Source organism: Lancefieldella parvula DNF00906 (genome assembly GCF_000758945.1).
Classification (GTDB): domain Bacteria; phylum Actinomycetota; class Coriobacteriia; order Coriobacteriales; family Atopobiaceae; genus Lancefieldella; species Lancefieldella parvula_C.
Genome location: NZ_JRND01000003.1, coordinates 1 through 57,671, shown reverse-complemented (window position 1 = coordinate 57,671; position 57,671 = coordinate 1). Strand labels below are relative to the sequence as shown.

The 57,671-nt window shown below is 47.6% G+C and carries 50 protein-coding genes and 1 tRNA gene (1 of these 51 running past the window's edge); 4 read left to right on the top strand and 47 right to left on the bottom strand.

What is annotated here, in order from left to right:
- The 15 genes from HMPREF1647_RS00300 to lepA form a co-directional block, all read right to left on the bottom strand.
- On the bottom strand, nt 1–83 hold the beginning of the coding sequence (locus HMPREF1647_RS00300) for a ribonuclease J (protein WP_035431010.1). Its footprint begins 1,582 nt before the window's first position; only the first 83 of its 1,665 coding nucleotides appear in the window; it begins with the start codon at nt 81–83; its stop codon lies off the left edge, out of view.
- Between the two features lie 248 nt (nt 84–331).
- Nucleotides 332–2,530: a polyribonucleotide nucleotidyltransferase gene (locus HMPREF1647_RS00295; protein WP_035431008.1), complete on the bottom strand. Its 2,199-nt coding sequence runs from the start codon at nt 2,528–2,530 to the stop codon at nt 332–334.
- A gap of 84 nt (nt 2,531–2,614) precedes the next feature.
- Complete coding sequence (rpsO, locus tag HMPREF1647_RS00290) at nt 2,615–2,893, bottom strand: 30S ribosomal protein S15 (RefSeq protein WP_035427641.1); 279 nt, start codon at nt 2,891–2,893, stop codon at nt 2,615–2,617.
- Between the two features lie 135 nt (nt 2,894–3,028).
- Entirely contained in the window at nt 3,029–3,778 is a 750-nt protein-coding gene (gene recO / locus HMPREF1647_RS00285; RefSeq protein ID WP_035431005.1) for a DNA repair protein RecO, read from the bottom strand.
- Between the two features lie 2 nt (nt 3,779–3,780).
- A complete protein-coding gene (gene era, locus HMPREF1647_RS00280; protein WP_035431002.1) occupies nt 3,781–4,719 on the bottom strand; it encodes a GTPase Era in 939 nt (312 codons plus the stop codon).
- A gap of 12 nt (nt 4,720–4,731) precedes the next feature.
- Complete coding sequence (locus tag HMPREF1647_RS00275; protein ID WP_035431001.1) at nt 4,732–5,109, bottom strand: diacylglycerol kinase family protein; 378 nt, start codon at nt 5,107–5,109, stop codon at nt 4,732–4,734.
- Nucleotides 5,109–5,618, bottom strand: coding sequence for an rRNA maturation RNase YbeY (ybeY, locus tag HMPREF1647_RS00270; RefSeq protein ID WP_035430998.1), 510 nt, complete (start codon nt 5,616–5,618; stop codon nt 5,109–5,111). The genes HMPREF1647_RS00275 and ybeY overlap by 1 nt, the downstream gene beginning before the upstream one ends.
- Before the next feature lies 1 nt (nt 5,619).
- Nucleotides 5,620–6,579, bottom strand: coding sequence for a PhoH family protein (locus HMPREF1647_RS00265; protein WP_035430995.1), 960 nt, complete (start codon nt 6,577–6,579; stop codon nt 5,620–5,622).
- An 11-nt stretch (nt 6,580–6,590) separates the two neighbouring features.
- Nucleotides 6,591–7,862 carry a MiaB/RimO family radical SAM methylthiotransferase gene (locus tag HMPREF1647_RS00260; protein WP_035430992.1) on the bottom strand — a complete coding sequence of 424 codons (1,272 nt, stop codon included), beginning with the start codon at nt 7,860–7,862 and terminating at the stop codon, nt 6,591–6,593.
- A complete protein-coding gene (dnaJ, locus tag HMPREF1647_RS00255; protein ID WP_035430990.1) occupies nt 7,862–9,055 on the bottom strand; it encodes a molecular chaperone DnaJ in 1,194 nt (397 codons plus the stop codon). The genes HMPREF1647_RS00260 and dnaJ overlap by 1 nt, the downstream gene beginning before the upstream one ends.
- A gap of 33 nt (nt 9,056–9,088) precedes the next feature.
- Nucleotides 9,089–10,195 (bottom strand): DnaJ domain-containing protein, encoded by a 1,107-nt coding sequence (locus HMPREF1647_RS00250; RefSeq protein WP_035430988.1) that lies wholly within the window; start codon nt 10,193–10,195, stop codon nt 9,089–9,091.
- 192 nt (nt 10,196–10,387) lie between these two features.
- Nucleotides 10,388–11,005 (bottom strand): SAP domain-containing protein, encoded by a 618-nt coding sequence (locus tag HMPREF1647_RS00245; protein WP_035430986.1) that lies wholly within the window; start codon nt 11,003–11,005, stop codon nt 10,388–10,390.
- Nucleotides 11,006–11,085: 80 nt separating this feature from the next.
- On the bottom strand, nt 11,086–12,333 hold the full coding sequence (gene hemW / locus HMPREF1647_RS00240; protein WP_035430984.1) for a radical SAM family heme chaperone HemW: 1,248 nt from the start codon (nt 12,331–12,333) through the stop codon (nt 11,086–11,088).
- A 9-nt stretch (nt 12,334–12,342) separates the two neighbouring features.
- A complete protein-coding gene (gene dusB / locus HMPREF1647_RS00235; RefSeq protein ID WP_035430982.1) occupies nt 12,343–13,434 on the bottom strand; it encodes a tRNA dihydrouridine synthase DusB in 1,092 nt (363 codons plus the stop codon).
- 9 nt (nt 13,435–13,443) lie between these two features.
- Nucleotides 13,444–15,255, bottom strand: a complete 1,812-nt coding sequence (lepA, locus tag HMPREF1647_RS00230) for a translation elongation factor 4 (protein ID WP_035430980.1) — start codon at nt 15,253–15,255, stop codon at nt 13,444–13,446.
- Between the two features lie 108 nt (nt 15,256–15,363).
- Here lepA and rpsT point away from each other — a divergent pair, with 108 nt between their 5' ends.
- Nucleotides 15,364–15,627, top strand: coding sequence for a 30S ribosomal protein S20 (gene rpsT / locus HMPREF1647_RS00225; RefSeq protein ID WP_012808888.1), 264 nt, complete (start codon nt 15,364–15,366; stop codon nt 15,625–15,627).
- Between the two features lie 73 nt (nt 15,628–15,700).
- Here the strand turns inward: rpsT and holA are convergent, their stop codons facing one another.
- The 15 genes from holA to HMPREF1647_RS00150 form a co-directional block, all read right to left on the bottom strand.
- Nucleotides 15,701–16,672, bottom strand: coding sequence for a DNA polymerase III subunit delta (gene holA / locus HMPREF1647_RS00220; protein WP_035430978.1), 972 nt, complete (start codon nt 16,670–16,672; stop codon nt 15,701–15,703).
- On the bottom strand, nt 16,656–19,043 hold the full coding sequence (locus HMPREF1647_RS00215; RefSeq protein ID WP_156095529.1) for a ComEC/Rec2 family competence protein: 2,388 nt from the start codon (nt 19,041–19,043) through the stop codon (nt 16,656–16,658). The genes holA and HMPREF1647_RS00215 overlap by 17 nt, the downstream gene beginning before the upstream one ends.
- Nucleotides 19,036–19,788 carry a ComEA family DNA-binding protein gene (locus tag HMPREF1647_RS06760; protein WP_052039066.1) on the bottom strand — a complete coding sequence of 251 codons (753 nt, stop codon included), beginning with the start codon at nt 19,786–19,788 and terminating at the stop codon, nt 19,036–19,038. The genes HMPREF1647_RS00215 and HMPREF1647_RS06760 overlap by 8 nt, the downstream gene beginning before the upstream one ends.
- A gap of 264 nt (nt 19,789–20,052) precedes the next feature.
- Nucleotides 20,053–21,297: a tRNA uracil 4-sulfurtransferase ThiI gene (gene thiI / locus HMPREF1647_RS00205; protein ID WP_035430974.1), complete on the bottom strand. Its 1,245-nt coding sequence runs from the start codon at nt 21,295–21,297 to the stop codon at nt 20,053–20,055.
- A gap of 5 nt (nt 21,298–21,302) precedes the next feature.
- The gene (locus HMPREF1647_RS00200) at nt 21,303–21,587 is read right to left on the bottom strand and encodes a DNA-directed RNA polymerase subunit omega (RefSeq protein WP_035430972.1); all 285 of its coding nucleotides are present in this window, start codon (nt 21,585–21,587) and stop codon (nt 21,303–21,305) included.
- A complete protein-coding gene (gene gmk / locus HMPREF1647_RS00195; protein ID WP_035430971.1) occupies nt 21,587–22,165 on the bottom strand; it encodes a guanylate kinase in 579 nt (192 codons plus the stop codon). The genes HMPREF1647_RS00200 and gmk overlap by 1 nt, the downstream gene beginning before the upstream one ends.
- On the bottom strand, nt 22,165–22,473 hold the full coding sequence (gene mihF / locus HMPREF1647_RS00190; protein ID WP_012808895.1) for an integration host factor, actinobacterial type: 309 nt from the start codon (nt 22,471–22,473) through the stop codon (nt 22,165–22,167). The genes gmk and mihF overlap by 1 nt, the downstream gene beginning before the upstream one ends.
- Before the next feature lie 163 nt (nt 22,474–22,636).
- The gene (gene pyrF / locus HMPREF1647_RS00185) at nt 22,637–23,368 is read right to left on the bottom strand and encodes an orotidine-5'-phosphate decarboxylase (RefSeq protein ID WP_035430969.1); all 732 of its coding nucleotides are present in this window, start codon (nt 23,366–23,368) and stop codon (nt 22,637–22,639) included.
- Nucleotides 23,362–24,288, bottom strand: a complete 927-nt coding sequence (locus HMPREF1647_RS00180) for a dihydroorotate dehydrogenase (protein WP_035430967.1) — start codon at nt 24,286–24,288, stop codon at nt 23,362–23,364. Before HMPREF1647_RS00180 ends, pyrF begins: the two co-directional genes overlap by 7 nt.
- Entirely contained in the window at nt 24,282–25,076 is a 795-nt protein-coding gene (locus HMPREF1647_RS00175; protein WP_035427674.1) for a dihydroorotate dehydrogenase electron transfer subunit, read from the bottom strand. Before HMPREF1647_RS00175 ends, HMPREF1647_RS00180 begins: the two co-directional genes overlap by 7 nt.
- Entirely contained in the window at nt 25,076–26,383 is a 1,308-nt protein-coding gene (locus HMPREF1647_RS00170; protein ID WP_035430963.1) for a dihydroorotase, read from the bottom strand. The genes HMPREF1647_RS00175 and HMPREF1647_RS00170 overlap by 1 nt, the downstream gene beginning before the upstream one ends.
- Nucleotides 26,367–27,302: an aspartate carbamoyltransferase catalytic subunit gene (locus tag HMPREF1647_RS00165; protein WP_035427676.1), complete on the bottom strand. Its 936-nt coding sequence runs from the start codon at nt 27,300–27,302 to the stop codon at nt 26,367–26,369. The genes HMPREF1647_RS00170 and HMPREF1647_RS00165 overlap by 17 nt, the downstream gene beginning before the upstream one ends.
- Nucleotides 27,302–27,877 (bottom strand): bifunctional pyr operon transcriptional regulator/uracil phosphoribosyltransferase PyrR, encoded by a 576-nt coding sequence (gene pyrR / locus HMPREF1647_RS00160; RefSeq protein WP_035430960.1) that lies wholly within the window; start codon nt 27,875–27,877, stop codon nt 27,302–27,304. Before pyrR ends, HMPREF1647_RS00165 begins: the two co-directional genes overlap by 1 nt.
- A 153-nt stretch (nt 27,878–28,030) precedes the next feature.
- Nucleotides 28,031–29,134 carry an ATP-binding cassette domain-containing protein gene (locus HMPREF1647_RS00155; RefSeq protein ID WP_396415968.1) on the bottom strand — a complete coding sequence of 368 codons (1,104 nt, stop codon included), beginning with the start codon at nt 29,132–29,134 and terminating at the stop codon, nt 28,031–28,033.
- A 76-nt stretch (nt 29,135–29,210) separates the two neighbouring features.
- Entirely contained in the window at nt 29,211–30,194 is a 984-nt protein-coding gene (locus HMPREF1647_RS00150) for a LacI family DNA-binding transcriptional regulator (RefSeq protein WP_052039069.1), read from the bottom strand.
- Between the two features lie 311 nt (nt 30,195–30,505).
- Here HMPREF1647_RS00150 and HMPREF1647_RS00145 point away from each other — a divergent pair, with 311 nt between their 5' ends.
- The 3 genes from HMPREF1647_RS00145 to HMPREF1647_RS00135 are packed head-to-tail and all read left to right on the top strand — an operon-like array spanning nt 30,506 to nt 34,444.
- Nucleotides 30,506–31,564, top strand: a complete 1,059-nt coding sequence (locus HMPREF1647_RS00145; RefSeq protein ID WP_035430956.1) for an aldose epimerase family protein — start codon at nt 30,506–30,508, stop codon at nt 31,562–31,564.
- Between the two features lie 40 nt (nt 31,565–31,604).
- Nucleotides 31,605–32,816: a galactokinase gene (locus tag HMPREF1647_RS00140; RefSeq protein ID WP_035430953.1), complete on the top strand. Its 1,212-nt coding sequence runs from the start codon at nt 31,605–31,607 to the stop codon at nt 32,814–32,816.
- Nucleotides 32,807–34,444, top strand: coding sequence for a UDP-glucose--hexose-1-phosphate uridylyltransferase (locus tag HMPREF1647_RS00135; protein WP_035430950.1), 1,638 nt, complete (start codon nt 32,807–32,809; stop codon nt 34,442–34,444). The genes HMPREF1647_RS00140 and HMPREF1647_RS00135 overlap by 10 nt, the downstream gene beginning before the upstream one ends.
- A 704-nt stretch (nt 34,445–35,148) precedes the next feature.
- On the opposite strand, the gene HMPREF1647_RS00130 is transcribed toward HMPREF1647_RS00135, so the two are convergent.
- The 17 genes from HMPREF1647_RS00130 to HMPREF1647_RS00050 form a co-directional block, all read right to left on the bottom strand.
- A complete protein-coding gene (locus HMPREF1647_RS00130) occupies nt 35,149–36,804 on the bottom strand; it encodes a galactose/methyl galactoside ABC transporter permease MglC (RefSeq protein ID WP_035430948.1) in 1,656 nt (551 codons plus the stop codon).
- A gap of 15 nt (nt 36,805–36,819) precedes the next feature.
- The gene (locus tag HMPREF1647_RS00125) at nt 36,820–38,328 is read right to left on the bottom strand and encodes a sugar ABC transporter ATP-binding protein (RefSeq protein WP_035430944.1); all 1,509 of its coding nucleotides are present in this window, start codon (nt 38,326–38,328) and stop codon (nt 36,820–36,822) included.
- Between the two features lie 104 nt (nt 38,329–38,432).
- Nucleotides 38,433–39,734 carry a substrate-binding domain-containing protein gene (locus HMPREF1647_RS00120; RefSeq protein WP_035430942.1) on the bottom strand — a complete coding sequence of 434 codons (1,302 nt, stop codon included), beginning with the start codon at nt 39,732–39,734 and terminating at the stop codon, nt 38,433–38,435.
- Between the two features lie 294 nt (nt 39,735–40,028).
- A tRNA-Asn gene (locus HMPREF1647_RS00115) sits at nt 40,029–40,103 on the bottom strand.
- Nucleotides 40,104–40,222: 119 nt separating this feature from the next.
- Nucleotides 40,223–41,590 carry an RNA polymerase sigma factor RpoD gene (gene rpoD, locus HMPREF1647_RS00110; RefSeq protein WP_035430940.1) on the bottom strand — a complete coding sequence of 456 codons (1,368 nt, stop codon included), beginning with the start codon at nt 41,588–41,590 and terminating at the stop codon, nt 40,223–40,225.
- 121 nt (nt 41,591–41,711) lie between these two features.
- Entirely contained in the window at nt 41,712–43,694 is a 1,983-nt protein-coding gene (gene dnaG / locus HMPREF1647_RS00105; RefSeq protein ID WP_035430938.1) for a DNA primase, read from the bottom strand.
- Complete coding sequence (gene ribF / locus HMPREF1647_RS00100) at nt 43,684–44,727, bottom strand: riboflavin biosynthesis protein RibF (protein ID WP_035430935.1); 1,044 nt, start codon at nt 44,725–44,727, stop codon at nt 43,684–43,686. Before ribF ends, dnaG begins: the two co-directional genes overlap by 11 nt.
- Before the next feature lie 2 nt (nt 44,728–44,729).
- Complete coding sequence (gene truB, locus HMPREF1647_RS00095) at nt 44,730–45,671, bottom strand: tRNA pseudouridine(55) synthase TruB (protein WP_035430933.1); 942 nt, start codon at nt 45,669–45,671, stop codon at nt 44,730–44,732.
- A complete protein-coding gene (locus tag HMPREF1647_RS00090) occupies nt 45,672–46,691 on the bottom strand; it encodes a DHH family phosphoesterase (protein ID WP_035430930.1) in 1,020 nt (339 codons plus the stop codon).
- A gap of 4 nt (nt 46,692–46,695) precedes the next feature.
- Nucleotides 46,696–47,106 carry a 30S ribosome-binding factor RbfA gene (gene rbfA / locus HMPREF1647_RS00085; protein ID WP_035430928.1) on the bottom strand — a complete coding sequence of 137 codons (411 nt, stop codon included), beginning with the start codon at nt 47,104–47,106 and terminating at the stop codon, nt 46,696–46,698.
- An 11-nt stretch (nt 47,107–47,117) separates the two neighbouring features.
- A complete protein-coding gene (infB, locus tag HMPREF1647_RS00080) occupies nt 47,118–49,757 on the bottom strand; it encodes a translation initiation factor IF-2 (RefSeq protein ID WP_035430925.1) in 2,640 nt (879 codons plus the stop codon).
- Nucleotides 49,758–49,800: 43 nt separating this feature from the next.
- Nucleotides 49,801–51,042 (bottom strand): transcription termination factor NusA, encoded by a 1,242-nt coding sequence (nusA, locus tag HMPREF1647_RS00075; protein WP_035430923.1) that lies wholly within the window; start codon nt 51,040–51,042, stop codon nt 49,801–49,803.
- A gap of 16 nt (nt 51,043–51,058) precedes the next feature.
- Complete coding sequence (locus HMPREF1647_RS00070; RefSeq protein WP_035430921.1) at nt 51,059–51,553, bottom strand: ribosome maturation factor RimP; 495 nt, start codon at nt 51,551–51,553, stop codon at nt 51,059–51,061.
- 124 nt (nt 51,554–51,677) lie between these two features.
- The gene (leuS, locus tag HMPREF1647_RS00065; RefSeq protein WP_035430919.1) at nt 51,678–54,251 is read right to left on the bottom strand and encodes a leucine--tRNA ligase; all 2,574 of its coding nucleotides are present in this window, start codon (nt 54,249–54,251) and stop codon (nt 51,678–51,680) included.
- A gap of 75 nt (nt 54,252–54,326) precedes the next feature.
- Entirely contained in the window at nt 54,327–55,850 is a 1,524-nt protein-coding gene (locus HMPREF1647_RS00060) for an IMP dehydrogenase (RefSeq protein ID WP_035430917.1), read from the bottom strand.
- A gap of 75 nt (nt 55,851–55,925) precedes the next feature.
- Nucleotides 55,926–57,233, bottom strand: a complete 1,308-nt coding sequence (locus tag HMPREF1647_RS00055) for a glycosyltransferase family 2 protein (RefSeq protein ID WP_035430915.1) — start codon at nt 57,231–57,233, stop codon at nt 55,926–55,928.
- Nucleotides 57,234–57,365: 132 nt separating this feature from the next.
- A partial coding sequence (locus HMPREF1647_RS00050) for a P-loop NTPase family protein (RefSeq protein WP_035430913.1) occupies nt 57,366–57,671 on the bottom strand: 306 nt, incomplete at its 5' end.

Here is a 57,671-nt window from a genome sequence, read left to right as displayed (position 1 = left end):
TATTCAAAAACGGTCATGTTCTTGCCAATGCCATCAAGTCCGCCCATAGGAATGACTTTAAGAGCTGGGTCTTTTTTAGGCATTAAAACGCTTTCCTTTCAAAAACTTTCTATGACAGACGCAACCCAAATGGCCGTCTATAAGACTTTTTGCAAAATCTACATGTTGTTTAATTATATAAAAAATCTGCACGTATTACGCTATATATTCCCAAAGAATCAAAATCTCAACAGAATAACAAGAGAGCTCCGACATGCATCGAAGCTCTCTTCAATACCTCATGTTTTATAAGACCTCGCGTGACGAGAAACCCATTGAGTTTGAGTGTGCCTTATGCGTCGTGGTGACGACGTGGCTGGCGACGCTCAGAGTTGCCGTTGTCGTTCTGACGACGTGGACGACGCTCCTCGCGCTCCTTCTTTGGAGCGCCCTGTGGTGCCTCTGGCTTATCAAGACGGTCAAGAGAAATCTTGCCCTTCTCGTCTACCTCAAGGACCTGAACCTTAACCTCGTCGCCAACAGCCAGGACATCCTCGATCTTCTCGACACGTCCCTGTGCAACGCGGGAAATGTGAAGCAGGCCATCTTTGCCAGGAAGAAGCTCAACAAAGGCGCCGAATGGCTGAAGACCAACTACGCGACCAGTGTACTCCTCGCCTACCTCTGGAACCTTGACGATGGCCTTGATGCGCTCTGCAGCAGCCTCAGCAGCACCATTGGTACCAGCAATAAAGACGGTGCCATCCTCCTGAATGTCAACGGTTGCACCCGTATCCTCCTGGATACCGCGGATAACCTTGCCACCAGAGCCAATGACGTCGCGAATCTTATCGGTTGGGATAGAAAGCGAGATGATTTGTGGAGCGGTCTCTTTGGTCTCAGTACGAGGTGCAGGAATCTGCTCGAGCATCTTGTTCAGAATGAACATACGGCCCTCTTGAGCCTGAAGAAGTGCACTGCGCAGAATCTCTGGAGTAAGACCAGTTGCCTTGTTGTCCATCTGCATTGCGGTAATACCCTTGGTGGTACCGCAGACCTTGAAGTCCATGTCGCCGAGGAAGTCCTCAAGACCCTGGATATCGGTAAGAACAACAGTCTTGCCGTTCTCCTGGATAAGACCCATTGCAACACCAGAAACAGGACGCTTGAGAGGAACGCCTGCATCCATAAGTGAAAGCGTAGAACCGCAGGTAGAAGCCATGGAAGAAGAACCATTGGACTCCATTACCTCAGAGACAACGCGGATGGTGTAAGGGAACTCTTCCTCGGAAGGAATGACAGGCAGAAGTGCGCGCTCTGCAAGAGCTCCGTGACCAATCTCGCGGCGCTTTGGACTGCCCATACGGCCAGTCTCACCGGTGCAGAATGGTGGGAAGTTGTAGTGGTGAATGTAGCGCTTGCCATCCATTGGCTCAATGGTGTCAAGACGCTGCCACTCGTTGAGCATGCCAAGCGTACAAATGGAGAGAACCTGAGTCTGACCACGCTGGAAAAGACCAGAGCCGTGAACAAGTGGCAGGTAATCAGGCTTGACCATGATTGGACGGATCTCGTCTGCAACACGGCCGTCAACACGCTCGCCGGTCTCAACAACCATGACGCGCATAGCGTGCTTCTCAAGACCCTTGAGCTCAACGGCAATAGCGCGGCTCCAAAGCTCCTGCTCCTCCTCGGTGAACTGAGCCTTAATCTCGTCCATCAGGTCAGCAACCTTCTGCATACGGGACTGCTTGTCAGCGTCCTTAAGAGCAGCACTCATCTGGTCATAGTAAGCAAAGATGCGGTCATGGACCTCAGCGATTGGCTCGTCAAGGATGTACTCACGCTTAACGATAGGGCCGTTAACCTCTTCCCACTTAGCAATAAACTTCTTCTGCTCCTCGCAGAAGGCTGCAATTGCTTCCTGACCAAATGCCATAGCGGAGAGCATATCCTCTTCGGAAATCTCATCTGCACCAGCCTCAAGCATGGAAATAAAGGTAGAAGAACCGCCAAGCTCAAGGTCAAGGTCAGAGTGATCACGCTCTTCATAGGTTGGGTTAACCAGGAACTCGCCGGTATCAGCATTGCGGCCAATACGGACGCACGCAAGTGGTCCCTCAAAAGGAACGCCACCAACGGCCAGAGCAGCAGACGCGCCCATGACAGAGATGGTATCGACAGCGTTTACCTGATCAGCAACAAGAGAAGTTGCAACAATTTGAACCTCGTTGCGGAAGCCATCTGGGAAGGACGGACGCAGAGGACGGTCAATCATACGAGCAGTAAGGGTTGCCTTCTCAGATGGACGAGCCTCGCGCTTGAGGTAGCCACCAGGAACGCGACCAACTGCGTACATTTTCTCAATAAAATCAACAGTCAGTGGGAAGAAGTCGTAATCCTTACGCTCCTTGGAAACCACTGCAGTGAGAAGTACGGTGGAATCGCCGCACTTAACGATACAGGCACCAGTTGCCTGCTTTGCGAGCTCACCAGCCTCAAGGGTGTAGTGCTTACCGTAGAGGTCAAATTCGTGAGTTACTTTAGTCATTTCTTTCCTCTTCTATCTCCGTTTGCCCCATTGCAAACGGGCCTCAAACATAAAGGGCGCCAGACGGCGCCCTAAAAAGCCAACTTACTGGATGTTGTCGCGGATACCCAGGGAAGCAATAAGAGTACGGTACTCTTCAATGTCGTTCGACTTGATGTAAGAAAGAAGACGACGACGCTTACCAACGAGCATCAGAAGACCACGACGAGTGTGGAAGTCCTTCTGGTGGGACTTCATGTGGTCGGTGAGCTGACGAATACGCTCAGTAAGAAGAGCAACCTGAACCTGTGCGGAACCGGAGTCCTTCTCGTCCTTGCCGTACTGCTTGATGAGCTCAGCCTTACGATCCTTAGTTACTGCCATAATAAACCGCCTTTCGCGTTGAATACTCCTTGTACTGAGAAGGTAGCCGGCAGTGACTAGCCCCTAAGAACAAGGAAATAACCTACAAGAGGATACCAGTTACTGGTGAACTTTGCTAGTAAAAATACACTTCAGCTAGATACTGAGCAGAAATTCAAATGCTTTGAGTCGCGCTTCAAGATGTGTTGCCGCCCAAATATGTGCGCTGGTGAGCAAAAAGAGCGCAGTTTCTGGAGCAATTTCTGCAACAACAAGCTGGTCAAAGGTAAGTTTCAGAAGCGATGACAACCACGAGAGCTCAAGTGGAGTTACTTCAATGGCGCCCTCAATCTCATGCGCACAACTTCCACACAATGCACCACCAGCAGCTGGCGAGAAGTACGTCAGAGCTTCATCTCCACAGGCAATGCACGATTCCAGCTCAGGACGCCAGCCTTCGTGTGCCAAAACCTTAAACACATAAGCAGCAACAACAAGATCTAAGTGTTTCTCGTCAGCTACTTCTTCGCAGGCTCTGAGAGCCCTAGAAAGCAATGGATAGAGAAACGCGTCTTCGACGCCGTCGATACACGAAAGACGGGCGACTTCACAGATAGCTGACGCGGCTGCTACCTTAGAAAGATCTCCGCGCAGTGATGCGTGCGGCTCAAGCAGCGTTGCCTCGGACAGGATATCAAGCGAGCGACCTTCTGCCAGCAGCACGTCTAGCTCACAAAACAGTTCAACGCGAGCAGCAAAGCGGCCGCCCGGCTTCCTGGCACCCTTTGCGACAGCGCGACGCTCTTCTCCCGAATCGGAGAGCATGGTTAAGATGAGATCTTGCTCAGCGAGTTTTGTTCTATCAAGCACAATTGCTTTAAGACGCGCACTCTTTCTACCAGGCACAACTAGTCCTCAGTTGAGTAGCCCAGGCGCTTAATCTCGTTGGCATCACGTCTCCAGAGAGGCTGAACGCGCACCTGCAGGTCAAGGTAAACCTTGCGACCAAACAGTTTCTCTAGATCTTTTCTAGCCTCAACACCAACGCGCTTAATCATAGAGCCGCCCTGACCAACTACGATGCCCTTTTGTCCTTCTCGCTCAACCAAAATGGTGGCAGAAATAGAGAGGTGTCCATCTGTTGCCACCTCATAGGAATCGCAAACAACGGCTACGGAATGGGGAACTTCTTGACGAAGATTCAACAAGAGCTTCTCGCGAACAAACTCTGCTACCAGGTCTTCTGGCAATGCGTCAGTCTCCATGTCCTCTGGGAACCACATGGGACCCTCAGGAAGATGTTCTGAAACTAGCGCAATAAATGCCTGAATATTGAAGTCTTCTGGAGCAGAAACAACAAGCACATCATCAAAGTGTGCAAGAGCTTGTGCAGCCTCAAGCTGCTCTGTTACTTGCTCTGGAGTTGCAATGTCAGCCTTGGTAATAACCAGCAGCTTAAAGGCGGCATGTGCCTGCTCAACATGATTGGCAACCCATTCATCTCCACGACCAACAGGCTTAGTAGCATCAATCAAAAAAGCAATGACATCAGCGTCATTAAGCTCTCCGAGCGCTGCCTTGTTGAGCTCTTTTCCAAGAGCGTCTTTGGGCTTGTGGAGGCCTGGGGTATCTACAATGACCAGCTGGGAGTTCTCACCGTTTACCACTGCCCTAAAACGACGACGCGTTGTCTGAGCAACAGGACTTGCAATGGCCACCTTCTGGCCCATACATGCGTTTAACAGCGTGGACTTACCAACACTAGGACGACCAACTAGGGCAACAAAACCGCTCCTAAAGGGAGTGGCCTCAGATGTAGTGTTTTCAGAAACTGAATTGGCGGTCATATGTCCTCCAACTTACCAATGAAAAATTGCACGCGAGAAAATCAAAAGTCCTATAAGAGCTGCGGTAATGCTAATACAGCATGAAGCTGCCGCAGCAATATCTTTGGCTTTACCAGCCATAGGATGAAACTCTGGAGAAACCAGATCTACCACGGTTTCTATTGCTGTATTGAGAAGTTCTGTGGTTAAAACCGCACCAATACAAGCAAGGACAAGTGCCCAGCTTACGGCATCCAAGCCAACAAACAATCCCGCCACCACGGTTACTGCAGCAGCAACGGCCATACGACGCAGGTTTGCTTCCTGAGCAAATGCTTGGCGAGCACCCTGTAGTGCAAAGAGAAGGCCGCGCTTAAAGCTTGGATGTCTGCCTTTAGATCCCGGAATCATTACTCGTCAATCCCCTCACGGTGGCGAGTCAATACAACTGGCTCAATAGTCCTATCCGTTGAAAGCAGAGCAACAAGAGCGTCTTCACGAGCTTCCATAATCTCTGCCTCATCATCTTCAATATGGTCATATCCAAGCAGGTGAAGCATGGCATGAACGAGCATAAGCCTAAACTCATCTGCCTCTGTAGTGCCATATTCTTTTGCCTGGCGAGCAATAAAATGAGGAGCCAGAATAATATCGCCCAGCTCACACATCTCACCGGGAGCCAAATCTGGATCATCAGGGCGCTCTACCTCAAGTGAAATAACGTCAGTGGGCGCATTTTTTTCTCGCCACTCAAGGTTTACCTGCTGAATCTCTGCATCACTGACTACAGAAATGGAGACCGTGCAGGGGCGCTCCACGCCCTCTTCAGAGAGTACAAGATTGCAATCGGCTTCAATCTCTTCCACAGAAATTGGCGACTCCACGCCTTCTTCGATCACAATGTCGTACTCGTTAACCACGTTACTCCCCTAGCTGTTTCTTCTCATACGCAGTGTATGCATCAACTATCTTACCAACCAACGTGTGGCGAACAATATCATTTCTATCTAAATCAACAAAAGCAACGTCTTCCAAGTTACCCAACACCTGTCGAGCAACGTCCAGACCACTTCTTCCCACAAGGTCTCGCTGCGTTGCATCGCCGGTAATAACAAACTTTGACGAGAAACCCAGGCGGGTCAAAAACATTTTCATCTGCTCAGGCGTGGTATTTTGTGCCTCATCCAAAATAACAAATGCGTCATTCATAGTACGACCACGCATAAATGCAAGCGGAGCAATTTCGACAATTCCCTGTTCAATGAGGTTATTTGCGTACTCCATAGAGGTCATATCAAAGAGTGCGTCATAGAGTGGCCTAATATAGGGATCAAGCTTTTCTTGAAGTGTTCCTGGAAGAAAACCAAGAGACTCTCCCGCTTCTACAACAGGTCTTACCAGCACAATTCTGCTGATTTGCTGAGAAGTCAAAGCAGCAAGCGCCATGGCAACTGCCAAATAGGTTTTGCCAGTACCCGCAGGACCAATACCAAAGGTTATAGAGTTGTTTGCAATTGCCTTGGTATACGCTATTTGACCTTGTGTTTTAGGCTGAATTGCTTTGCCTTTATGAGTTACAAACAGGGTACGTGTTCCCGTTTGCTCTAAGTTGGCATTTCTTTTTGTACTATCAAGCAGCAACTTTACGTCTTCAAGCGTTGGCCTAGATCCAGACTCGACCATTTGAATTAGGTGAGAAAAAATAAGCGTTAACTGCTCAATTTCTTGAGAAGTTCCCGACAAAAAGATTGCTTTGCCTCTGACTGAAATAAGAGCCGCACATGACGCTTCAATTTCTCTGAGCAAACTATCAGCTGGACCCGTGAGATACAGAGGATCCACTGAATCAGGAATAGTTAAGCGAATCTGTGTTGGCTCCATGTTCCCCCAATTTACAAACGAGTAGCTTTTAGCGTTCCATTAGGTAAAACTTCATCAAAGCGCATAGCGATAAGTTCATCCAGTTCAATAGTAAGATCAACCTGAACATCAAAAAGACCGCCAGAAATTCCCCTACCAGGATACTGTACCACCACATTATCGCAGGTACCAACAAGCTTCTTAGCAGCATCAAAGCGCATGGCATTACCCAAATCACGCATTTTCTTAGCGCGCTCAGCCATCACCTTTGGATCTACCTGATTTGGAGCAGTTGCCGCAGGAGTTCCAGGTCGTTTGGAGTACCTAAATACGTGCATCTTTGAAAAGCCCATCTGACGACAAAACTCATACGACTCTTCAAATTCTTTATCAGTTTCTCCAGGAAAACCAACAATCAGGTCTGCTCCCAAAGCGATAGTTGGCATCACCGAGCGAGCTTCCTCAACAGCATTGCGATAAAGTTCTGTCCTATACACCCTGCCCATACGTGCAAGTGTAGCATCACAGCCAGATTGAAGACAGATATGCAAAAAAGGCGCAATTCTTCCGTTGGAGGCGGCAATGACCTCTACCAAACGAGTATTAACATCTGGTGGCTCAAGAGAAGAGAGTCTTAGACGTCCTACCTCGGTTTTTTCAAGCACATACTCGAGAAGATCTGGGAGCCTGAGGGTTTTCTCGCCCTCATCCTCAAGTTGAGCTTTATAGCTGCCAAGGTTGATTCCCGTAAGAACAACCTCTTGAGCTCCCCTGCTCATAGCATCTTTTACCTGCGAAACAACTTCGCGAGGATCGAGGGATTTTCCCGCACCGCGCGCCTTCCAGACAATGCAGAAGGTGCAACGGTTATCACAACCGTCTTGAATCTTGATACCAGGGCGCGTACGACCTGTTGGAGTAGGCTTAGAGATGACGAGTCCGTCATCGCTTACGGATTCTGGTGCAAACCCTAGCTCTTCAAGAACCCTATCTGCAACTTTGTCCTTCTCGGCTTCTACCACAACGTTAGGAGCAAGCGAGGCAAGTTCATCAGCAAAAAGACTTGCAACACAACCCGTTGCAACTACAAGAGGAGCTCCCGGCATAAGTGCTGCTTTACGCACAGTTTTTCTCGTCTTAGCCTCAGCTTCTGCAGTGACAGCGCAGGTATTGATGACAATCGCTTGAGCCTCGTCCTCTTCAACAATGCGACACCCCATACGGAGCAGAGAGTCTGCCATTAAATCAAGCTCTACGCGATTAACTCTACATCCAAGATTTATGAGCGCAATTCCATGAGCCATTAGCGCCTCTTCTTGGAAGCCTTTTTGGCTTTCTTGTCTTTATGATCCGAAGAATCTCTACCTTCAGATTGATCGGCGTGTGACTGATCTTGAGTATCTTGAGCACTACTTTGTTTACGCTCATCAATAAGTGAGGTGAGTGTTTCTAACTGATCTTTAGTCAGTCCTGTTGAAGTCTCAATGTGAACCAGAACGTAAAGGTTGCCGCGAGCCTTAGTATGCAAGCGAGGCATACCTTTACCAGCCACACTGAGTTGCTGACCATACTTACAGCCTGCAGGAATAGCAATCTCAATAGTTTCATCTTTGATAATGCCATCAATGGTGATATTAGTACCAACGATTGCCTCAAGAGAATCTACACTAACTGAAGTAAAGAGATCGTCTCCCCTGCGCTCAAAGTCTTTATGCTGGGAAACCTCAATGGTTACGATAAGGTCACCAGAGGTATCGCCTCTGACGCCAGCCTCGCCCTTACCGGTAATAGAAATTGACTGGCCAGAATGAACACCTGCAGGAATTTCTACAGAAACACGCTCGTGATCAGGGGTTCTTCCCTGACCTCCACAGATCTCGCAGGCATGCTCAACCTTCTTGCCTGTTCCTTGACACTCCGGACATACTGTCTGAGACTGCATCTGACCAAAGACAGTATTTTGAACCTGGACTACCGTGCCCGTACCGTGACAGCGTGGGCAGTCTTCAATTTTTCCGCCCTCACCAAGACCAGTGCCGTTGCAGTCATCGCAAGTAGAAAGTCTGTTATACGAAATAGTTTTTGTGACGCCAGCAGCAGCTTCTTCCAGCGTAATGGACAACCTGATTCCCATATCACTACCACGAGTACGCTGAGCAGCGCCGCGACCACCATGGCCGCCGCCAAAGAAGGAATCAAAGATATCTCCAAAGCCGCCAAAACCACCGCCAAAGATATCTGACATATCCACATAGCCGCCACCAAAACCGGATGGACCATTAGGATCACCATAACGGTCATAGTTGGCGCGCTTTTGCTCATCTGAAAGCACAGAGTAAGCTTCGTTTACCTCTTTAAACTTCTCTTCTGCATGAGGATCATCAGAAACATCAGGGTGCAGCTTTCTTGCCAGCTTTAGAAAAGCTCGCTTGATTGTTTTTTGGTCTGCATCACGAGCAACACCTAAGAGCTCGTAGAAGTCTTTCTTCTCTGCCACGCTTACTAACTCTCCCCTTGTAAAACCTAAAACCTAAATTCCCATATAGCCGACATGACCTAATCCGGCCGTACAAGCATACAAAGTCATAATAATAATTGAGTAGAAGGCACCATTGATGATTCCCGAAACAAATGCATTTGCAAAGCTTCTCCACCAACCAGCGTTCATCTTTACACCATCTGCAAGAACATTTCTCATGCCAAAAATCAAAAGTGGAATCAAAACAATGGCAAAAAGTGGTGACCTCAAATTAAGTGCCACAAATACTAAAAGCATTGCAGTAATACCAGTAATACGAGCTCCTGCACGCTGACGGAATGTCAACTGCTCTGAAGGGACCTTAATATTTACGATAAAATCACCGGTTGCAGAACCATTTGTTCCTGCATTTCCCATTCCAGGAACTCTGATCTGATCGCCATCATGCGAGTTAGCTGGTACATCAACCATAATCTCACTTGCAGATAAAACACGTCCTGAACCACCACAAACATCACAGGGGTCCTGCACAACGTGTCCAGCGCCTTCACACTCTGGACAATCAACTCTAAACTTGCCTACTCCAAAAATGGAAGAAAGATCAATGTCAATATGGCCCGTTCCGTGGCAGGTAGGACAGGTAGTTGCCTCAGCTTTATGCTGAGACCCCTTACCAGCACAAGTATCACAAGTAACAAAGCGCTGATACGTGATGCCTTTCTTAACACCATTTTTAGCGTCTGTATCATGCAGCGTTAAGTCGTAGACAATATCTGCGCCTGTCTGAGGCTTATATGCGCGAGAGCGCTTTTGAGATCCAGTAGTCCAGTTATTAAAGTTAATATCGCCAAACGGGAATCCTCCCTCAAAAGGAGAACCCCCATACGTGGATCCACCAGGATAACCAGAGGGGCCATAACCGCCACTGTAGAAAGAGCCGCTTCTCATTGCGTCATAACGACGGCGTTTCTCGGCATCTGATAGAACAGCATATGCCTCAGAAACTTCTTTAAAACGCTCTTCAGCATCAGGCTCTTTATTGACGTCTGGATGAAGCTTCCGAGCTTTAGTTTGAAAAGCTTTTCTAATTTCTTCAGCTGTCGCGGACTCAGAAACACCAAGGATGGCGTAGTAGTCCTTTTCGTTCATAGCAGCCATGAAATCTCTCCGATTCAACTCATAACTAAATCTGCATCATGAGAACGTTTGAAAGTGTACCCACTTGTTTTGAAGTTAATGCAGCACAAATCCCATTAAGAATATTCATTAACTATATACATAAAAATTCGACATACTATCGAATATGTTCATGACTTTTTCAAACTACTAGTAAAGAAGATTATCAAATGTTTACTTATGATATTCCCGTATTTTAAGTGCATACTTAATTAATAAATCTTTCGAGTAGGTTTTTTCACCTTTTGAATCTCTAACTTCTTTCCAAAGAATAGAAGCCACCTTTAATTTATTGGAATAGCTATAGCTATTTTCATCTGCACAAAAATCTTTTAAAAATTGATTCCACTGACAAGCCGAATTATCGTATTTCGCATAATCTGAATCACCATAATATACATTTAACAAATCCCTGATTGTAAATGAACTATTGTTCTCTCTCTTAACTTTTCTCCAAGCAGCAGCCATATCAGCAGTAAATTTAAATGGTGTAACTTTTGTTAAAGAAGAAAAATATTCTCTAAATTTTGAATTAAATGAGAAGCCACACTCAAGCAATGGTGAATTTAAAGTAACAATTTTTTGATTAACTTTTTTATTCTTTGTAAGTTTTTTCTTAATTAAATTACCTTTAAAATACTGTTCGATAATATAATTGAGTTCTCGTTTTGTACCTCTATATTCCAAACCTAAAGACTTACATATTTGCATAAGTTCTTCACGATACCAGTAATACTTATTAAACTCATCAAAAGATGTAATATCATCAAAACTAGGTCTTTTTTCTGCCATTCTTCAATCCTTTTTTTATTATTCATTTTATTTTGTAACATCAATTAAATACTAACTGCATCAAATAAATTTTTCTAACATTATCTTAACTCCCAAAAACGGCCATAAAGCTCGTTTCCAAGCAGCCAGCCCTTCTTGGTAGGCCTATATGAAGCCTTAATCCCAGAATCTGCTGCATCAACGCATTCTAGTAACTCATCTTGTACACAGGCATCAAACACTTCTTGTAAAGTTAACGCACCAAATACCTGCTCAGACTCACCCAAAAGCGCAGGCGCAATTGGCTCTGTGAGGCGTGCATGGAGCATCAAATCTTCTGCCACAGCCTCTCTGTAGGTCAAAAATTCAACGTCAAACTCTGTCGAGAAAAGCGATACGCCTTCAGCAATTTTATTTGGAGAATCAAGAACCACCAGTCGCACACGAATAGCGTCTTGTGGTCGCGTTGGTAAAGAGATGTTTTTCTTTGCCAGAGCATCATACTCATACGCTGTCAACATACTTGCAGCACTGGTACCTAGACCAAGATACGACTCACCTGTCCAGTATATCTTATTATGCTTGCAACTTTTCTGATTGCGAGCATAACTTGCCACTTCGTAGCGCTCAAATCCCGCTACTTGAAGCATCTTTGAAGCCGTTTGCATTCGATCCGCCTGCACGTCATAAGCATTCCATGAAATGTCTTTATCTTGGGTTTGCTTAGCTAATGCCGTGCCGTCTTCAATAGTAAGTGGATAGACACTCACATGATTTACCCCAAGCGAGATAAACCTTGAAAGCGTGTACTCCCAAGAACTCTCTGTTTGCTCAGGAATAGCGCACATGAGATCAACCGACACTTCGTAGCCGCTCTCTTTTGCAGCTAAAACTCTATCGTATGCCAGATCAGCTGAATGAATTCTGCCAAGCCCCTTAAGCTCATTATCATTAAAGCTTTGAACTCCCAAAGAAATTCTCGTTACTCCTCCTGCAGAAAGACTAGCGAGAAGTTCGTCAGATAGTGAGTCTGGATTTGCTTCCATACTAAATTCAATAGGATGTGTAATAGATGAGGTATGATGCGCCAGATCGACCGCACCCTGACCAAGTAAGCTGGGAGTTCCACCGCCCATATAAACTGTTTTTGTAACTGCTAACAAGCCAAGCTGTGCGGCTTCATCTAGCTGGAGTTTCAGGGTTTTTACGTAATTTTTCATACGACTGTCATCTTGTCTTGTAGACCAAGAAGAAAAATCGCAATAGAAACATTTTTGCGAGCAAAATGGAATATGCAGGTAAAGTGCAGAAACAGCCGCTTGATTATATTTAAACTGCCAGGAATTCATAATGAATCACTAGCTTAAAGACAGCTTGTGTTCAGATGCTTCTTGTTTGCCCTCAAGTTGTGTAACTGTTTCTTTAATTTCTAATGCAAGATCAATAAAATCTTGAGCAGTAACACATCTCACTGACTTGCCACGCCAATAAGCTGCGTTTGGAATACCTCTAAAGTACCAGTTAGAAAGGCTTCTTGCACGAGCGATATGAATGTAGGCAGCATCGAGTAACTTTACGTGCATCATGAACGATGCAAGCATTTGATCAAGCGTTGGAATAAAGGGAGTTTTACCCTCAAGTAAAGCTTGAGTGTTCTTAAAGATCCAAGGATTCCCGTACGTTCCACGAGCAATCATAATAGCAGTCACACCTGTTTCTTTAAGAGCATGAGCTACATCTTCAGCAGAGAGCATGTCACCAGAACCTATTACAGGAATAGAAACGGCGTCGCAAACCCTATTAACCGTCTCCCACTCTGCTTGACCTCGATACATCTGTGTAGCAAAACGTCCATGAACAGCAATGGCAGATGCACCAGCCGCTTCCATAGCACGAGCAAATTCAGGCGCCACTTCCTCATCCTGCCGTCTTCCTCGTCTAATCTTGACGGTAACAGGTACAGTAACCTCTGAAAGACAAGCTTTTACCAAATTTGCAGCAAGTTCTGGAGTATCTAGAAGGGCTGAGCCCTCCCCTTTTTTAACAACCTTAGGAACAGGACAGGCCATATTAATATCAATAAGGGCAAGTTTATTTCCTAGGCGCTCACTAATCTGTACTGCAGCTTCTTTAAACTGCTCCGGTTTTGAACCAAAAAGTTGAACGGCAATATCAGGCTCTGTAGAAAGAGGCTCTACAAGCTCCCAGGTTTTCTCGCCACCAAAGTGAATTCCTGCAACAGAAACCATCTCTGAATACGCAAGACCTGCTCCGCCAGCTCGAGCCATAGTGCGATACACACCATCACTGACGCCAGCCATAGGTGCCATAAGCACAGGATTAGCGGACAGGCGCTCCTTGAGTGAAGCTCCTGACGCAAAAGGAACAATATGTGAAGAAAGACCTGCTTGAGGCGCGCAGGTTGAAATGATTGTTTGAAGCGACTCCACAAATACCTTCTACTCGTCGTCAACCTTGAGAACAGCCAAGAATGCCTCTTGTGGTACTTCGACTGAGCCAATCTGCTTCATGCGCTTCTTACCCTCTTTTTGTTTTTCAAGCAGTTTGCGCTTTCTGGAAATATCGCCGCCGTAGCATTTAGCCAAGACGTCCTTTCTACGTGCGCGAACGGTAGAGCGAGAAATGATTTTATTGCCAATAGCACCCTGAATAGGAACCTCAAAAAGCTGCTGCGGAATGATGCCTTTTAGCCTGTCGCAAAGACCACGAGCAAGATCATATGCTTTGTCTTTGTGAACAATAAACGAAAGCGCATCAACAACGTCTCCAGCAAGCAAAATATCAAGCTTAACCAGGTCAGAAGTGCGATACGAATCAAACTCATAGTCAAGTGAGGCATAACCTTTGGTTCTACTCTTAAGCTGGTCAAAGAAGTCCAAGATAAGCTCGGCCAAAGGAATGCTAAAAATCATCTCGACGGACCTATCAGACAGATACACCATGTCTTCAGATACGCCACGATGATCAACAACAAGCTGCATAACCGTACCAACAAACTCAGGAGGCACAATAATCTTTGCCTTGAGGTACGGCTCATCAATGCGGTCAATCTTGGTAACCTCTGGAAGATCTTGAGGACTGGTAATCTCAATCATAGTTCCATCGGTCTTATAGACGTGATAGTCAACAGAGGGGCTGGTAGCAATCAAGTCCAGGTCAAACTCACGCTCAAGGCGTTCTTTAACAACTTCCATGTGGAGAAGACCCAAAAAGCCTACTCTGAAGCCAAATCCCAAAGCAACAGACGTCTCTGGAGACCACGTAAGAGATGGATCATTAACGTGTAACTTATCAAGTGCGTCACGGAGATTCTCGTACTGCTTGTTATCTACGGGGAAAAGACCGGTAAATACCATTGGTTTTGCCTCGCGGTAACCTGGTAGTGGTTCTGCACAAGGATTTTGCTTATAGGTCAGCGTGTCTCCAACGCGAACAGCTTCAGGGTCTTTGAGGCCAGTGACCACATAGCCAACTTCACCAACAGAAAGCTGGTCAACAGCCATCTCAAGAGGTCTCTTGGCGCCAACTTCTTCAACAAGAAAAGGCATAGAGCCCTGCATCATAAGAAGCTGATCGCCGGCCTTGATTGAACCATCAAAAACACGCACTGTTGCAACGACGCCTCTGAACTGGTCAAAATACGAGTCAAGAATAAGCGCCTTAAGTGGAGCTGTAGGATCTCCCTTTGGAGGAGAAACCAAATACACCAAAGCCTCAAGAAGCTCGTGAATACCCTCACCTGTTTTACCGGAGACACATACCGCATCATCAGCCGGGATAGCAAGAACATCTTCAATTTCTGCACGTACCTCTTCAGGTCGAGCAGATGGAAGGTCAATCTTATTGATTGCAGGAACAATATCCAGGTTAGCGTTCATAGCCAGCATGGCGTTTGAGACAGTCTGTGCCTCAACGCCTTGCGTTGCATCAACAACCAGCACTGCACCCTCACAAGCAGCCAAAGACCTTGAGACCTCATAGGTAAAGTCAACGTGGCCTGGGGTGTCAATCAGGTTGAACTGATAGCGTTCTCCGTCATCTGCGTCATACATGACGCGGACTGCATTTGATTTAATGGTAATTCCACGCTCACGCTCAATGTCCATAGTGTCCAAGAGCTGTGACTCCATATCGCGTTCTTCAACGGTATGAGTAAGCTCCAAAATGCGGTCACTGATGGTAGATTTACCGTGATCGATGTGCGCAACAATAGAGAAGTTGCGAATATGTGAAGTATCCTGTGTATTCATAAGGAAAATAATAGCGTAAACTACCCCCTTCGTGCTATACTTCAACAGCTGCCTCAAACGTGTCTCAGCGAAGAGGCCTCACATAGTAAACACCGAAAGGAACCGCACGTGGCTAACATCAAGTCTCAGAAGAAGCGTATTCTCACCGCTGAGAAGGCACGCCAGCGCAACAAGGCTGTCCGTTCCGAGCTTAAGACTGCTATTAAGGCAGTTCGCACTGCTGTTGAGGCAGGCCAGCTTGAGGACGCACAGGTTGCAGCTAACAAGGCATCCCGCCTTCTTGACAAGGCTGCTTCTAAGGGCATCGTACACAAGAATCAGGCTGCTCAGCGTAAGAGCGGCGTTCAGAAGCTTGTTAACACCCTTAAGTAGCTCTTATCTACTTTTAAACTTTTTAAAACGGACTCCTTGGAGTCCGTTTTTTTCTTACCTGAATTCTTTGAATCTACACATTTACGACGCCGCACAGAGCAAAGATAAGCTTGGTCATTGTGGTTGTTTTGTCTTCTCCACTCTTAAGACCACGTTCTGCATCTGCACAGAGGCCCAGAATATGTTCAAGCTCGCCATCTGCAAATTGACGCGCCCATCGTGCATAATTTCTTACTTGCCAGTCCTGCTTGCCCAAAACTGGAGCAATTTCCCGTTCTGTACCTCGCTTAACCATAGACCTGGCGCAAATAAGCTCTCTTACGCGTCCAGTCATAAGTGACAGATTTCCAATAGCTCCCGATTCATCCATCTGACTGTAAAGCTCCAAAGCCTTTTGAGCATTTCTCGCTGATAAGCTGTCGAGAAAATCCCATGGCTTGACCTCAACCACTCGTGCAACATGAGTCTCTACAAACTGAACGTCAATTGCACCAGGATGACCCAACAGAGCTGCTAGAGATTTAATCTGAGAATCGAGCATGGTGGTGTTATCGCCAACACGACTTACAAGTTCATTGGCCACATTTGCTGGAATTTGTAGCCCATACTTTCTTCCAAGATCTGCAATATATTTAGGCAATTCACTTCTGGTCATTGCACCGCAATTAATAACTGCGAGCTTACCTAAAGCGTCAACTGCTTTGTAGAGCCTTGTTGTTTTGGCAAGTTTACTTGCAGAAAGCATCAGCGTTGTAGTTGGATTGGGGTTCTTTAGATACCCAACAAGAGCCTCTGACACAGACTTAGGCAATTTACCTGCATCATCAATGACAACAATTCGTCTAGAATCACCCATAGGAAGTGTCTGAGCAGAAGACAGAACAGATTCTGGAGTCAGCTCAGCACTTACAGAAATCTCATCAAGATTAAACGTAATAAAACTCTGGTTAAGACGGCTTTTAAGTTTGTCTATAGCCCTCGCACGCTTCATCTCGTCAGGGCCAACAGCCAAATATGCAGCTAGTAGCTTAGCCTGCTCCGCCATCTTTTTCCTCCTCTAAATCTGTATCTACTTTAGCATGTTGCACACTTACCCTAGGTCCATGTTCTCCGGGAAATACGGTGACGTCTCCATAATCTTTTGTGCAATAAAACCTTGCGCCAACACCCTCTAAGATATCCACCGCTTCCTGTTTAGGATGTCCATAACGATTATTCTTTCCAGCACTTGCAACTGCTACCTCAGGTTTTAGCGCGCGAGCAGTTTCTGGATAGAGTGACTTTGCCGCTCCATGATGGCCGACTTTTAAGAAATCAATATCGCCAACATCACCCGATGTTACCGTCTCTTTTGTCTGATCTCTTTCAGCGTCTCCCGTTAAAAGCGTAGTTAAGGTATTTTGCCCATCGTTATACGTCACATAGAGCTCAACCGACGCATTATTAGCTTCTTTAGCTTTGTATCCCCTATGTGGCCACACAACGCGGATATGAAAGCGGCCGACATCAAATTCATCACCATATAAAACTTCATAGGAGTTGCTGCCGGAAATCCTCTGAATAGCTCTCTGAAGCTCAGGTTTTTCTTGTTTTGTTATTCCTTCTCCAACTAATACCTGACCTGCCTTCACCGAACCAACCATATACCTCACGCCACCAGCATGGTCTTCATCAAGGTGTGTGAGCAAAATAGCATCAAGATATGAGATGTGTTGTCGCTCTAGAGCGTCATTAACCACATCTCCCACACTCGTGTCTACGAGCAGAGAATGCGCGCCGTCACTGAGCAATATGGCATCTCCTTGGCCAATATCCATCACACAAATTCTTGTTGGCGAGAAAAACTTCCAGTAGATACTTAAACCCAAAATAAGCATAAACATCATCAAACAAATGCCAGATAAAACTACTCTTTTCCCTTTTGGCCAAAACACGTAAAGAGCCACCATTGCTGCAAACACAAGCAATGAAACTATCCAACTCATGTCAGTTAACGACACGCTTGCAAAAGATCTTTCGGATAAAAAAGAAGTAAGAGTCTCTATAAACTGACCAAGAAAATCCACAAGGCAGAAAGCAACATCTTGAGCTGGTTTAAACCAACATAAAGCTATTGCCCCAATTCCAAATAAGCTCAGAAGAGAAAATAAACTTGTAATCAGCGCACTTGAAAGAGGAGCAAGTAAAGAAAAATGACCAAAGTACATGCAAGAAATGGGAAGGCACGAAAGCTGAGCAACGGTTGTGGCACACATAGTGTTTCGTACGTCAGAAAACGGTTTTCTAAGAATCTTCTGTATTATTCCATATCCAGATATGTGAAAAGCAATTTTTGCATAGTACTGAGCAAGACCGCCGTAGATATTCATGCCAAAAATACATGCTAAAGACAAAGTGAACGCAATATTCACACTTAGCTGTGGATCTATACAAAGCATAAATAATGCAACGATAGAAACTGCTGAGAGCGTATGGTTTTTTCTTCCCACATATTGCATTACGTATTTTTGTTCAACAAGAAGTATTGCCCTCATTGCAGACGCAGGTAATCCACAGAAAAGCGCGTAGCTACTGAGTAAAAATAAATTCACTACCCCTCTTAAAAGAGGTTTTATCGTTAGCTTTTTAAGAAAAGCGTCAATAAAAGCAGAGAGAATTACCATGTGACAACTAGAAATTGCAATGAGATGCATTAGACCGCAACGCATAAATATTCTAGGAATGTTAAAGCTATACAAGCTAGGCCTATAGGCACAAAGACCACATGCAACTAACGCTCGACCAAAGCTCTGTTCTGGTTGGAGTTGAGAAATACAGTTTTCTCTAAATTGAGCAACTTCTCCAATAATTCCCTCTCCATAGGTTTTTGAATTCACCTTGGTTATTTGAATTGAACCAAGTACTCCCCTCTTAAATTGTTCTTCTGAAAACTCCTTATCTTTATATTGTGTAAACCTGCCTTCACAACAAAGATGCGTTTCTCGCAAGAATGGTTCCTTGGCATGTAGCCCCACAGATCCAATGCATCTACCCTGGTACATGACGTTTGCCTGACCAGTCCATGTATGATTTTTATAGACTAAATCTCTTGATACGACTAATTCAAAATTATGTATAGCGGTTGACTCTAAAAGATCCACCGATGTCATTTGACTGACATATATAAAGGAAGATCTGATTAGGATTATTACAAGTGAAAGTAATACCACTCCAACAGTCATAAGGCTGGTATGCGCGTACTTTACATACCAAAGTCCTAATGCCGCCGCCATGCAGCTTCCTAAAATCTGAAGCAAAATAGTATCAAGCGTTGCGTTTCTTGCGATAAAAACTTGCAGCCATACGCAAACAAATAGCAAGATACAAAGGCTATACGGAATAAAAGGTCTAGTGGGTTGTTCTATCACCTTAGACACGAATATTGTCCTTGAGCTGATCAAACTTTTTCTGGCCAATTCCAGAAACACGCATCAAATCTTCAGTTGTTTTAAAAGGTCCGTTCTTTTGTCTGTCTGCAACAATTCGCTGAGCTAGCCCTTCTCCCACACCTTGAAGCTTGGTTAATTCTTCTACAGTTGCTCGATTAATATCTACAACTGTCTTTTTATCTCTCTTCGTATTTGTTTGCTTATTGCTTGTGGCTTTGTTTTGCTCTGGCTGTGGAATCTCTGGTGGCGGCTCTTCTCCCTTTTTAGGAATATATATTTTTTGACCATCTTCAACAGGAGCCGCTAGATTAATCCCTTGACCGTTTGCATCTTCAGTTAAACCTCCTGCTATTTGAATAGCATCATTCACGCGTGGGTTTACCATTTGTAGAGCGTAAAGTCCTGGTGACTTAACAGCTCCATCAACATGAACCATCATTTGAGGAGAAGCTTCTTTAATCTTATGATCAGCTCCTGGCTGATCTGTAGCATTATCTTCTTCCGTATGTTGTGGATTTTCTGCAACAGTCACTCCTTGCGTAGAGTCCGCTTGATTATTTGACCTATCAAAAGACTCTGATGTTCCAGCAGAAATTATTCCAATTAATACAACTGCCGACACAATAGCTAGGACAACCACAGCGGCAACCGCTATGAGTTGTTGCTGAGATAGATTAAATCTTCTCATCAATTTATTAATTATTTGAGTGCGGTTATTTGAAATCTGAGCCATACAATCACCTCAGATTTATATTCAACTATTAGCTTAACGAGAAACACGACTTTTAAATATTTATCTAGTGATCTTTTCCTAAAACTGCTGGTAATCTGACACAGTTATAAACAATTTACAGATGAGTAAAGCAAACTGAAATCAACAAAATTGTCCTAAATAAGATTATCAATCCACTCAAATAAAAAATCCGCCCTTTTACAGGACGGATCCTAAAAATGCATCTATGCAAAGCCATCAAAGCCTTTGAACTGCAGAAATATTCTAGTCAGTAATAAACTCTGCAGGGGCAAGCTCTTTATGACGAGCGGCAAGTGTTTTTGGTGGCTTATATGAAGGACACTGACTAAAGTCAATGTACTCAATATGCTGCATAAGGTCATCAATCATGGCTTCATGATCAAAAGAATTCCATGCCTCAAGCACTTCTCGCATTCTTGCGTGAGTCTCGGGTCTGCGAGGCATAAACAGTGTGCAGCAATCAGGAGCCGTCTGCGTTGAGATATCAAACGTATTGATATCTTGGGCGCGACGGATGATTTCTTGCTTGTCAGAGCCAATCAGAGGCCTCAAAACAGGTATGGTAACTGCCTCGTTGACAGCAGCAATGTTATCCAGCGTCTGAGAAGCAACTTGGCCAAGTGACTCGCCAGTTACCAGCGCTTTAGCGCCCTCAAGCTCTGCAATCTTCTGCGCAATGATGTACATCACGCGACGATACATAATGACACGAAGAGCCTGTGGAACAGCAAGAGAAATCTCACGCTGATGCTCGCCAAAAGGCACAACATACATTCTGCCAATAAGACCAGCAGGCTCAAGTGCCTCAATAATATCCTGACACAGATATTCGCTGGTATCGGAAGTCATAGGGCGACCAGAGAAGTGAACTGGAATAACCGTAGCACCTCTGCGACCAACCATCCATGTTGCAACAGGAGAATCAATACCGCTTGAAAGAAGCGATACTACTTTGCCAGCGGTGCCAACAGGAAGACCGCCAACGCCGTGAATAGATGCAGCATAAACATATGCGTTACCCTGAACAACATGCACATAGACCGTCATATCCGGATTATGCATCTGAACTTTTTTATCAGGGAAGTTCTCACAAAGTACTGCGCCTACAAGCTGGTTAATCTCAATGGAATGCTTTGGATAGACCGTTGAGGAACGGCGAGCATGCACTTTGAACGTAGTAAAGTCACCGGACTCCCCCAGCGCCTTCACGGCGGCGTTACAAAACTCCTGCTCATCTAAGCCACAGCGATACGCCAAAGAAGCGCGAGCAACACCAGGAACCTGAGCCACGGCATGTTGCAGCTCTTCAGTTGCTTGTTTATCAGTGGTTTCTACAAGAAGGTAGCCAGAAATGCGAGAAACCCCCGCCACTGGAAAGTGTCGGAGGGCTCGTCGCAAATTTGTTACCAACTGATTTTCAAAAGTGGATCGGTTCTTACCCTTTAAACCAATTTCGTGGTAGTGAACCAGACATACTCTTTCAGTCATAACTCTTAGTAAACGATGGTGTTCTCGCCCTTAATTGCCTCGTCAAAAGACTCTTTAACAAAGCCAAGGGTACCGTCGTTAATCTCTTTCATAGCAATAGAGACAGAATCTTTACCACTTGCAACAGTAGTAATGTCATCAAAATCCTGAACAGCGGTTACACGCAGGTGCTGACCGTGAAGCATATTGTTAATATCGCAAGCACGCTTAGAAGCAAGAGAGCAAAGCAAGAATGGATTCTGCTCAGTCCTCTGAAGCAGGCTGTCAATCTCAGGCTTAATAACAGACATTAAAGCTGACCTCCGTCTGATTCATAGTCATCAAAAACTTCCTCGAGCTTGCTGAGAGCAGTCTCAAGGTTGTCGTTCACAATGCAAACAGTATAGTCGTTTGCATACTCCATTTCACGTGAGGCATTAGAAAGTCTCGTAGAAATGGTCTTCTCGTCTTCTGTACCACGACCTCTAAGGCGCTGTTCAAGCTCTTCAAATGAAGGTGGCTTAATAAAAACGAGAATAGCGTTGGGGTATTGTTTGTGGACCATAAGTCCACCCTGAACGTCAATCTCTAGAACAACAGACTGACCTGCAGAAATCAGGCGATCAACCTCGGATTTGAGCGTGCCATAGCAATGACCATGAACATGAGCCCACTCAAGGAATTCACCAGCATCAACGCGCTTTTTAAATTCTTCATCGGAGAGAAAATGATACGCAACTCCATCGACTTCTCCTGGTCGTGGAGAGCGCGTAGTAGCCGAAACCGTCAGGCCTAGGTTTGGGCGCTTGTCCCTCAACAGAGAGACAAGCGTTCCTTTTCCTACACCTGACGGTCCAGATACTACAAAAAGTTTGGCTGAACGAGCCACTACTTGGTCAGTGCCTCGAGGAGCTGCTCACGCTGACGAGCGCCAAGGCCCTTAACGCGGCGAGTTGCGGAAATTCCGAGCTCGTCCATAATCTTTGCTGCCTTTGCCTTGCCATAGCCAGGAAGGGACTCGATAAGAGCGGAAACCTTCATACGCTCAGCAATAGGATCGGTAGAATCAAGGACCTCTTTAAGGGAGACCTTACCAGTCTTAACCTTCTCGCGAAGCTCTGCGCGAGCGTGACGAGCCTGAGCTGCCTTCTCAAGTGCTGCCTTGCGCTGCTCATCGGTAAGTGTAGGTAGAGCCATTGTTCCTCCAAACATCGTTTTCGTACGTCATATACGAAACTCAATTTAATGTGCCTTTTGCACTTCAGCAAAATAGTTTGCCACATAACACGTTATTTACAAGGGGTTTTTTAATATTTACGCATCAAAAACCACCTGTTCACCATAATTCCAAAAACTTTTGCTAATTTTTAAGCTCAGAAATGATGGCTTCAAATGCTTCAACTGGATCGTTTGCGCAGGTAATTGGCCTACCAACTACCAATTTGCTAGCTCCGGCCTTAATTGCTGCAGAAGGTGTGGAGATTCTGACTTGATCGCCCTTCTCGGCACCTTCTGGACGTACTCCTGGGGTCACGATGAGTGCATTTGGTCCCAAAAGCTCTCTCATCTCCTGTGCTTCCTGAGGCGAGCAGACAATTCCATCGGCACCAGCGTAATAAGAAAGAGACGCCAAACGAGCAACTTCATCCTTAATAGATCCGTCTACGCCAATGGAGTGAAGCGCATCCTCATCCATGCTGGTAAGCACAGAGATAGCCACCAGTTTGGTGCGGCCAGACTCATCAACGCCACGCTCTGCTGCAGCCTCTTCTGCACCCTCGCGACCAGCAGAGATCATCTGAGCGGTTCCCAGGCCATGGATAGATAAGATGTCTGCACCAGAAAGCGATGCAGAGTGGACAGCGCCTTTGACCTGGAATGGAATGTCGTGCACCTTAAGGTCAAGAAACACCTTGAAACCGCGAGCGTGCATCTCATCTACCATCGAGGGTCCGTAGCGATAAAAAAGCGTCATGCCAACCTTAACCCAGCGTGCATGGCCGGCGAGAAGATCGGTGAGCTCCAGAGCTCTTTCTCTTGTGCAATCAAGCGCAACAATAACGGCGTCGCGTGCCTGCTCGTCTGTTAGCATTCAACAGCTCCAATCAGCTCGTGGATGTCAGATACTCCCTGAGACTTTGCCCAGTCAGTAAGCTCGTTCAGAATACGTGGAGCACACATTGGGTCGTAAAGGTTTGCAGAACCAACCGAGACAGCCGTAGCACCCGCTAAGATAAACTCCGCAGCATCCTCGCCCGTTTCTACGCCACCAACGCCGCAGATAGGAATGGAGACCGCCTGAGCACACTCCCAAACCATGCGAACAGCAGCGTTATGACAAAGAGGACCACTCAGACCGCCAGTTGGCTTAGAGAGCCTACTCTTTCTGGTGTGGACGTTAATTGACATGCCTGGAATAGAGTTGATGAGCGTTAGACCATCAGCGCCTTCAGCCTCAAAAGCCTTACCAATCTCGGCAACGTTGACGGGGGCCATCTTAACCAGAATGGGCAGCTTTGTCAGAGGACGAACTGCCTTCATAATCTCTGTAGCCTGGTCTGGAGTACCACCGAGGGGCTTACCGCCCTTCTCAAGATTTGGACAACTCACGTTAAGCTCAATAGCTGAGATGTGTGGATTAAGCTCTTCAAGGCGCTCGACAACGTCAATCATCTCCTGCACGGAGTGTGCTGCCATCTGCATGATAACGCGTGTGCCACGACCCTCAAGATCTTTCATGTAGTCATCAGTGTGGGCGATAAAATCGTCCACTCCAGGATTGGCAAGGCCAACGCTGTTCATCATGCCGCCGTTGAGCTCGCACATACGAGGAGCTGGGTTTCCTTCCCAAGGAACGCGAGCAACACCCTTCATAGTGATGGCGCCAAGCAGAGAAACGTCGTAGAAACCCTCAAACTGCCAACCGTAGCCAAAGGTACCCGCAGCAGTGTTGATAGGGTTTTTCATCTGGATACCGCCCAGATTAACGGCCATTTTTACCTGATCTACCATGCGATCTCCTTTGCCTCAAAAACAGGTCCAACCATGCAAGCAGACGCATAGCCGCCCTTAGCAAGTGGGACATTGCAGGTGTTGCATGCGCCAAAGGCGCAGCTCATCATACGCTCCATAGAAACCTGGCAAGCAACGTTGTTGGCAATTGCAAGCTTGGCCACGCTTCTCATCATAGGCTCTGGACCGCAGGTATACACAGCGTCCCAAACACCTTGACTTAGAGGTTCCTCCAAAGCTGCTGTTACAAAGCCCTTAGTACCCTTAGAACCGTCATCCGTTGTGACGTACACGTTCTGTGCGCCCAAGGCGAGAAGATCTTCTTCTCCAAAGAGTTTCTCGGCAGTTTGTGCGCCAATGACCGCGTCAAACTCAACACCCAGCTCTGTAAGCTTGCGCGCTGCAGCGATAATTGGTGTGATACCCACACCTCCTGCTACCAGGACGCTTCTCTTGCTAGAGGCGTTAAGGCGCCAGGGGCGGCCGCAAGGAGCAGTCATGTCACTAGCGTCACCAGGCTTCATCTGAGAAAGCCTGCGTGTACCCTCGCCTACCGTTGCGTAGATAAGCTCGAGCGTATCGGTTGCTTTATCAGCTAGCGAGAAGGACAGTGGGATGCGAAGAATGTGGCGCTTATCGCCTGGAACATTAACGTTTACAAACTGACCAGGCGCTAGAGACTTACAAAGACCTGGTACCTTGAGCTGGGCTCTATACAGATTCTGGGCAACCTGGGTATTACTCAAAACCGTAAAGTCAAATACCTGTACATTTCCACGTAGTGGCATTACTTTTCCCCTCCAGGAACAACTACTTCATTGGCAAGAACTCGCTTACCATCAACAAACACATCTGTTGCAACACCATAGAGCTCAGCGCCAATGAAGGCGGAGTTCTTGGACTTGCTCTCAAAATACTCTGTCGTAATCTGAACCTTCTTTTCTGGGTCAAAAAGGGTCAGGTCAGCCTTGTAACCTGCAGCAATCTTAACAGGCTCAAGACGCAGAATACGACGAGGATTAACGGCCATTGCGCGAACAAGACCAGTGTAAGAAAGCTTATTGGTACGCACCATATTAGTGACCATCAAAGGCAGCGAGGTCTCAAGGCCAATGCAGCCAAAGTAAGAGATTTCCCACTCACAGTCCTTCTCGTGAGCTGCATGAGGCGCATGGTCAGTAACAATACAATCAACTGTCCCGTCTGCAACCGCTGCCTGAAGAGCAAGCGCATCCTCAGCAGTTCTGAGCGGTGGATTCATCTTAAGGTTGGTGTTATACGTATCAGTGATGTCATCTTCAGACAAGAAGAGATGGTGAGGACAAACCTCTGCGGTAACAGGCAAGCCTTCCTTCTTAGCTGCACGTACCAGCTCTGCTCCCCTGCCCGTTGAAATGTGGCAAATGTGTAGAGGGCAACCGGTAAGGCGGCACAGATCAATATCTCTGGAAATTTCCAGCTCCTCACCAAGTGCTGGCCAGCCAAACATACCAAGGCGCGTGCTTGCGCGACCTTCGTTAACAACACCACCAGCACTGATGGACTCAATCTCACAGTGAGCAGCAACAACGCGGTCAAACTGGGAGACATACTCCATAACGGTGCGCATCATACCAGCGCTTTGAACGCCGTGGCCGTCGTCAGAGAACGCGGATGCTCCCTCATCAACCATGTTGCCAATCTCAGCAAGCTCCTGGCCCTTAGAACCCTTGGTCAAAGCACCCATAGGACGGACATGAATGAGACCAACCTCATTGCCGCGGTCAATCTGAAAACGAACAGCAGGCCCGTTATCGGTAACAGGATTGGTGTTTGGCATAGTAGCAACATCAGTAAAGCCACCATGAACTGCAGCTCTAGAGCCCGTCTCAATGGTCTCTTTGTACTCAAAGCCAGGATCTCTAAAGTGAACATGCATATCAACAAGGCCAGGGGTCAGTACCTTACCCCTTGCATCAATAACGGTATCACCCTCTTGAGGCTTAACCGTAGCTGCGACTTCAGCAATGGTTTCTCCGTCAATACGAACGTCCATTACCGCGTCAAGATTAAGCTGCGGGTCTACAACACGCGCGCCCTTAAGCAGAAATGCCATCAGAGTCTCCTCCCAGAAGCAAATACATTGCGGCCATGCGCGTCAAAACGCCTGCATTGACCTGGTCAAGAATGCGAGAACGAGCACAATCGGCCACCTCGCTGTTAATTTCCATGCCACGGTTCATGGGACCTGGGTGGCAGATGATTGCCTCAGGCTTCATTAGCTTACTGCGGCGCTCGTCAAGGCCCCAAAGCCTGTTGTACTCACGGCGAGAAGGAATAGGAGCTCCTTCCATACGCTCCAGCTGCACGCGGAGCATGTACACGACGTCAACATCACCAATGACCTCATCAAAGTGTGAGGTCTGATAGCAGCCAAACCAGCTTGGATCGTCTACGTGGAATGTTGGAGGTCCAACTAGAACAACCTCTGCGCCCATAGTCTTGAGTGCTGGCACCAAAGAACCAACAACGCGACTGTGAGAAAGGTCGCCAACAATGGCAACTTTAAGGCCATCAAGGTGTCCAAAGTTCTTGCGAATGGTATAAAGGTCAAGCATGGCCTGAGTGGGGTGCTGATGCTTGCCGTCACCAGCGTTGATGACAACGGCATCAGTGTGCTCAGTAATCTTCTGCGGTGTACCTGCAAGTCTTGCACGGCAGATAAACATATCAACGTTCATAGCGTCGATAGTCTGAATGGTATCTGCCAGAGACTCTCCCTTAACCACAGATGAAGTAGATCCTCCCATATTTAAAGCGTCAGCCGAGAGGCGTTTCTCGGCAAGCTCAAATGAAGAGCGAGTCCTGGTAGAAGGCTCTAAGAACAGGTTAACAATGGTGCGCCCACGAAGTGCCGGCACCTTTTTAATGTCCCTGTTATTTACAGCTTCAAACGACTGAGCTGTATCAAGAATCTGCTGGATATCGTCACGCGTCAGGCTGTTTGTATCAATCAAATGTTTAACTGAAAGCATTAGTTTCCTCCCTCAATAAAGGGGTCAGAATAGTCAGCTTCGTACAGCAAGACGCAGTCCTGACCATCAATTTCTTTAACATTTAAGCTGACTACCTGGCTCTTTGATGAAGGAACATTTTTTCCCACATAGTCAGGTCTAATAGGAAGCTCGCGATGACCACGGTCAACAACAACTGCTAGCTGAACGCGCTCAGGACGGCCATAGTCAATGAGGGCATCGAGTGCTGCTCTGATAGTTCTTCCTGTCTGAAGAACATCGTCTACCAGCACAACGCTTGTGCCTGTAATATCAAAATCGATATTAGTTGCGTGGAGAACCGGTGCAGTATTTCTTCTAAAATCATCGCGATAAAAGCTGATATCAAGCGAGCCAACTTTTGGCTTACATCCGGTAAAGCCCAAAATCTTTTCCGCAAGGCGAGAAGCCAAAACTTCTCCACGGCGAATAATGCCTACGAGAGCAACGTTTTCAATTGAATCGTTATTCTCGACAATTTCGTGAGCAATTCGTGTAAGCATGCGGTCAAGGGACTGCTCGTCCACAATGAGAGAGTGCGAACTTTCTTGAGCCATAGCGCCTCCAATAAAAAAGATACCTCACCTGACCAGGCACAAGGTATCCAAAAGGCAAAACTATGACTATGAGCCTTACGGGTATCTCGTACCACATTTAAAGACACAGATATTGTACTCGTACAGAACCTAACTTTTGGTTAGGAATTTTAATTATCTCTTGAGGTGCTCGTAAGCTTCACAAACTTCATCTACAGGACCAAGCATACGCTGCTTACCCTTCTCAATCCAAATGGCACGGTCACAAATGCGCTGGACCAGGTCAATGGAGTGAGAAACCAGAAGAACCGTAACATTATTAGAAGCAACCAGCTCTTTGATGCGGTTCTCGCACTTTTGCTGGAAGAGGAAGTCTCCTACCGAGAGTGTCTCATCAACAATGAGCAGGTCAGGCTCTGTAACGGTTGCAATTGCAAAGGCAATACGTGCCACCATACCAGAGGAGTAGTTCTTGAGCGGCATGTCCATAAAGCCCTCAAGCTCAGCAAACTCTACAATCTGGTCAAAGTGCGAGTCAATAAACTCCTTCTTGTAACCAAGAAGAGCGCCATTGAGGTAGATGTTCTCTTTAGCAGTCAGTTCCATGTCAAAGCCAGCACCAAGCTCAATAAGAGGCGCAATAGTACCCTTGACCTCACAAGTTCCCTTAGAAGGCTCAAGTACGCCCGCAATGATTTTGAGCATGGTAGACTTACCAGAACCGTTGGTGCCTACCAGGCCAAAAGCCTCGCCACGCTTGACTTCAAACGAGATGTCATCAAGAGCCTTGAACTCCTTAAAAGCAACCTCGCCGCGTGCAAAGGCAATAAAGTACTCTTTCAAAGAGTTGAACTGCTCAGAGGCAATGTTAAAGATCTCTGAAACACCGTTTACTGCAACAACGGTTTCTGCATCCTCAGCTGGAAGCGGTGGACGCATAAAATCGTCATCGCCAGCAACAACTACCCAGGCAGTAACTGTCTGAGGGTTGTTGTGTGTGTCAAATGCATCAATGTAGAGATGATAGCGACCAGGCTCTGGGAAGGTATATGTCCACGACGTATTAGGAATTGAATCACCAAATTGATGCTCTGTGGTATCCCAAAAACCCTCATCCCAACGGTCGTTCAAACTCCACACATAGTGAAATTTAAAGCCCTCAGGGTCTGCACCAATAATCTTAGGAGTAGCAGTTACAGTCTCTCCTGCACGAATCTCGTGCGTATCCAAGGAAACCTGAACTGACCAGCCTAACTCTTTATTTGGTGACTCAGACATACAACTCCTCTAATCAACTATTGCCTGAACAGTATAGCTGATTATGACGAGAAACCCGACTTTTTAAGAGACTTCTCTACTTCTGTGGTGCCGCTGTGGTGGTACGAACAATAAGCTTTGGAGCAATTCTAATTGCTTCAGGCTCATACCCCGCCTCAGATGCACGAATTGCATGCTCAAGGGCTACGCGGCCACGCTCCAGCAGGTTAAAGCGAACGGTTGTCAGCGAGAAGTTTGGTAGATAGTCTTCAAGAGAGTCGTCAACACCAACAACGCTCACGTCTTCCGGTACGCTCAGTCCCACTTCTTCAAATGCCGCAATGATACCTAGCGCCATCTGGTCATTTGCTGCATACACTGCAGTAAAATCACGGTCTTCTCGCAGTTTTTTACCAATTTCATAGCCACTATTGGCGGTCCAATCGCCAGCTAAAGGCTCAACAGTTTCTAGCCCATATTCAGACATGGCATCTCGCCAGCCCTTCTCGCGAAATTGCGAGTCAATAGAGTATGAAGGGCCTGCTACAAAACGGATCTTGCGATGACCAAGCTCATAGAGGTGATCAATGACAAGCTTTGAGCAGCCGTACTGATCTGAGTCAACGGTTGTGCAGTAAGGGTGCTCGTGCATGGTAAGAAGCACTGTTCCAAGGCCTGGCTGCGGCACAAATGATTCAAAGTCTGATGCCATAAGGCTCATGCTGATAATCATGCCGTCAACGGGAAGATTGGACATACGATGAGAAATATCCTGCAGGCACAAGCCGTCGTCGGAGCCTTTCTCAATCATCGTAATTGCATATTCGTGTTCACGAGCTGCAGAAACAATGCCATCAAGCGTGGCTAAGTTACCAAACTCGCGAATGTCGTACAAGCAAAGTCCCACCGATTGATACGAGCCAGACCTCAACGACCTACCCGCAAAGCTTGGCCTAAAGCCCATAGACTCCATTGCAGCCTGGACTTTTTCTCGCGTGGCCTTACTGACGTTCTGAGCGCCATTAGCAACACGAGAAACGGTCTGCTGAGAAACACCAGCAACCTGTGCAACATCAGCCATTGAAACAGAGCGCTTATTTGGGCTAGAACTATGCGAGCGAGTCACGAATTCCTCCGATTATCTGCTTGTTTACGTACTCATACTAACAGGCAGATTGACATAACGCGATAAAATTGCATATTTATCAGCAAATTAAACGCTCACGGTAAAAAAAGAACCGTTCGGCGAGAAGGACTTTTGACCTGCGCTCTAACCGTTTGCCCCCGCAAAAATACCACTGACTGAAAACTTAATAATTTCCTGTTAGTTCGTTATGAGTACGTTAACATAGTAGGGGTAATGTATTATGAGTGGTATCTCGGAGGTATCCGATGATTGATGTTCGACCTTTTGATAGTTTTGTTAACTCCCCTGCTGCGCTTACCTATACTATTCGCGGCGCTCATTCAGCAGTTAAATTGAGTAATTTTGGTGCAACCATTCTTGGTATTTCAGTACCAGATATCTATGGCACGCAAGCAGATGTCGTTCTTGGCTATGGCTTGTTTGACTTGTATTTAGATAACCCAGCTTGTTTTGGCGCTTCCATTGGACCTTCTGCAAATCGAGTAGATAAAGCAGAAATCCCATTAAATGGAGTTGTCTATCACCTTCCTAAAAACAACGGTCCAGACAATCAAAATAACCTGCACACTGATCTTGTTGCTGGTATCCATAAGCGCATTTGGCAGGCAGAAATCGATGAAGCGCGTAATACGGTAACCTTTAGCATTGACCTGGTAGATGGAGAATATGGACTGCCAGGAAACCGTCATATTACCGCGGCCTATACGCTTGTTGAAGAAGCCTCACAGTCAACGCTAAATCTTACGTATACCTGCACAACTGATGCTGCAACTTTTGTAAACATGACCAACCATGTCTACTTTAACCTCAACGGTCATGATTCTGGTGATGTTCTTGGTCACCAGCTTACAATCCAGGCAGATTCATATCTGCCTCTACGAGATGACTCAGTTTCTGCAGGAACCATAGATTCTGTCGCAGGAACTCCTTTTGATTTCCGCACACCTAAGACTATTGGCAAAGATCTTGACGCAGATAATGAGCAGCTCAAAATTGCTCGCGGTTATGATCACTGCTTTGCCATTAATAACTATGAAAATGGCCAGCTACGCCCCGCTCTTCTCGCCACATCAGAAAGCGGACGCTCACTAGAAATTCAAATTACCGCTCCTGGCGCCCATCTGTATACCGGCAACTGGATTGATGAGGCTCGCGCAAAAGACGGCGCTATTTACAAGCCTCACGCTGGTTTTGCATTTGAGAGCGAGTTTTATCCAGATTGTGCTCACCATGCAGAGTGGCCTCAGCCTATCTGCACGCCTGAGCAGCCTTACAGCTCGCAAATTGTTTATCGATTCTTTTAAGGTACCTGTAGCTTCACAGCAATAAAGGGAAAGGAACACCATGGCTCACACGTTTGACGAGAAAACCACAGCTCAGCTCAATCGCGCAAAAGAGCACTTTGAGCAAATGTTTGGAAAAGCTGACCGCTATCTTGCGGTACATGCGCCTGGTCGCTCCGAGATTGCAGGAAACCACACAGATCACGAGGGCGGTCATGTCATCGCTGGTGCCCTAGACGTTGCTATTGATACCATTTGCGCCCCTAACAACCTGGGCGTTATTCGTGTAGCCAGTGTGGGATATGATCCTTTTGAGGTTGACTACACAAATCTTGAGCCCACCGAAGCTGAGTATCTGAGCACTAAGGCTATTGTTCGTGGTATGGCAGCAAACCTGGTCAAACTTGGTTTTGAGCCATCCGGCTTTGACATGGCTGTAGTTAGCAATGTTCCTGGTGGCGGTGGACTTTCCTCCTCTGCTGCGTTTGAGGCTGCAGCCGGCCGTGCAATGGAAGCTCTCTGGGAAGGTGGCAGCAAGATTTCTGCTGTTAAACTTGCCCAAATGAGCCAGAACACAGAAAACGTTTACTTTGGTAAGCCGTGCGGTCTTATGGATCAGCTCGCTGTTTGCCTTGGCGGCCTTGCTTTCATGAACTTTGAAGATCCCGCAGAGCCCAAGGCAGAAAAGTTGGACCTCAACTTTGAGGATTACGGCTATGCACTCTGCCTTGTTGACGTTGGTTGCGATCACGTTGCCTTCACCGATGAGTATGCTGCTGTACCTGTTGAAATGCAGAAAGTTGCCGCAGCCTTTGGCAAGACTCGCCTCTCTGAGGTTCCCGTTGAAGACTTCCAAGCTCGCGTCAATGAACTGCGAGAAGATCTTGGAGACCGCGCTCTTCTCCGTGCTATTCACTACTGGTACGAGAATGACCTGGTAGACAAACGCTGGGCAGATCTTCAGAACTCTGATATTGAGTCCTTTATTGCACTTACCAACGCTTCTGGTGCAAGTTCTGGCATGTACCTGCAGAACGTTTCCACTTCTGGCTCATATCAGCCGGCTATGCTTGCCCTTGGCTTGGCCGAGAGCATCTTAAAAGGTTCTGGCGCCGTTCGCATTCACGGCGGCGGTTTTGGCGGCTCTATCCAGTGCTTTGTCCCTCTCGCCCTTGTCGAGACCTTTATCGCACAAATGAACCAGTGGTTTGGCGAAGGCGCTTGCCGCCACTACGCTATCTCTGACCAGGGAGCTTGTGCACAATGGCTGTAGCAGATAACGAAAGCGCACTGTGCATTCAGCAGCTTGTTGCGTATGCATGCGAGCGCGGACTTATTCAAACTGAGGATCTGACCTGGTGCTATAACGCGCTGTTGGACATGCTTTCGTACGAGGGACCCGCTCCTGTTAAGCCTTGGGAGAAGATTGACCTGGCGTCGTTTGATCTTGACCAGACGCTGGCCGAGCTTGCCCGTCTAGCTGTTTCTCATGGACTTGTCGAGAACACCCAGAGTGGCGAGGACTCTTTTGCCATGCGTGTTATGGGCCTTCTGCTGCCAAAGCCTTCCGAGGTCGCACGCCATTTCAACGAGCTGTACACTTCTGAGGGACCTCGCGCTGCAACTGACTGGTTCTACGCGCTCTGCTGCGATGCCGGCTATGTCAGAAGAAGTGCCATTGCCAGAAACATTACCTGGACTACGCCAACTACCTGGGGAGACCTTGAGATTACCATCAACCTCTCCAAGCCAGAAAAAGATCCTCGCGAGATTGCTGCAGCTAAAACGGCTCAAAACACTTCTGGCGAGAAGTACCCTGCATGCCAGCTCTGCCTTGATAATGAGGGTTATTCTGGACGCGGCGCTTCGTCTGGTGCAGGCGCTCATCCTGCCAGGCAGAACCTGCGCATCATCCCCATTGAGCTCAACCAGCATCGTTGGGGATTCCAGTACAGTCCGTACGCATACTTCAACGAGCACTGCATTGCCATGAACTCGGATCACATTCCTATGCACATTGATCACGAGGCGCTGGTCAACCTCTTTGACTTTGTGGACAGGTTTCCCCACTACTTCATTGGTTCAAACGCTGACCTGCCCATTGTGGGCGGATCGATCCTCTCGCACGATCACTACCAGGGCGGACGTTACGAGTTCCCTATGATGCGCGCAGAAGTTGCAGAAGAGTTTGAGCTCAAGCAGTTCCCCGAGGTGGCGGGTGCAATTCTCAAGTGGCCACTCTCCGTTCTTCGCCTCTCCTCTACCAGTCGAGAAGAAGCACTCAAAGCTGCAGAGCTTATCATCACCGCATGGCGCAGCTATACCGACGAATCCGTCTCTGTTTATGCGGAAACTGACGGCGAGCCCCACAACACGGTTACCCCAGTTGTTCGCAAGCTTGAAGATGAGACGTACGTGGTCTTTCTTGCGCTGCGCTGCAACGTTACCAGCGAAAAGCATCCGCTTGGCATCTTCCATCCTCATGCCGAGTATCACCACATCAAGAAAGAGAATATCGGCCTCATCGAGGTCATGGGCCTTGCTGTACTTCCTCCTCGCCTTGTGCCAGAGCTCAACAAAGTTCAGTCGGTTATGGAGCAGTGCCTGGCAAATGACAAGAAAGCTAACGCAGTCTATGGACAGCTGACTACGGACTCCACCACCATCTCTCATGCCGATTGGGCTCGCCAGATCTACGCCAAGCTGCTTGAGCAGGGCGACGATTCTAGTAAGGATACTGCTTCGAAGAAGGACATCTCTTCCCTCTCGTCTGAGCAGCTCAAGAAGTACATTTACGACGAAGTTGGCATTGTCTTCTCGCACGTTTTAGAGGACGCCGGCGTATTCAAATGGGACGAAGAAGGACGAGCCGCACAGCATCGCTTCCTCGAGTCTCTGTAGCTGCTGCCGCCCGCAGGTTCGGCGCAGCTCACGGTGCTCCACGAGCAATAACGTATCTCGCAACCGCAAAAATCACCCAGCAAGAGGGCCGAGAAAATCGGCTCTCTTGTTTTTTTACCGCCAAATCGTCAGCCCACGACAGTTAAAGAACGCTCAAGCACAGCAAAGTCAGATATTCTGTTGGATGTGGGGTCTGATTTGACCCTTCTAACACACCTATGTCGGATAATCTGTCGCAGATGGCTCTACTCAATGCCCGACCACACCTACGTCAGATTATCTACATGTATCGAGAAGCCCGACCACATCTATGTCGGATAATCTGCATGTATCGAGAAGCCCGACCACAGTAAAGTCGGATAATCTGTCGATAGTTAACATATTTTTTGACATTGGTGTGTTATTTCTCTCTGAAACTGCAGAATATCAGCCATAGGTGTGCTCTCAGGGACAAAAATTGCAGATTATCCGCCATAGGTGTGTTGCGAAAATTCTAAAAGGACATATGTCTAAATTGATACAGTGTTTTACCAGCTGCTTTGTAATTTCCCCGTAAAGCCACTTTTCCTTAACGTGCAAGCGTTGTCTTTCGCCAAAAAAGAGGCGTCTACGTAAGTAGACGCCTCGAAACTTGCACGTAATAGCATGCTTTCCGCACTTGCGCTGCGTTTCCGCACTTGCTGTGCGCGGCGCGGGAGTGCCAGCTACTTCTTCTGGACGTACTTCAAGCAGTCAAGGGTGACAGCGGTCAGAATAATGACGCCCGAGAAAACAAACTGCAGGTTGGTATCAATACCAAGAATGGTCAGTGCGTAAGTCAGTGCGGTGAAGATAAGAACACCCACGGTAACACCGGAGATCTTACCAATACCACCGGTGAACGAGACGCCACCAACAACGCAGGCTGCGATTGCGTCCATGTCCCAACCCTGGCCGTAAGCTGCGGAACCAGAGCCGACCATACGCATGCACTCGAGCCATGAACCAAATCCGTAAAGGATACCAGCCATAACAAAAGCGCCAACCATAACTCTAAAGACAGAGATACCGGAAACAGCTGCTGCCTCGGGGTTTCCACCTACAGCATAGAGATTCTTACCAAAGGTGGTCTTGTTCCAGATGAACCAAACAATAGCAATAGCTGCGATTGCCCACAAAATAATTGATGGGAATTTACCAATTCGTGGAATGACCATGTCTGGAATAGATGGCTCGATAGCACCAAAAGAAACACCCTTTGTTGCATAGGTAACAATACCAAAGATAATCAGCATGTTAGCCATGGTCGAGATGAATGGGTGCATCTTAAACTTAGCAGTAAAGAAGCCAGCGATACTGGTAAAGCAGGTGCAGAGAACAATACAGGTAACCAAAGCCATGATGATTCTGACAGGAATTGGAATACCAGTGAGGTCAAACGTGATACCAAAGACCTGACCAGTATTGATGCCCTGGTGCATGATGATGGTTGAAGCGGTCATGCCCATACCAACCATACGACCAATGGAAAGGTCAGTACCGGTAAGCAGAATCAATCCAGCTACACCAAGAGCCAGGAACATTCGAGGCGATGCCTGCTGAAGAATGTTGATGACGTTGGAGTATGTCAAAAGCTGAGTGCCCTTGACTGCTGGGGTAATGATACAAAGGGCAATAAACACCAGGAGAATAACAATGTACAGGCCGTTCTGAAGCAAGAATGAACGGGTGTTGAAGGTGTACTTGTAGTTCTCCCACTTCTGAGCCTGAGACTCCAGTGGAGTGAACTTAGACATCCTGAGAAGGTCGATGAGGTGATACTCATGACTAAACGCATTATGAGCACGGTCTTTGATGCGCTGAAGGTCTTTCTGATAGTTGACCTTTGCATCAAACTGACGGTTCTTATAGACGTACTTCTCGTCTTTGATTTCTTGAGCGTCAGAAGTCTTGCTGACAGCCTCTTCATGCTCCTTCTTGAGGCGCTCAAGAGCAGCAGCGTAGTTCTGCTTAGCCTGCTCCTTCTCAAGAGCACAGCTAGCCTTTACAGGCTCCAGGTACTCGTTCTTGTAGTGCTCCTTAAGATAAGCCTCGGCCTCTGCAATAAGCTTGGAGACCTGAGCGCTATTCTCGGACTCAACCTTCTTTGCAAGCTCCAGTTCAGCCTTGTAGCCCTCGATAAGCGTGTTGCGCTCTTCGGCAGAGATAGACTTATCGCGCTTTGCAGACTCAATTGCGCTCAGTGTTGAAATTACTTTGTTGGTACCATTTGCGCGAAGCTCATCAATCTGAGCCTGAATGGAACCAATCTTCTGATCAATAGGCTTTAGCAGCTCTTTTTCCTGCTCGGCCGTCAGAACAGATCCACCTGTTTTTGGCATTTGTATCATCCTCTCCTACAGGTACTTTGCGCTGAGGCGCAGGAGTTCTTCTTGATTTGTCTCGTTGGTATTTACAATGCCCGAGAGTCTACCGTTGGACATAACGCCAATTCGGTTAGTAATTCCCAGAATCTCTGGCATCTCCGAAGAGACTACGATAATAGTGGTACCGCTCTTAGCCATATCAATAATGAGCTGGTAGATCTCATATTTAGCACCAACATCAATACCACGAGTAGGCTCGTCCATCAGGAAAACCTGTGGATAGCGCTCGAGCCATTTACCAAAAATGACCTTCTGCTGGTTGCCGCCAGAAAGGCTTGAAATCAAGTCTGATGGACCCTGAGCCTTGGTGTTCATAACCTTGAGCTCGTTGACGGTAGCCTTAGTCATCTTAGGATCAGAAAGAATTGGACCAGCCTTGTACTGATTCAAGTTTGCAATGGTTGTGTTAAACGTCAGGTCACCCTTAAGGAATAGGCCGTTTGCTTTACGCTCCTCGGTAATCATGGCAAAGCCGTGATCCATTGCCTCTGCGGCTGTCGAGAAGTTCATAAGGTGCCCGTTGACATAGACACGACCTGCAGCTCTGGTTCTTACACCAAAGATTGTCTCAAGAAGCTCTGTTCTACCAGCGCCGACAAGACCATACAGACCAAAGATCTCGCCCTTCCTTACGTCAAAAGTGACGTCTTGAAGGTATGGCTCGTATTTAGTTGAAAGGTGCTGAATAGAAAGATACGTCTTACCAGGTGTGTTAGTAACATCTGGGAAGCGATTCTCAAGTGAGCGACCGACCATTGCTGAGATAAGCTCATTCATGTTGGTCTCATCAGAGCGCTTGGTCATAACAAGCTTACCGTCACGAAGAACTGAAATGTCGTCGCAAATCTCAAAGATCTCATCCATCTTGTGAGAGATATAGACCAAAGAAATTCCCTGCTCTTTGAGCATATGAATCATCTCAAAGAGTTTCTCGACCTCTTGGGTCATAAGTGAAGAAGTAGGCTCATCAAGAACAATAATCTTTGCGTTGTAAGAAATTGCCTTTGCAATCTCGCACATTTGACGCTGAGATACTGACATGTTCTTCATAGGCTGTGTCAGGTCTACGGTCATACCAAGACGCCTGAAGAGCTCGTTAGCCTCTTTTTTCATGCGTCCCTCGTCGACAACACCCATTGCATTAACGGGATAGCGACCAAGGAACAAGTTATCTACAACATTTCTATCAAGGCACTGGTTAAGCTCCTGGTGAACCATTGCGACGCCATTCTCAAGTGCGTCTTTTGGTCCAGAGAAATTAACCTCTTTGCCGTCAAGAAATATCTTGCCTTCATCTTTTTGATACGTACCAAACAGGCACTTCATCATGGTAGATTTGCCTGCGCCGTTCTCTCCCATAAGACCCATAACGGTTCCACGGCGTACGTTCATTGAAATGTGATCCAGAACGCGGTTACGTCCAAAGGACTTGCTCATTCCATCAATTGTTAGAACGATATCGTTTTCTGTATCTGCCATGTAATCACCCCTTATCTCGCTAAGTTATTGCGCTTATTCGCGAGAACACCGGAGGAGAGCAGGTGTCTCCCCTCCGGTATTGTTTCGTGCTATCGACTACTTAATTACTTAAGCAGCTGGGTATAGGAAGAACCGTTGTCGGTCTTAACCATGTTGAATGCAAATGCATCGTACTCGTCAGGGTTGCCAAGACGGTTGGTAATGTTGGACTCAGTCTGGCCATCGCCTGCGATGAACTCAACGTTGAGGTTGAGCAGTGGAGCATACTTCTTGAGCAGTGGTACATAGGTTGAACCAAGGAAGTTGTCGCCAGAGTTGTAGGTGTTGAGCCAAACCTTCTTCTCTGGGTGCTTGTCTGCGCTCAGCTGCTTAGAAGCCTCTGGATAGGTAGTGGTTGCGTCAAGGTTGTCCTTGTAGTTCTCAGCGGTAACTGCAAGGTTGAGAGCGTAGTAAGAACGCTGCTCTGCAACATACTTGTAGTCCTTGGAGTCAATCTTGTTGCCAGCATCGTCTGCGGACTCAATGCCGGTATTGATGTCAGCGCCGTCAAGAGCGTTGCGGAGCAGACGGAGAGTCAGATAAGCCTGAACATCTGGGTGCTGGGAAATGGTGCCTGCATAGCCGTCAGCAATAGCTGCAACAGCGTCAGAGTTAGCGTCGTAACCAAAGGTTGGGACCTTCTGAGCCTTTGACCATGCGTTGAAGATGGACATGCCCATACCGTCGTTGTTGGAAACAACAACATCAATCTGATCGCCGAAGGAAGAAGACCAAGCAGCAATTGCGTTACCAGCGGTTGCAGCATCCCATGTTGCACCAGCGGTGTTCTTCATCTCCTGAGAAGCAAGCTCACGGATGGTGTAGGACTTGCCGCCGACCTCAAGCTTGCCGTCCTGAACAACAGAAGCGGAGCCATCGGTGTTGGTGCCTACTGGATCGGAAATAATCTTGCCGTCCTTCTCGATGCCAGTACCAAGTGCCTTACGGACACCACGAGTACGAGCGATAGAGTCGTTGTGACCAATGTCACCAATTGCAAGAACGTAACCAATAATGCCGTCCTTGTTGCGATCAAGCTCAGCTGCGTGAGCCTTGATGTAATCAAGAACCATCTGGCCCTGGAGCTCTGCACCCTGAACTGCATCAAAGCCAACGTAATAAGTGTCTTTGTTGAAGTTAAGAGTGTTTGTATCAAGCTCACCAGTGGAGCTGTTGGAAGGCTGGCGGTTAAAGAAGACAACAGGCTTATCCTTGTTCTCTACCTTTGCATCTTTAGCGCCTTCCTCTTTTTTCTCGCTAGGTGCGCAAGCTGCAAGAACGCTAGATCCACCAACGCTAAGAACGCCTAGACCACAGAACTTTAGAAAACTGCGACGAGACACATCCATAGTAGTGACCTTTCTCATTTGTTATGCCTTTTGCATAACACTGACCTTAATGAGTACGTTAACAAATCTCATCACAGCTCTTTGTGAGATGTCGCTCAACGGTTGCAGAAATACCGTAAGCGTTATGTTTTGTACCTTTTACGGTGTCAATTTTGAAGTTTTTGAGGATAAATAAAGAAAAATCGGTCAAATGACCAAATTGTCGAGAAAATCGTCCTCTTCAAATCAGCATATAAAAATCTGCCTAATGCGAGAAAAGCAGAACGGTTCTTTAAACAAAAAAGACCAGGCATTGCCTGGTCTTGAAAATTCTGGCTCCCCGAGCAGGATTTGAACCTGCGACACGCTGATTAACAGTCAGCTGCGCTACCGCTGCGCCATCGGGGAATATGTGTGCTTCTCAGCGGTGTTTAAGTATAGAGAGACATTCCAAACCATGCAAGCATTATTTAGAAAAAATTTATTCAAATTCCTCTTGCACAATCTCACACACCTAAACCAAAAAGCTACTCCTCCATGTAGTCCTTAAGACGGCCGGACCTGGAAGGATGACGAAGCTTTGCCAAGGTCTTGGACTCAATCTGGCGAATACGCTCACGCGTAACTCCAAACTCCTTGCCCACCTCTTCAAGGGTACGAGGATGACCATCCTCAAGACCAAAGCGGAACTTAATAACCTTACGCTCACGATCAGCAAGGCCGTCAAGAACCTGCTCAAGCTGCTCACGAAGCATTGAATCAGAAGCTGCATCTGGTGGAGCAACAGCTGAAGAGTCCTCAATAAAGTCTCCAAGCTGTGAATCTTCTTCTTCACCAATAGGCGTCTCAAGAGAGACAGGCTCCTGGCTAATCTTCTGGATCTCGCGAACGCGATCAGGAGACATACCCATTTCTGCGCCAATCTCTTCTGGGGTAGGATCTCTACCAAGATCTTGCAGAAGCTGACGCTGAACACGGATCAGCTTGTTGATTGTCTCTACCATGTGGACAGGAATACGAATGGTACGTGCCTGGTCTGCAATAGCGCGGGTAATTGCCTGACGAATCCACCAGGTAGCATACGTTGAGAACTTAAAGCCCTTGGTGTAATCGAACTTCTCGACAGCACGAATAAGGCCCAGGTTACCTTCCTGGATAAGGTCAAGGAACAGCATACCGCGGCCAACATAGCGCTTAGCAATTGAGACGACAAGACGAAGGTTTGCAGAGATAAGCTGCTGCTTAGCGTCAAGTCCTACGGACTCAATACGCATGAGGCGGCGCTGCTCTGCACGGTTGAGCTCGATGAGGCCATCCTCAAAGTCCTCCAGCTTCTGGGAAGCCGCAGTACCTGCCTCAATCTTCATAGCAAGGTGAACCTCTTCTGATGCAGTAAGCAGGTCTACCTTACCAATCTCTTTAAGATACATGCGGACAGGATCGCCGGTAAGCATAACCGTGGTGGTATCTGAGCGACGAGCACGAGCGCGAGAAGAGCGTTTTGGCTTAGAGACTTTTGCCTTAGAAACAGAGCGGAGAGCCTCTTTGACCTCACGTGCCTCATTTACGGCATCAAAATCTTCATCATCTTCATCTTCAAAATCAGATGAATCATCCAAGTCATCATCGGATGAAAAATCATCCTCTACGACGTCATCTTCAATGGCGAAAGAAACGGTTGCTTCAGATGCGGTAGTAATCTCTACACCTTTAACGCGCAGCGAATCGTACAGATCAGAAAGCTCATCATCGTTAACGTCAACGTCACGAATGGCAACCTGAATATCGTCTTCGCTGATACTACCGTTAGACTTTGAAGAACTTACCAGATCATCAACAATTTTAGTAAGCTCATCTGAGAGTTTGACCTCTTCATTTGCCTTTTTTGCAGCCACAAATATCCTTTCGATAGATTAGCGCAAATCTTTATACCCAAAAGTTTCTCTACCTAATCAAACTACTCATTTTAATTTATAAAAAATCAGATGAGTAGCATCCCCATAAAATGAGTATTTTCTACTGCCCCGAAGTAAGCCTCTTGCCTAGCTCAAGCGCTCGTGTCTGAAGCTTCTGCGCAGCAGCAAGTTGCTCTTCAGCAAGTGTTCCGCTTGAAGACTCCCCTGCATAAGAACTGGAGCGCAGATTTGATCGAATTTCTCGCAATTTACGCTGTACCGAGTAGTAGTCAACAGTGTCCACAATAAACTCAAGCGAGCGACGTGTATCGGAGTTGCCCTCAGATATCACGCGACCAGAAGAAAGAATAGCTGCCGCATTTGGCTCAACAGCCGCAGCCGCGGCAACAACCTGCGCTGGCGTAGCGCCCTCTGGAGTAGCAAGCATGGCCCATGCCATGGTTTGATGACGAGCATCGGCCCAGACAAAGTCTGCAATACGGTCTTGATACTCTCGCACCAAGGACAGATTTGTTGCCATGGCGCTTAAGAGCTCAAGCTCTGAGTTAACCTGCCTGCGATCTTCTGCGGAGAGACCCTGTGAGCCTCGTGGCTCATGCGTATCGACAGAAACGCTATACGATGATGGATCATCATATGGCGGCGCCTCGTCATACGGTGGAACATCATAGTATGAAGGACCCTCGGCATAAGCTGGAGTTTTAGCAGCTGAGTTATACGAAGAGGTATAGATGTTCTTCTGAGGCTGTTTGCGTGCTGCCTTTGAAGTGCGAGAATCCAACGAATCATCTTGAATAGGTGCAGCTTTAATTGCGCGCTTTGCTTCCTCAACGTCGATATGAAGCAGGTCTGACACACGAAGTGCATACTCGCTCAGAAGTACTGATGTCTTGAGCGGAGCCAATAAGGATGCTAGAGCCTCAAGCGCCTTAACTCGACCACCAGGCACGGATAAGTCAAACTGTGCGGTTGTGGCATCAAAGACAAAGTCCATGAGTGGACGAGCAGAGTCTAAGATAGGACGTAGCTTATCTGCACCTGATTCGGCGAGAAACTCCATGGGGTCCTGATTATTTGGCAAAACAACACAGAGAAACGCAGCGGTTGTTTTATCGATAAATTTAATGGCACGAGCAGCAGCATGTTGACCTGCAGCATCACCGTCAAACATGCAAATGATTTTGCGTGCACGCTGGCGATCGATGAGTTTGACGTGCTCAGACGTAAATGCAGTACCTAAAGCTGCCACAGTGTTGGTAAAACCAGCCTCATGCATGGCAATAACGTCAGTGTAGCCCTCGCAAATAATGGCCTCGGACTGGGCAGCAATAGTCTCTTTTGCGACATCGTAGGCAAAGAGGTGTTTACCTTTATTAAAGACAGAAGTGTCCCTGGTATTAAGGTACTTAGGAGCGTTTTCTACCTTTTTAGTAATTCGACCGCCAAAAGCAATAGTTCTTCCCTGCTCATCATGAATAGGAAACATCACTCGATCATAGAACCAGTCGCTGATGCGACCGTTACGCTCAACAGCAAGGTTTGCAGCAATCATCTCTTGCGTGGTATAGCCACATTTACGCAGGTGCGCTACAAGCGCGCCTCTGCCAGGTGCATATCCCAGCTTCCAGCGCTTGCAGACAGCCGCTCCAAATCCGCGACCAGAGAGATATGCACGCGCCGCCTCAGGACCTTCTCCCCTTCCGCGCATAAGCATGGAGTGGAAGTAATTCTCGGCCTCGGTAAGGCACTCAATTAAGCGATTCTTGCGGGGACCCTTAGAAACATGAGCTTCTTCTGAAAGGGTAATTCCGGCTTTATCGGCAAGATATCTGATAGCGTCAGGAAAATCTAAATTTTCTCGCTTCATGACATAGCTAAAGACGTCTCCACCTTCGGAGCAAGCACCAAAGCAGTGCCAGAGACCCGTAGAAGGATTTATCTTGAATGAAGGGCTTTTTTCTTGGTGGAAAGGACAGCATCCCCAATAGTCCTGACCTCGGGGTTTTAGCTCAACTGTCTCGGAAACAAGCGTGACAAAATCTGTGGCTTGTCTTACGCGCTCTTTATCTTCGTCAGTTATCATCTTCCACCTCCCCGCTTCCTAAGTTATATGAAGTCGTACCCAGATTCTGGGCTACCCAATCTATATTTCCACGAACGGCACACTTGAGCTCTTCAAGCGAATCAAATTTTTTAGATTCTCTCAGTCTCTTCACAAATACCGTCTGTACCTCTGAGTCATATAAGTTACCGCTAAAACCTAGAAGATTAGCCTCAAGCAAAGGTCCTGTTTGAGACTCAAATGATGGAGCTTTTCCCACATTAACCGCAGCGGGCCAAGCTGTTGCGCCATGGACCACATAGCACGCATACACGCCGTCTTGAGGAATGCAATCATGCAGGTCAAGCGCGACGTTTGCCGTAGGAAAACCAAAGCCAGTGCCCTGACCACGACCATGCTTGACCACACCGCTTAAAAAGTGCCAGCGGCCGAGCAGGCTTGCTGCTTCCTCAACTTTACCCTGCTCAAGCAAGTCCCTAATGCGAGTTGCAGAGATTTTCTGTCCACCTGAGCAAAAGAGCTCATGGGCGTGAACTTCAAAGCCATGCTTATGTCCAAGCGAGGTGAGCAGCGTGCTTCCTTCAGCTCCTTGTGCGCCCAGGCCAAAGTCAGAACCCACATGAACGGACACAGCCGAAACACTTGGAAGCAGCTTGTCCTCAACGTATTGCGTAGCGCTCAATGCCGCAAACTCGCGGGTAAAGTGATGCACCAAGATGCCGTCCACTCCCCATGCGGCAAGTGCACGAAGTCTATCTTCTCCCGAGAGCAATCGCCGAGGAGATCCGTCAAACAGCACCTCAACAGGGTCTGGTAAAAACGTCACAGCAACAAGTGGTACATTGCGAGCTTCGGCGTCCTTTTTTGCGCTAGCGAGAAGCCCTTGGTGGCCCTCATGAAGTCCGTCAAAGACACCAAGCACGCACACGCAAGGTTGCTTGTAACAGTCAGAACGCAAGGTATAGAAATCGGCATCACCAAGCTCACGTGGAGCCGGCAACTCACTTCCATACAAAACGGATTGTGCTATGCGATCTACCTTGTTCACGCGCATCCTTACTTACACAAAATACCTTGAGAGAAGTTTGTCTGGCAGACAAGGCAAGAGCCCTGCCTTGACCAAATTCCTACGAGAGCTTCATTCCACACAAGGCTGACCAGCGAGTTATGAGCAATCTCAGAGAGATCTTCCGGAATACCAAAACGTTTTCCAACCTCAACACACTTGTATTCTGCTGCAGTCAACCTGTGCACAGGGTATCCCAGAACCTCAGTTGGATTGAGGTGTTTAGCTTCAAGTACCTGAGCTGGGCTTTGTTCAAGCTCTTCTAATAAAGCGCAGTTCCCAAGTATGATTGGACCAGAGAACGTCCTTCTCAGTCCACTAATATGAGCCTCTGTTCCAAGAGACTGACCAAGGTCTCGAGCAATACTTCTAATGTAGGTGCCTTTTGAAACGTCAAACGCAACTGTCCATACCAGGGATTCATCCGTAGTAGAAGGTTTGCGCACCGCCAAAAGCGTAGCTTCGTAAATAGAGACTCTACGAGCTGCAAGCTCTGGCGTCTTACCTTCACGAACAAGCTGATAGGCTCGTTTGCCATCAACTGAGATTGCAGAAACTGCAGGTGGAAGCTGGTCTACCGTACCCACCAGCTTTGCGCATGCAGCGCGAGCAAACTCTTCATCGCACAGATTTTCTGGGACAGTAGCAGTGGCTACAACCTGACCGTCTGCATCATCAGTTGAGGTACGAGCCCCAAACGAAATGTCGGCTACATATCCCTTGCGGTCAAGCGTCAGAAGGCCCAAAAGCTTTGTAGCAAGTCCAATGCCCACTACCAGCACGCCACTTGCATTAGGATCCAAAGTGCCTGCATGTCCCACGCGTTTCTCGCCAAATGCACGGCGAACACGAGAAACCACGTCATGGCTGGTCAGCCCAAGCGGTTTGTCAACAGCAATAAGTGCGTTAATTCCACTAGCTCCTCGCTTCACCTATGACTCCTTGTCAAGCGCGAGAAGATCGATGAGCAGAGGGACTATCTGGGTAAACACATCGTCAATGGTGCCTTCAGCGGTAAAGCCTGCGGCTGCAGTGTGTCCGCCGCCACCCATTTGACGAGCTACGCCAGAAATATCTAGCTGAGATTTGGAACGCAAGTTGCCGCGAACTTTGCCGCCATCAACCTCTTTAAGGAAGAGTGCGATTTCTGTTCCCTCAACACAGCGCACAATATCTACCAGGCCATCCATCTCTGCTAGAGGAACACCTGATGCAGAAAGATCTGCAGTAGTAACGTAGCTGTAGGCAACGCGACCCTCACCAAAGGTGAGAATACGACCCATAACCTTTGCGGCAAGATGAAGATAGGCCAAGCGATCACTCTGGTAGACATGAAGCGCAATCTGAGATGGAGAAGCACCTGCTTCTACCAGCAAACTTGCTACCTCAAAAGCCTCGCCGTCAGCGTTTTGGTACTGGAAACGACCAGTATCAGTTACCAGCGCACACATAAGACATTGTGCCTCAGATGGAATAAGTTCTGCACCCAAATGACAGGCAAACTCGGTGATAATGACGCCAGTTGCCGCCGCATCAGGACGCACGAGTCCTGCATTCCAATACACGTTGTTATAAGGGTGATGGTCAAGCACTGCTACCGTCTTAGAGCGCTCCATCAGCGCTTCTGCATCAGCCAAACGACCTGCAGTAGAAAGATCTACGCAGATAAAAAGATCTGGAGTTCCCTCGTACTTATTTGCAGGGACAAAGCTCTCAGTACCATCAAGAAACTTGTAAATGCGTGGTACTTCCCCATCAGCATCTGCCAAAAGATTGGTAACAGTTTTGCTAGACCATCTTCTCTGAATAATGGAAGAAAGTGCTAATCCAGAGCCAATCGCATCTCCATCAGGAGAAGTATGTGCGCAAACAACGATTGACGAGGCCTGCTCAATCAGAGCTATAACCTCGTCAAACTCTGGACGACTGACTTTTGTATTCAGTGACGTCACTTACTTACGCCTCCTCGTCAGAATTCTCTTCATCAGAAACTAGAGGGTATCCAAACTCGTCTTTCGCAACACCAAGCGTTGGTGGAACAACCTCAAGTGCCTGAGCAATACGCTCAGCCTCATCGGTAGTGGTATCAATTTTGAAATCAAGCTCAGGGGTTACACGCCAGTTCAGCGCGTGGCCCAAAAGCGAGCGAATCCTACCCTTAGCACGCTTAAGAGCTGCAAGGACCTTATCGTAGCGATCAGGCTCACAGCTTACATAGGCGCGCATAAAGGACTTATCAACCGAGACCTCGCAGCTTGTGACAGTCACAAGCTGGAGATCAGGGTCGGAAATTTCAAACAAAAGGATCCAGCTGAGCTTTTCTCGAGCAATCTCATTAGTACGACGAGAAAACTGATTCTGTTTCATGCTGTCCTTTCTTACTCGGTACGAGCCACCTGCTCAATGCGATAGCCCTCGAGCTGGTCGCCAGGCTTGATGTCCTGGAAGTTCTCAAGGCCAATACCGCATTCGTAGCCGGATTTAACGCTCTTAACGTCGTCTTTGAAGCGCCTGAGCGATGCAATCTTTCCATCGTAGACAACAAAGCCGTCACGAATGAGGCGAATGTTATCGTCGCGGGAAATCTCACCATCAGAAATCATGCAGCCGGCAGCAATACCAACCTTAGGTACCTTGAAGGTATCGCGAACTTCAGCAACGCCGGTCTGGACTTCCTGCTCAGTTGGCTTGAGCATACCAATACGAGCTGCGTCAATCTCTTCGATTGCCTTGTAGATAACGCTATACGTTCTAATCTCAACACCTACGCGCTCTGCAGCAAGCTTAGCCTTTGCATCTGGACGGACGCCAAAGCCAATGATAATTGCGTTGGACGCATCGGCGAGAACAACGTCTGTCTCGGTAATGCCACCAACAGCAGAGTGGATGGTACTGATACGAACCTCGGACTGGTCCATCTTGTCCAGGGAATCCTGGAGAGCCTCGATGGAGCCCTGAACATCAGCCTTGATGATGAGGTTGAGTTCCTTGACGTCACGGTCAGCCATGGTGTCAAAGAGGTTCTCGAGGGTAACGTGCTTAACACGGTTCTGCTCTTCAATACGAGCCTTAAGGGCGCGCTGATCAGCAAGCTCACGAGCGTCGCGCTCCTCCTGGAAGACGCGGAACTCATCGCCTGCGCCAGGAACGGTTTGCAGACCAAGAATCTCAACTGCATCAGAAGGACCAGCGGTAGTAACTGCGTTGCCCTTAGGATCAAGCATTGCACGGACGCGACCAAATGCCATACCAGCAACAAGAGCGTCGCCGATGTGGAGTGTACCGCGTGTGACCAGAACAGTAGCAACAGAGCCACGACCACGGTCAAGCTTAGCCTCAAGAACGTTACCAGATGCAAAGGTGTCTGGGTTAGCCTTCAGCTCAAGGACATCTGCCTGCAAAAGAATAGTCTCGAGAAGATCGTCGATGCCCAAATTCTGCTTAGCGGAGATATCAACAAACATGTTCTGTCCGCCCCACTCCTCAGGAATAACACCGTACTCGGTGAGCTCCTGACGAACACGGGTAGGATCTGCGCCTGGCTTATCAATCTTGTTAACAGCAACAACAATTGGAACACCAGCGGCCTTTGCGTGGTTGATAGACTCAATGGTCTGAGGCATAACGCCGTCGTCTGCAGCAACAATCAAGATGACAATATCGGTGACCTTTGCACCACGAGCACGCATTGCGGTAAAGGTCTCGTGACCTGGGGTATCAATGAAGGTAATCTCACGGCCGTTAATGGTGACCTGAGAAGCACCAATTGCCTGAGTAATACCACCAGCCTCACCAGCTGCAACGCCGGTGTGACGGATTGCGTCCAGAAGCGATGTCTTACCGTGGTCAACGTGACCCATGACGGTAACTACTGGAGGACGTGGCTTCAAATCCTTAGGATCATCGTAGAAGGTGAAGGAGTTCTCCTCCTCCTTAGACATGATCTTAATCTGGCGGCCAAGGTCATCAGCAACAATCTCAATAAGCTCATCAGACATGGTCTCGGTAAGCGTCAGAGGATTGCCAAGCAGGAACAGGCGCTTAATGATGTCATTTGCAGGAACGCCAAGAAGTTCAGCAAGTTCAGAGACAGTAGAACCCTGAGGGACCTTTACAGTATCAAGCTGGGAAATATCCTGGTCGTTTGCAAGTGCTTCCTCAATACGCTGCTCCATAGCAGCCTCTGCAGCCTGCTTCTGACGACGCTCTTTGCGCTTTTTACGGCGACCAGTGGACTCACGGCTTGCCTCTTCAATAGCAACGCGAGCCTCATCTAAAACGCGGCTTCTGTTGTAAGCCTCAGCCTCACGCGCCATGCGGCTATAACGGTCTTCTCCGTCATCTCCACCGCGACGATTCTTCTTGCGTTTGCCGTTTGGACGCTCATCAGACATGGAAGCGTCATTGCGCTCATTCTTGAAGTTATGACGAGAAGGAGCGCCACTTGCCTCGCTTGCATTAGCGCGAGCGTGGTTTCTAGGTCCCTTCTCAGCCTTCTTCTGAGCAGCGGACTCTGCTGCCTGCTGCTTCAATACCTCTTCCTGCTGAGCAATCTGGTCAAGCAGGTTATTGAAAGAAGGAGCAGCCTTAGGAGCGGTATCCTTTACGCGATTACGCTCGGCCTCTTCAGCCTCAAGACGCTTCTTCTCCTCCTCAGCGCGGCGGCGCTCCTCTTCTTTCTTACGAGCAGCCTCCTCTTTTGCGCGCTTCTTCTCTTCTTCAGCACGCTCAGCCTCACGCCTTGCCTCTGCAGCAAGTCGCTCAGCCTCTGCTGCCTCTGCAGCAGCCTTTGCCTCCCTGGCAGCAGCCTCTTCCTCAGCAGCCTTTTGAGCTGCGATTTCAGCGGCACGAGCCTCCATAATAGGCTGGAGTTTCTTACGAACAATAGAGATATATGCGTCTTCAAGCGTAGAAGAAGCAGACTTTGCAGGAATCTTCATGTCCGCAAGGTGCTCGAGCAATTCCTTGCTCTGCATACCATATTCTTTGGCAAGGTCATGTACACGCATTTTTGCCATATATGAAAACCTTCCGGTTGACGGGATAGTTACAGGTAGTTGACTAGATCAGTGAGTCTGGATCAGAAGAAATCTCTGCATTCTCCATGTCATCATGAATGCCACAGAAATCAGAACCAGGTCTTGCCATATTGCGGCAAGGAGTTCCGTTAGGGCTCACATACTTACAACGATGAGCAATCTCTTCCTCGTCAACAGTCTCTTCAACAACCTCAGGAAGGTTGTTCAGAATGCTTGCAGCAAGGGATTCGTTCTTGATGTCAATGTGAAGACCAGTTAGGCGAGCAGCAAGTCGAGCATTCTGGCCCTCTTTACCAATTGCCAAAGACAGCTGATCATCAGGAACAATAACAGTTGCGTGTCCCGTAGCGCCATCAACAATAACGCGAGAAACGCGTGCAGGTGAAAGTGCAGACGCAACGCAACGAGCAGCATCGTCAAACCAAGGCACAACGTCAACGCGCTCTCCACGGAGCTCAGAAACTACGGTGCGAACACGGCTGCCCTTAGGACCAACGCAAGCACCAACTGGATCAAGGCGCTCGTCAACGGAAGAAACAGCAATCTTGGAGCGAACGCCAGCCTCACGAGCAATGGAGCGGATGCTTACAACACCGTCATAAACCTCTGGAACCTCAAGCTCAAAGAGACGACGAATAAGATCTGGGTGGGTACGAGAAACAACAATTGGTGGACGCTGACGCTCACCACGAACTGCTGGCTGAGTTGCATTAGGATCGCGAACGTCTACGATAATTGCCTTAATGCGCTGGTTGTGAAGGTAACGCTCGCCTGCTGGACGCTCATCGCGCTCATCAGGGAAACGGCGCTGATCAAAGTGTGGAAGCTCTGCCTCAACACCCTCACGAATCTTAATGATGGTGAAATCAGGAGTGGACTGAAGAACAGTACCTGTGATGATGTCACCAATGCGGCCACGGAACTCATCATAAATCTGAGCACGGGCGGCATTGCGCACAAGGGTCTTAATCTCTGCCTTAGCATGCTGTGCAGCAATACGGCTGGTATCTGGAGGAGTTACATCAACCTCGTCAAACTCGGTGTACAAACCGGTCTCCTCATCTGGCTCGCCCTTAGGGACAAGCTCATAGACGTAGACACGACCAGTAGCCCTATCAATGGTGACACGGGCGCCAAAATCAAGATGGAGGACGTCAGCATAGCTTTTTGCCAGAGACTGCTCCAAACGGTCCAGAAGATACAACTCATCGATGTGCTTCTCCTGGCAAAGCAACATCAAAGCTTCCATCATTTCAGATGCCATGAATAATCCTCTCTATCTACTTCTTGGCTGAGGCCGAGAAATCAAAAACTGGTTTAATAACGCACTTCTTTAACTCAGACAAATCAACAGTACAGACTTCATCTTCTGTCTGGATTGAGATAGTTGCACCCTCAATGCCCAAGAGTTTGCCGGTAAATTTACGGCGTCCCTCTGTGGCGGTAGTCTGAAGCTGAATCTCTTCTCCTGCAAAGCGCTCAAAGTCTTTTGCGCGGCGAAGCGGACGAGCCATTCCTGGAGAAGAAACCTCCAAGGTAAATGATGCTGGGAATGGATCAAGCTCATCTATGGTCTCTGAGATCCATGATGTTTCTTGAGCAACTTCATCAAGAGAAATGGTCTCTGCTGTCTCATCATCATGGTCAATTCTTACTCTGACCACAGGATTCTTAGAAGAACCAATAATCTCAACATCAACAATATCAATGTGGTGATTGAGTGCAGCCTGCTCTAGTGCGGACAAGATTTTCTGTGTTGCACCTTCGTTTTGCATTTGACCTCCTCATCTATATACAGAAAGGAAGCGGGGTCAAAACTCAACCCCACTTCCAACTAATAACAACTACGTTTAGAGATATCTTACGAGATACAGGGCTTCTCGTCAAGTGTTTTTGCTGTTAGGCAACGATATTCACAAGTCGACCCTTAACAACAATGACTTTTCTAATCTCTTTACCCTCAAGCTGATCGGTAATTGCCTCAGTTGCGGCTGCAGTGAGCTCTTCCTCAGAAGCATCTGCAGCAACCTCAATGCGAGCGCGAACCTTACCCTTAAGCTGAACAGCAATTTCAACGGTATTGCTCTTTGCCTGCTCTGGGTCAAACTCTGGCCAAGGCTGGTGATAGACAGGTGTGTCTTTACCCAGAGCCTCGTGGCTGAGCTCCTCAGCCCAGTGAGGAATGATTGGAGCCAGCATGGCAACAACATCATTTGCAACCTTGTAGCAAAGTGCAGCGTCTCTAGACTCTGCAGGAACCTCGTTGATATAGGCGCTTGCTGCATTAACCAGCTCCATAACTGCAGAAATAGCAGTGTTGAACTGGCCCTTGTCAAACTCGGTGGTGCAGCGGATTCCCATAGCGTTGAGAACGCGGTTGAGCTCAAGCGACTTTGCATCCAAAGCGGTGTGGTCGAGTACGGCAGAAGCATCAGCGGTGCGAGAGAGTTCCCAAACCACACGCCATGCGCGCTTGATAAAGCGGTTTGCACCTGCAACGACCTTCTCGTCCCAGTCAAAATCCTTCTCTGGTGGAGCAACAAAGAGAATGGCAAGACGCATCGTATCTGCACCGTAAGGCTCAATGACAGAGCTTGGAGGTACAACGTTACCCTTTGACTTTGACATGGTGTCGCCGTGCTCATCCTTGACCATACCCTGGGTCATCAGGTTCTTAAATGGCTCGTCAATAGCAATCATGCCCAGGTCACGAAGGACCTTAGTAAAGAATCGAGAATACAGAAGGTGCAGAATTGCGTGCTCAATGCCACCAATGTAGTTATCTACCGGCATCCAGCGGTCCACTGACTCCTTAGAAAAAGGAAGCTCGGTGTTGTGTGGATCGCAGTAGCGCAGATAATACCAGCTAGAGCAGGTGAAAGTGTCCATGGTATCAGTGATACGCTTGGCGGGCTTGCCGCACTGAGGACAGGTGGTCTCTACAAACTCCTTGCACTCAGCAAGAGTATCTCCTGCTGCCAGGTCAAGATTGTCTGGAAGCGTAACAGGGAGCTGATCATAAGGAACTGGGACGTCACCACAGCAATCGCAATGAATCATTGGAATTGGATTGCCCCAGTAACGCTGCCTTGAGATGAGCCAGTCACGAAGGCGGAACTGAACAGTTCTACGTCCAACGTTGTACTTAGTCAGATAGGCAACAACAGCCTCCTCTGCCTCGGAATGCTTACCACCGCGAAGTCCGGTGAAAGGACCAGACTGGACGAGAATACCAACGGTATCCATTGGTCCGTCCCAGTCAACAGAGGTTACCTTGTACTCGGAAACTCCCTTGAGCTCCTCGTAAATATCAGTTCCCTCTTCGCAAATGATAGGAACAATAGGCAGGTCATACTTCTTAGCAAAGTCAAAGTCGCGCTTATCGCCTGATGGAACACCCATAACGGCGCCAGTACCATAGTCGAGAAGGACGTAGTCAGCAACCCAAATTGGTACGGTCTGTCCGGTAACGGGGTTAATTGCGTAACGGCCAGTGAATACACCGTGTTTCTCGCGGTCTGTTCCCTGGCGATCAATGGAAGAAACCTTTACGGCCTCCTCGTGAAGGGCGTCAAAGGCAGCCTTGTACTCTGAATCCTCTACCAGCTCAGCAGCAAGCTTGGACTCTGGTGGGAGCAGCATGAAGGTGCAGCCATAGATGGTATCTGCACGAGTGGTAAAGACGGTCATCTTGGTATCGGTTGGCGTGACGCCATCAGTATCTGCCAGGGTGAAGTCAATCTCTGCGCCCTCGGAGCGACCAATCCAGTTTGCCTGCATAGCACGAACACGCTCTGGCCAGCCCTCAAGCTGGTCAAGGTCATCAAGAAGCTCCTGCGCGTAATCAGTAATGCGCAGGTACCACTGAGAGAGCTCACGCTTCTCTGGAACCGCACCACAGCGCCAGCACTTACCGTTAACTACCTGCTCGTTTGCAAGAACAGTTTTGTCGTTAGGGCACCAGTTAACAGGGCTTGTTGCACGATATACCAGACCCTTCTCAAGCATCTTGAGAAAAATCCACTGACCCCACTTGTAGTACTCAGGGTCACACGTGTTAAACATGCGGTCTTTGTCGTAAGCAAAACCCATGCGGAACATGGTCTTTACAGCCTGGTCAATATTCTTATGAGTCCACACGGAAGGCTGGGTATTGTGCTTAATAGCAGCGTTTTCTGCAGGAAGACCAAAAGCGTCAAAGCCCATTGGATGCAAAACGTCAAAGCCACGCATACGAGCCTGACGAGCCATAGCATCGCCAATGGTGTAGTTACGAGCGTGACCCATGTGAAGATCGCCCGAAGGATAAGGGAACATCTCTAGAACGTATTTTTTAGGCCTTGAGCTGTCTTCTTCTGTCTTGTAAAGATTCTGCTCTTCCCAGACACGCTGCCACTTAGTTTCAATAGCCTCAGCGTCGTAAGCAGGAAAATCACCTGTATCGGATACGTTCTGTACTTCCTCGTTTTCCACGAGTTCCCCTTTCTTATAGCGATGCGTCACCAAGCAAAATACTTGGTGACGCTCGTAGTCCATACATCCTGTGAGTTATGAACGGAAATTGTAGCTGACCTGCTGGTTTGAATCTTTCAGCAAGACGTCGTGTGCGCCGCCCTCAACAATTGAAGTTGAAGAGACAAGTGTAATCTTTGCCTTATCGCGAAGCTCAGGAATATCAAGAGCACCGCAGTTACACATGGTGGACTTGACCTTCAGAAGTGATGCGTCAACGCCATCCTTCAAAGGACCTGCGTATGGAACGTAAGAATCAACGCCCTCAACAAAGGAAAGACCGCGCTTGTTGCCGCCAAGGTCGTAGCGTTGCCAGTTACGAGCACGTGCAGAACCCTCGCCCCAGTATTCCTTCATATAAGAGCCGTTAACAATAACGCGGTCAGAAGGACTCTCATCAAAGCGAGCAAAGTAACGACCAAGCATCATGAAGTCAGAACCCATAGCAAGGGCCAAAGTCATGTGATAGTCGTAGACAATTCCACCGTCAGAGCAGATTGGAATATAGATGCCAGTCTCCTCAAAGTACTCATCACGAGCGCGAGCAACATCAATGACAGAGGTTGCCTGACCACGACCAATGCCCTTCTGCTCACGAGTGATGCAGATAGAACCGCCGCCGATACCAATCTTGATAAAGTCAGCGCCAGCCTCTGCCAAGAAGCGGAAGCCCTCAGCATCTACAACGTTACCTGCGCCAATCTTGACGGAATCACCGTAAGTTGCACGAACCCATTCAAGCGTGCGCTTCTGCCACTCGGAATAGCCCTCAGAAGAGTCAATGCATAAAACATCAGCGCCTGCATCAACAAGCAGAGGAACGCGGGTTTCATAGTCACGAGTATTAATACCAGCGCCAACCATGTAGCGCTTGGAGTCATCAAGAAGCTCATCTGGGGCAGACTTGTGGGAATCATAATCCTTGCGGAATACAAGGCTGACCAGGTGACCGTTCTTATCGACAATAGGAAGGGTATTGAGCTTGTTGTCCCAGATAAGGTCATTTGCCTCTTTAAGGGTGGTATCCTCAGCTGCGGTAATAAGCTTATCAGCTGGAGTCATAAACTCAGATACCAGCTTAGAGCGATCATCGCGAGAAGGACGATAGTCACGAGAGGTAACAATGCCCACGAGCTTACCGCGAGAAGTGCCATCGTCAGTGACAGGCATGGTGGAGTGACCAGTCTTCTCTTTAAGGTCAAGCACGTCACCAAGGGTCATCTCTGGAGTGAGTGTTGAGTCAGAAACAACAAAGCCTGCCTTGTAGCTCTTAACCTCGCGAACCATCTGAGCTTCATTTTCAGCAGACTGAGAGCCATAAATAAAGGCAATGCCGCCCTGCTGGGCTAAGGCAATTGCCAGACGAGGACCAGAAACTGACTGCATTACTGCAGACACCATAGGAATGTTGAGCTCAATTGCGCTTTTCTCGCCACGCTTAAACTTTACCAGAGGAGTCTTCAAAGAAACATTTGCAGGGATGTTCTCAGCTGATGAATAGCCAGGAACCAAAAGATACTCAGAAAATGTATGCGATTCGCCTTCGAAGAACTTTGCCATTGTTTTTGGCTCCCTCCTGACCTACCGGTCATGCTCAACGTGTTTTGGCATTGTACCACCAGTGGAGCTAATTATTTAATTTGAACTCCCACTTGAAGCAATAACATCCTCAAAGTTAACAGCAATGTCATGTTTAGTAGGAACCCACTCAACCTTTTTGAACAAAGCCGCAACGGTAATAGGGATATACGTCATCATAAAAATAGGGAACGTGAAGAGATTGGTAAAAATACGCCACTTCTTCTTTACGTGGAAATGCTTGTACTCCGAGATAGTGGTAATAAGCGCCAGAATAAAGAAGACCGCATACATCGAGAAAACCGTCATAACCAAAGATCCAACACTCATAGCAATCTCTGCGTCAGTAGCAACAAAGCCGTGGCTCAAATAGCCAACCAACAGGTAAGTACCATTAATAAAGGCTGAAAGCAGCGTCAAAATCATGCCTGGAGCAATGGTCATCAGCATATCGTATGAGGCAAACTGACCCTTAAAAATACCTTTAAGTAGATCAAAGCCATACGAGAAAAACACCTGGTAGAAGCCTTTTGTCCAACGCATGCGCTGTGTCCATGACGCCTTAAAAGTCAAAGGCTGCTCATCAAAGAACTCTGCAGGCGCATAACCGATTTGGATGTTATGAGCGCTGCAGAAGGTAGAGAACTGAATATCCTCAGTGAGAGTATGGAAATCCCATCCATGCATACCTTTAATAATGCGAGAAGAAACCATCCAGCCGGAACCAGAAACTGCACAACTGGTGCCCATCATCATACGAGCGTTATTCAAGAACTTTGCCTCACGCATAAACCAAGTAGCATAGGCAGAACTTACCCAGCTAGAATCAAAATTCTTTGAGTTTCTGTAACTGGTGCAGACAAGATATCCTGCGTCAAAAGCCTGATTCATAATCTTTAAGTAACTTGGAGAAACCAGGTTATCGGCGTCCATAATAATAAAAGCCTCGTATTTGTCACCGTACTCATTAAGAATGCGGTCAAAGCCATAGTCCATAACCCAGCTCTTACCTTTACGAGCAAGGTCATTTCTCTCCCAAGTAATTGCTCCAGCTTTTCTTGCCTCTTCAGCTGTTTTATCGGTACAAGCGTCTGCAACAACAAAGACATCCATCAGTTCTCGAGGATAATCCTGAGAAAGAATAGACCTGACAAGATTGCCAATAACTGGCTCTTCGTTGTGAGCGGCAATAAAGAAAGCATAGCGGTGCTGCTTTTTTGCCTTTGGAAGCTTTACCTCACCCTTAACTAAGACGCGAAGGATATACACAATCTGATAGAAGTATGCGAGTGTAAAGAAAAGCCAGATAATAAAGTTAAAAACAACGATTGGAGTGATACCGAGTCTGTTAAATTGCAATGGCATATATCCCTACGCTCCAAACTCAAGGCAAATATGTTTTATCAGCCAAAACCTCTCGTTAAACAATTACCTTATAATCTTAGCGCAACGAAAGGGTCAAAGCGCCCGTGCCTTGGAATCTATTTTTCTCCCCCATCAATGCGCATACAATTGGCCATCTTGGATATCGAGAAGAACGTCTGCTTCTTGATCTAGTTCATCAGAGTGCATAATCACCACGACAGTCCGACCACCTTTGAGGTTGGCGAGATATCTACAAAGCCTCTGAGCTGTTGGCGCATCTAAATTCTGTAGAGGTTCATCCAAAACAAGTGCCCCTTGTTTTCTGGATAGAGCTCTCAAAAGACCAATTTTTTGTCGCTCACCCAAAGAAACGGACTCCTCTTTTCCGTCAAAAGCATGCGTCTCAAGAGAGGAAAAATCGAGCAAGTTGTAAACCGC

Bases quoted from the DNA above. Each gene is read 5' to 3' on its own strand.
- HMPREF1647_RS00295 (WP_035431008.1), bottom strand. From the start codon at position 2,530: ATGACTAAAGTAACTCACGAATTTGACCTCTACGGTAAGCACTACACC.
- rpsO (WP_035427641.1), bottom strand. From the start codon at position 2,893: ATGGCAGTAACTAAGGATCGTAAGGCTGAGCTCATCAAGCAGTACGGC.
- era (WP_035431002.1), bottom strand. From the start codon at position 4,719: ATGACCGCCAATTCAGTTTCTGAAAACACTACATCTGAGGCCACTCCC.
- HMPREF1647_RS00275 (WP_035431001.1), bottom strand. From the start codon at position 5,109: ATGATTCCGGGATCTAAAGGCAGACATCCAAGCTTTAAGCGCGGCCTT.
- HMPREF1647_RS00265 (WP_035430995.1), bottom strand. From the start codon at position 6,579: ATGGAGCCAACACAGATTCGCTTAACTATTCCTGATTCAGTGGATCCT.
- HMPREF1647_RS00260 (WP_035430992.1), bottom strand. From the start codon at position 7,862: ATGGCTCATGGAATTGCGCTCATAAATCTTGGATGTAGAGTTAATCGC.
- HMPREF1647_RS00250 (WP_035430988.1), bottom strand. From the start codon at position 10,195: ATGGCTGCTATGAACGAAAAGGACTACTACGCCATCCTTGGTGTTTCT.
- HMPREF1647_RS00245 (WP_035430986.1), bottom strand. From the start codon at position 11,005: ATGGCAGAAAAAAGACCTAGTTTTGATGATATTACATCTTTTGATGAG.
- hemW (WP_035430984.1), bottom strand. From the start codon at position 12,333: ATGAATTCCTGGCAGTTTAAATATAATCAAGCGGCTGTTTCTGCACTT.
- lepA (WP_035430980.1), bottom strand. From the start codon at position 15,255: ATGAATACACAGGATACTTCACATATTCGCAACTTCTCTATTGTTGCG.
- holA (WP_035430978.1), bottom strand. From the start codon at position 16,672: ATGGCGGAGCAGGCTAAGCTACTAGCTGCATATTTGGCTGTTGGCCCT.
- HMPREF1647_RS06760 (WP_052039066.1), bottom strand. From the start codon at position 19,788: ATGGCTCAGATTTCAAATAACCGCACTCAAATAATTAATAAATTGATG.
- thiI (WP_035430974.1), bottom strand. From the start codon at position 21,297: ATGACTGAAAGAGTATGTCTGGTTCACTACCACGAAATTGGTTTAAAG.
- HMPREF1647_RS00200 (WP_035430972.1), bottom strand. From the start codon at position 21,587: ATGTCTGTTATTAAGCCTGAGATTGACAGCCTGCTTCAGAGGACTGAG.
- mihF (WP_012808895.1), bottom strand. From the start codon at position 22,473: ATGGCTCTACCTACACTTACCGATGAGCAGCGCAAGGCAGCACTTGAG.
- pyrF (WP_035430969.1), bottom strand. From the start codon at position 23,368: ATGCTAACAGACGAGCAGGCACGCGACGCCGTTATTGTTGCGCTTGAT.
- HMPREF1647_RS00180 (WP_035430967.1), bottom strand. From the start codon at position 24,288: ATGGTAGATCAGGTAAAAATGGCCGTTAATCTGGGCGGTATCCAGATG.
- HMPREF1647_RS00175 (WP_035427674.1), bottom strand. From the start codon at position 25,076: ATGCCACTACGTGGAAATGTACAGGTATTTGACTTTACGGTTTTGAGT.
- HMPREF1647_RS00170 (WP_035430963.1), bottom strand. From the start codon at position 26,383: ATGGCATTTCTGCTTAAGGGCGCGCGTGTTGTAGACCCGCAGCTTAAT.
- HMPREF1647_RS00165 (WP_035427676.1), bottom strand. From the start codon at position 27,302: ATGCTTTCAGTTAAACATTTGATTGATACAAACAGCCTGACGCGTGAC.
- pyrR (WP_035430960.1), bottom strand. From the start codon at position 27,877: ATGGCTCAAGAAAGTTCGCACTCTCTCATTGTGGACGAGCAGTCCCTT.
- HMPREF1647_RS00155 (WP_396415968.1), bottom strand. From the start codon at position 29,134: ATGTCTGAGTCACCAAATAAAGAGTTAGGCTGGTCAGTTCAGGTTTCC.
- HMPREF1647_RS00150 (WP_052039069.1), bottom strand. From the start codon at position 30,194: ATGGCTGATGTTGCACAGGTTGCTGGTGTTTCTCAGCAGACCGTTTCT.
- HMPREF1647_RS00145 (WP_035430956.1), top strand. From the start codon at position 30,506: ATGATTGATGTTCGACCTTTTGATAGTTTTGTTAACTCCCCTGCTGCG.
- HMPREF1647_RS00140 (WP_035430953.1), top strand. From the start codon at position 31,605: ATGGCTCACACGTTTGACGAGAAAACCACAGCTCAGCTCAATCGCGCA.
- HMPREF1647_RS00135 (WP_035430950.1), top strand. From the start codon at position 32,807: ATGGCTGTAGCAGATAACGAAAGCGCACTGTGCATTCAGCAGCTTGTT.
- HMPREF1647_RS00130 (WP_035430948.1), bottom strand. From the start codon at position 36,804: ATGCCAAAAACAGGTGGATCTGTTCTGACGGCCGAGCAGGAAAAAGAG.
- HMPREF1647_RS00125 (WP_035430944.1), bottom strand. From the start codon at position 38,328: ATGGCAGATACAGAAAACGATATCGTTCTAACAATTGATGGAATGAGC.
- HMPREF1647_RS00120 (WP_035430942.1), bottom strand. From the start codon at position 39,734: ATGAGAAAGGTCACTACTATGGATGTGTCTCGTCGCAGTTTTCTAAAG.
- dnaG (WP_035430938.1), bottom strand. From the start codon at position 43,694: ATGATAACTGACGAAGATAAAGAGCGCGTAAGACAAGCCACAGATTTT.
- ribF (WP_035430935.1), bottom strand. From the start codon at position 44,727: ATGCGCGTGAACAAGGTAGATCGCATAGCACAATCCGTTTTGTATGGA.
- rbfA (WP_035430928.1), bottom strand. From the start codon at position 47,106: ATGAAACAGAATCAGTTTTCTCGTCGTACTAATGAGATTGCTCGAGAA.
- infB (WP_035430925.1), bottom strand. From the start codon at position 49,757: ATGGCAAAAATGCGTGTACATGACCTTGCCAAAGAATATGGTATGCAG.
- nusA (WP_035430923.1), bottom strand. From the start codon at position 51,042: ATGGCATCTGAAATGATGGAAGCTTTGATGTTGCTTTGCCAGGAGAAG.
- HMPREF1647_RS00070 (WP_035430921.1), bottom strand. From the start codon at position 51,553: ATGCAAAACGAAGGTGCAACACAGAAAATCTTGTCCGCACTAGAGCAG.
- HMPREF1647_RS00060 (WP_035430917.1), bottom strand. From the start codon at position 55,850: ATGGCAAAGTTCTTCGAAGGCGAATCGCATACATTTTCTGAGTATCTT.
- HMPREF1647_RS00055 (WP_035430915.1), bottom strand. From the start codon at position 57,233: ATGCCATTGCAATTTAACAGACTCGGTATCACTCCAATCGTTGTTTTT.